Source organism: Kitasatospora sp. NPDC093102, from assembly GCF_040683915.1.
Classification (GTDB): Bacteria; Actinomycetota; Actinomycetes; order Streptomycetales; family Streptomycetaceae; genus Kitasatospora.
Genome location: NZ_JBFBFA010000008.1, coordinates 1 through 56,992, shown reverse-complemented (window position 1 = coordinate 56,992; position 56,992 = coordinate 1). Strand labels below are relative to the sequence as shown.

Here is a 56,992-nt window from a genome sequence, read left to right as displayed (position 1 = left end):
GTGTTGCTCTGCATGGCCTCGGTGGTTGCGGCGGAATCCGGCTCCGGAAAACGAGCGGACGGATGATCCTACGCCGCGACCCCGGGGCCGCGCTGCTCCGGAACGGACAAAAGTCGAAGGCCGCCCTCCGCGGAGCGGTGGACGGCCTTCGGTGTGAACATGGGGTGGTGGAGATGCCGGGAATCGAACCCGGGTCCAGTGGAGTTAATTCAGGGCTTCTCCGAGCGCAGTCCGCTGTGCTTTTCTCGGCCCTGGCGGTCACACGGACAAGCCGCCAACAGGCCCAGCTGCTGTTTGATTTCCCATCCGCCCCCGCAGCCCGGGCGGACGGTTGAGTTCCCTAGATTATGCCAGGGTCCGGGTCGGGAACTCCCCGGTCTGACACCCAAGCGCTATCGGTGCTTATTAGGCAGCGAGAGCGAACTGCTGGGAATCGCGCTTAGAGTTGGCGATTATTTTTTTGCGACACGTGGTTAACGAGATCATTGCCGCGTTCCTCGGCTCGCTTCCCCTGTTTCAACATCCCCTGTCGAAACCGATCATCCCCATGTTTTGTTGAGAAACAGCTCGGACGGTGATCGTCCGTGTTGCTTGCGCCATAGTACGCGAGGCGACGGGTGAGGGTCCAGCGGATTAACGCTGGCGTCGGCGGGCCGCCGCCACCGCGCGGGCCGTCTCGCGGGTGTCCTGCTTCTCGCGCAGCGTCTGGCGCTTGTCGTAGAGCTTCTTGCCGACCGCGAGCGCCAGTTCGAGCTTCACCCGGCCGTCCTTGAAGTACAGCGAGAGCGGGACCAGGGTGTGACCCGCGTCGCGGACCTTGGTCTCGATCTTGCGGATCTCCAGCTTGTGCAGCAGCAGCTTGCGCTTGCGCCGGGCCGCGTGGTTGGTCCACGTCCCCTGGGTGTACTCGGGGATGAAGACGTTGTCGATCCACGCCTCGTGGTTCTGGATGTAGGCGTAGCCGTCGACCAGGTTGGCCCGCCCCTCACGCAGCGACTTGACCTCGGTGCCGGTGAGTACGAGGCCGCACTCGTAGGTGTCGAGGATCGTGTACTCGTGTCGCGCCTTCTTGTTCTGCGCGATCAGCTTCTGTCCGGTTTCCTTTGCCATAGCGCGGCCATTCTCGCACTTCGACGCCGGATGGGGCAGCTGCTTTACGCGCGGGTGCCGAGTCCCGCGAGGACCCGCAGGGCGAGCTCGTCGGCCGCCTCGCCCGAGCCGGCCGGGACGTCGGGGGTGAGGCCGGTGCCCTCCGGGGAGCGGCCGGCCGGGGTGTAGTAGCGGCCGACGGTCAGTTCCAGCACGGCGCCGTCGGCGAGCCGGCTGGGCTGCTGGACGGTGCCCTTGCCGAAGGTCCGCGAGCCCACCACCAGGGCGCGGCTGCGGTCCTGGAGGGCACCGGCGAGCAGTTCGGCGGCGCTCATCGTGCCGCCGTCCACCAGCAGCACCAGCGGGGTGCGCTGGTCGCCGCCGGGCGGGACGGTCAACTCCCTGGTCTCGCCGCGCTCCTGGTACGAGCCGACCGTTCCGCCGTCCAGGAAGATCCCCGCGGTGGCGGCCGCCTCGTCGACCAACCCGCCGGAGTTGCCGCGCAGGTCGAGCACCACGCCGGTGTGCGGGGTGCGCAGTGCGGCGCGCACCTGGTCGGCCACGCCGCTCGTGAAGGCGCGCACGGTCACCCGCAGCACGCCCGTGCCCAGTTGCTCCGCGGTGACCTGCCGGCTGTCCAGCAGCACGCGCCGCAGCCGCAGTTCGCGCTCCTCGCCCTCGCCGCGCCGGACGGTCAGCGTGACCTCGGAGCCGGCCCGGCGCTCCTCGCCCTGGCCGCGCAGCCGAGCGACCACCTCGGTGACCGGCAGGTGGTCGGCCTGGTCCTGGCCGATCCGTACGAGCCGGTCGCCGGGGGTGATCCCGGCCGCGGCGGCCGGACCGCCCGGCGCGACCTGGGAGACCTCGGTGACGCCGTCCTGGCCGCGGCCGACCGAGAGGCCGACGCCCGGGTACCGGCCGTCCAGGCCCTGGCTGAACTCCGCGTACTCCTGGGCGCTGTAGTACGCGCCCCAGCGGTCGCCGCCGGCCGCCAGCAGGTGCTCGGCCTGCTGCTCGGACAGCGCGGCGCCGGCCGGGTCCGCCGGGAGCCCGCCGGCCGGGGCGGTGTCGGCGGAGGGGCGGCGCGGCGGGTCGCCCCAGGCACCGGTGGCCGCGCCGGCCAGCAGCACGGCGCCGAACACCAGGCTGAGGACGGCCACCTGACGGCCCCTGCGCGGAGTTTGCAGCATGGCATCGGAGTGTAGACACCGGTCCGCGCGGGACGTACCGGAACGGTGGACCGCGGAACGCCGACGGCCCCGGACGGCGCAGTGCCGTCCGGGGCCGTCGGGGCGTGCGGGGATCAGACCTTGAGGTACTTGCGCAGGGTGAAGAAGGCCGCGACGCCGGCCATGCCCATGCCCACCACGATCAGCAGCGGTATCACCGCGAGCACCGAGCCGAGCCCGATGAAGTGGATGAACTGCACCCGGTCGGCCAGCCAGTTCTGGACGAAGAAGTGCCCGCCGATCAGCAGCCCGGAGGCCATCATCGCGCCGAGCAGCGCCGAGAAGGCCGCCTCGGCGATGAAGGGCATCTGGACGTAGAAGTTCGAGGCACCGACCAGGCGCATGATGCCGGTTTCGCGCCGTCGGCTGTACGCCGACACCCGGACGGTGTTGACGATCAGCAGCAGGGCGACGAAGAGCATCAGCACCATGATCACGAAGGCCGCCGTCTGGAGGCCGTTGAGCAGGCCGAACAGGTTCTCCAGGATCTTCCGCTGGTCCTCGACCGACTTGACGCCGGGCTTGCCGGCGAAGGCGCTCTGGATCACGTCGTACTTGGTCGGGTCGTTGAGCTTGACCCGCCAGGACTGCGGCATGGCGTCCGGGCCCAGGACGGAGATGAGCGGGTTGTCCGGGTTCATCTCCTTCCAGTGCTTGTACGCGTCGGCGGAGCTCTCGTAGGTGGACGACTGGACCACCGAGGTCATCTTGTCCAGCTGGTCCTTGATGTCCTGGACCTGCTGGTCGGTGGCCGCACCCTTGTCGCACTGGGGCGAGTTGCGGGCGTCCGCCTTGGTGCAGAAGTAGATGCTCACCTCGACCTTGTCGTACCAGTACCCCTTCATGGAGTTCACCTGGTCGCGGACCAGGAGCGAGGAACCGGCGAGGGCGAGGGAGAGCGCGACGCTGACCACGACCGCGATGGTCATGGTCAGGTTGCGTCGGAGACCCACACCGATCTCCGACAGGACGAACTGGGCACGCATGCGGGAAACAACTCCAGGGTCGGTACTGCTCTGGGTCTGGCGGTGCGGGCCGACGGCCCTACGGGTCAGCGCTGGTCGGTCAGTGCTGGTACCCGTAGACGCCGCGGGCCTGGTCGCGGACGAGCAACCCCTTGTCGAGCTCGATGACGCGCTTGCGCATCTGGTCGACGATGGCCTGGTCGTGGGTGGCCATCAGCACCGTGGTGCCGGTGCGGTTGATGCGGTCGAGCAGCTTCATGATGCCGACCGAGTTCTGCGGGTCGAGGTTACCGGTGGGCTCGTCCGCGATGAGCAGCATCGGACGGTTCACGAAGGCGCGGGCGATCGCCACGCGCTGCTGCTCACCACCGGACAGCTCGCCCGGCATGCGGTCCTCCTTGCCGCCGAGGCCGACCAGCTCCAGCACCTCGGGCACCACCTTGTTGATGGCGCTCTTGGGCTTGCCGATCACCTCCAGGGCGAAGGCGACGTTCTGCGCGACCGTCTTGTTCGGCAGCAGGCGGAAGTCCTGGAAGACGGTGCCCAGCTGGCGGCGCATGTGCGGCACCTTCCAGTTGGACAGCTTGCCGAGGTCCTTGCCCAGCACGTGCACCGCGCCCGTGCTGGGGCGCTCCTCGCGCAGGCACAGGCGCAGGAAGGTGGACTTCCCCGAGCCGGACGAGCCGACCAGGAAGACGAACTCACCCTTCTCGATCTCCAGCGAGACGTTGTCCAGGGCGGGACGGTTCTGCTTGGGATAGGTCTTGGAGACGTTGTCGAATCTGATCACGGCTGCATCACGGAGGCCATCCTAGGCGGCGCCATTCCTCGGTCGGTCCGCCCCGGAGGCCCGGGTCCGGGAGCGGGCGAAAGGAGCGCAGAGGGCCGCTCCCGGACTCGGACCATACGCGAGTCGGCGACCGGCCCGCAGGGACCGCCCGCGACAACGGCCGACCCATGGGGGAGAATGTCCGCTTATGCCCCGAATATTGCGAGGCATCTCACAGCCCGGGAGCCGGAACCGCCGGAACCTGGCAGAGTGGAGGTGGCGACCGTTCCCGGCCGCTCTCCCGTACAGGGCAGTACATGGAACCAAAGCCCCGTCCAGCGCGTTGGTTGTAGCAGCGAGGAGGAGATCGCATGACCTGCGACCATCTGGTGTGCGCCAACTGCAACGGCCGCGTCAGCGACGGACGTTGCCCGGTGTGCCGGGCCAACCGGGCCCGGATGCAGGAGCAGCAGGGGCCGTTCGCCGCGCTCTCCCCCGCGACGCTGCTGGCCCTGCTGGCCGGGCTGCTCGCGGTGGCGCTGATCGCCCGGCAGGCCCTGGCCTGACCACCCACGAGACGTACGCAGAAGGGCCCTGACCGCTGCGGTCAGGGCCCTTCTGTGTCGTCCGGTGACTACTCGGCGCCGGTCTCGCGCTGCTCGCGCCGGCGGATTCCGGCCTCGATGCCGTGCTTGGTCTTCATCGAGGCCGCGACCCTCACGCCTCGTTCGAGGTCTCCCGCTGCTTCCTCCAGCGGATCCCGGCCTCGATGAAGCCGTCGATGTCGCCGTCCAGCACGGCCTGCGGGTTGCCGGCCTCGTACGCGGTGCGGACGTCCTTGACCATCTGGTACGGGTGCAGCACGTAGGAGCGCATCTGGTTGCCCCAGGAGCTGCCGCTGTCCTTGAGCGCGTCCATCGCCGCCTTCTCCTCCTGGCGGCGCCGCTCCAGCAGCTTGGCCTGGAGGACGTTCATCGCGGACGCCTTGTTCTGGATCTGCGAGCGCTCGTTCTGGCAGGAGACCACGATGCCGGTCGGCAGGTGGGTGATGCGCACCGCCGAGTCGGTGGTGTTGACGCCCTGGCCGCCGGGGCCGGACGCGCGGTACACGTCCACGCGCAGGTCGCCCTCGTCGATGTCGACGTGGTCGGCCTGCTCGACGACCGGGAGGACCTCGACGCCGGCGAAGGAGGTCTGCCGGCGGCCCTGGTTGTCGAACGGCGAGATGCGGACCAGACGGTGGGTGCCCTGCTCGACCGAGAGGGTGCCGTAGGCGTACGGCGCCTTCACGGTGAAGGTCGCGGACTTGATGCCGGCCTCTTCGGCGTACGAGGTGTCGTACACCTCGGTGGGGTACCCGTGCCGCTCGGCCCAGCGCAGGTACATGCGCATGAGCTGCTCGGCGAAGTCGGCGGCGTCCACGCCACCGGCCTCGGCACGGATGTTGATCAGCGCCTCGCGGGCGTCGTACTCGCCGGACAGGAGGGTGCGGACCTCCAGCTCCTCGACCGCCTTCTGGAGGGCGACGAGCTCGGCCTCTGCCTCGGCGCGGGTGTCCGCGTCGTCCTCGGCCTCGGCCAGCTCGAACAGCACGCCCAGGTCGTCGATGCGGCCGCGCAGGCCCTCGACCCGACGCAGTTCGCCCTGGAGGAAGGAGAGCCGGCTGGTCACCTTCTGCGCGTTCGCGACGTCGTCCCACAGGGTGGGGGCGGCTGCCTCCTCCTCCAGGACCGCGATGTCGGCCCGGATCTTGTCCAGGTCGAGGACGGCCTCGATCGACCCCATGGTCGTATCGAGGTTCTTGAGCTCTTCGGAAGGATCGACGGCTGCCACGCCCCCCAGGGTAATGGTTCCGGGGGTGGTCATGACGACACCCCCGGTTCCCCTGGAGTCACACCTGCGGTCACGGCGCCCGCGGGGCGGTGCCCGACACCGCCGGACGGCTCGGGTGGCCGCCGTCCGGGACGGTGGCCGCGAAGGCCGTCCAGGCCGCGGCGGCGCCCGCCAGCAGCAGCACGGTGGCCACCAGCACGGCCAGCAGCCGGCGGCGGCGCAGCAGGGCCTGGCGGTCCCGGCGGTGGCCCGGGGCGGTGCGCTGGGCGCGGGACTCGGCGGCGTACGCGGCCAGCTCGTCGGCGGACGGGCGGCGCAGGCTGGTGTGGGTGTCCCGGGTGGAGTCCGGGGCGGCACCGGGCACCAGCGGCACGGCCGGGCCGCGGCGGCGCTTGTGGGTGCCCGGGCCGGCGTCGATCTCGGCGTAGACGGCCTCGCCGGGGGTCAGCTGCTCCTCGGCCGGGGTGCGGCCCTGGGTGGGCACGGCGAGCACCGGCAGGCCGGACAGCGAGGGCAGCTGCTCGCGCAGCCGGGCGGCCAGCTCCGCGGCGCGCAGCCGGGAGGCGGGGGCCTTGGCCAGGCACTCGGAGATGATCCGCCACAGCCCGTCCGGGAGGCCGGGGATCGGCGGCACCTGCTCGGTGACGTGCCGGCGCAGCACCGCGCCGGTGTGGCCGCCGCCGAACGGGGTGAAGCCGGCCAGCAGCTCGTACAGCACGGTGGCGAGGGCGTAGATGTCGACGGCGGCGCGCGGCTCCAGGCCCTCGATGATCTCGGGCGCGAGGTAGTCGGGGGTGCCGATGATCCGGGTGGCCCGGGTGCGGCGCGGGGCGTCGACCAGGCGGGCCACGCCGAAGTCGGTGAGCTTGGCGCGCGGGGCGCCGCCGGGGCCGGGGGCGGCGGCGAGGTCGAGCAGGACGTTCTCCGGCTTGACGTCGCGGTGGACGATCCCGGCCGCGTGCGCGGCCGCCAGGCCGTCGGCGACGTCGGCGATGATCGAGGCGGCGGTCTGCGGCGGCAGCGCGCCGTCCCGCTCCAGCCGGGAGCGCAGGTCGGTGCCCTGGACCAGCTCCATCACCAGGGCGAGGTCGCTGCCGTCCACCACCATGTCGCGCACGCCGACCACCCGGGGGTGGTCGAGGCTGGTCAGCGCGGTGCGCTCCTGGACGAAGCGGCCGACCAGCACCTGGTCGGCGGCGAGGTCCTCGCGCAGCAGCTTGACCGCCACCGGGCCGTCGGGCCCCTCACCGAGCCAGACCGTCCCGGCCGAACCCCGGCCGATCACCTGGTGGACGGTGTACCGGCTGCCGATCTTGCGTGCCAATGCTGCTCCGTGGACGGCGCGGGAGCGCTCCGGGGGTCCGGCGCACTCGGTGGGGCGGGACAACAGCGACCAACCTACGCGCCCTGAGGCCCTGCGGGGGCCGCCGGAGGGCCCTGGAGCGGGGGTAGCGGGCGAGAAATCTCGCAGATTGTCGACAAAGCGTCAATCTCGCCGTCCCGAGCCCGATCCGGAGCCGGCGCCCGGCCGGCACCTGACCGGCCGCCGGCCCGACACCGGGTCAGCTCACCCCGGTCGGCAGGGTCCAGCGCTGGCCCGGAGAGCCGTCGCAGCCCGCCAGGTCGGCGGCGCCGCCCGGCGCGGTGCCGTTCGCGGGGTCACGCAAGCAGCCCTGGGCGCCCTGGTTCCACAGCGCGCCCGCCAGGCCCACCAGCCAGACATGGTACGGCGAGCCGTTGCAGGGGTTGAGCGAGGCCAGGTTGCCGTTGGTGCCCAGGCACTTGCCGCCCTGCCGGACCGTCCCGTCGGTCTCCACGCTCCACTGCTGGGCCTGCGAGCCGTCGCAGGCCAGCAGTGCGACCGGCTCCGGGCCGGTCGCCGGGCTGCCGTCCGGCGTGCGGGTCAGGCAGCGGCCGCCCGGGGCGCCGATCGGACCGACCGGGCGGCCGGGGCGCACGTCGGTGGCGAAGGACTCGGTGCGCAGACCCGTACCGCCGCTCCAGATCTCGAAGCCGGCCTCCACCGAGATCAGGTACCAGTCCGGGTTCACCACCCCGCGCACCACCGCGTCCCGGACGAAGGCCCGCAGGTCGAGGTCGGTGACCGAGGTGACCGGGGTCTGCGCCTGGTAGGCGACCATTGGCCACTGCCGCCCGTTGGCGGCGATGGTGAGCTGCCAGCTGGTGTAGCCGGTGCCGCCGATGTTGGCGGTTCCGCCGGTGGGGCCCGCCGAGGCCGGGGTGCGGTTCAGCCAGATCATCAGCTCGGCGCCGTCCGGCTGGCCGTTGGCGGCGGGGGTGCTCGGGGCGGTGTTGAACCAGAGGTCGTACGCCACGTCGAAGTCGCCCCGGGCGGGCAGCGTGGTGGACCAGCTGCTGGTGGCCCGCCCCAGCTCGGAGACCTTGACCGGCAGCGTGCTGCCCCGGGTGCAGGTGCCCCAGTGGCAGCCGTCGAAGATCTCCGGGTACGCGGCCGGACCGGCCGGCGGGCTCGTGTTCGCCCCGGAGTCCAGGACGGTGAACCCGGCCCGGCCGTCCGTGCCCAGGCACTGCGCGGCCCCGCCGTAGTTGTTGTTGTCCACCACGTACCGGCTGCCCGCGACCGGGACGGTCTCGTACTGCCCGCAGTGCGGGACCTCCGCCGCCGCTGCCGGTCCGGCCGGCAGCAGCAGCCCTGCCGGCACGAGCACGGCGCCCATCAGCGCCGCGCCCGCCCGGCCTCCCCGTCCACCCATCCCCGTGCCCCCCGTCGTCCGGCCGCTAGCCGCCGATGCCGTTCACCCAGTCGCGCGCGGTGCCGAACCAGCCCACCACGTTGTCCCAGTAGTGCGGCAGCGGCGTGAAGCTCCACAGCGCCACCCCGGCCAGGGCCAGCACCAGCAGCACCATCAGGCAGCCCTTGAGGCAGCCGAGCCCCGGGACGTACATCCGGTTGCGGCTGCGCGGGCGCGGCTCGCGGGCCGGCGCGGGCTCACGGCGGGCCGGGGCGGGCGGCTCCTCGCGGCGCTGCGGCGGGGCCTCCCGGTACTGCGGCGCGGGCGGCTCGGCCCGGCGCGGCACCGGGGTGGGCGCGGGCGGCGGCGGGTAGCCACCCTGCGGCTGCCCGTACCCGGCCGGGGCCTGCCGGTAGCCGCCGGACGGCTGCGGACGGCCACCCTGGCCGCCCTGGCCGCCCTGGCCCGCCCGGTAGGGCGGAGGAGCCACCGGCGGGCGCTGGGCGTAACCGGGCGGGGGCGGGGACTGGCGGTAGCCGCCGGGCTGCTGCTGCGGCCCGGGGTGCCCCCCGGGGGCGCGCTGTCCCGCCTGACGCCCCTGCCCGGCCTGGAAGGGCGGCGGGGCGACCTGCGGCTCCGGGTAGTCCTCCGGGCCGAAGTAGCCGACCTGGGTCTGCTGGTTGCGGTCCCGCGCCGCGCGCAGCTGGGTCTGCCACGGGTGCGGCGCCTCCTCCTGCGGCGGCGCGGCGGGCGGGGGCGGCGGCACCGCGACGGGCGGCATCATCCGGGTGCGGTCCGGGGCTCCCTGCGGGGGCGGCGGCTGGGTGCCCATCACCCGGGTCGCCCCGGCCGGGTCGTACAGCGGCCCGCCCGGGGTCGGCGGCAGCACCTGGGTACGGTCCTCGGTGCCCGGGGCCACGGCGCCCGGCACCCCCGTGGGCGGCAGCGGCGGCACGGTGCCGGGGACGGCGGTGGGCTGCGGGTCCGGCAGCAGCAGGGCACCGACCGCCAGCGCCTCGTCGACCGCCGCCGGGGAGGCGTGCACGCCGACGCCGGCCGCGACCACCCGAAGCGCGCGGGCCAGCGAGGTGGCGCCGGGCCGCTGGGCCGGGTCCTTGCGCAGGCAGCGCTCGATCACCGTCCAGAGCGGCTCGGGCATGGTGCTGGGCCGCTGCGGCTCCTGGGCCAGGTGGGCCTGGAGCACGGCGAGCGCGCTGTCGCCCTGGAACGGCTGGCGGCCGGTGACCAGCTCGTACAGCATGATCCCGGCGCCGTACACGTCCACCGCGGAGGTCTGCGGGCGGCCCTCGGCGGACTCCGGCGCGACGTAGGCGGGGGTACCGACGAACTCGTGGGTGCGGGTGACGCCCGGGGAGTCGGCGAGCCGGGCGATGCCGAAGTCGGTCAGCAGCGGATGCATCTGCTCGCTGCCGTCGACCACGGTGGAGGCGAGCAGCACGTTGGCCGGCTTGAGGTCGCGGTGGACGATCCCGTCCGCGTGGCTGGCCGCCAGCGCGTCCGCGACCTGGGCCATCAGCAGGGCGCCCGCGATCGGGCTGAACGGGCCGTTGGCGCGCAGGTAACGGGCCAGGTCGGGCCCCTCCACCAGGTCCATCACCAGGGCCAGCAGCTCGCCCTCGACGACCAGGTCGCGGACCCGGACGATGTTGGGGTGGGTCAGCCGCAGCAGCAGCGAGCGCTCGCGCAGGAAGCGCATCACCACGTCCGGGTCGGCGGCCAGTTCCTCGCGCAGCACCTTGATCGCCACCCGCTGCCCGGGCACGCAGCCCGGCACCTGGACGTCCTCGCGCACCACGCCGCGCCAGACGGTGCCCGTCGCACCCCGCCCGAGGGTCTCATCCAGCAGATACTTGCTGCCGACTGGCCGCACCTGTCGCACTCCTCGCCGTGCCGCCCGCGCGGGGCGCTCCTCCGCCGGTGCGGTGAGCCTGCCGGGCCCGTGTCTGCGGCCAACTCTAACGGTGTCCGTTCGGGTTTTCGGGGTCGCTGGTAGACCATCCGCACGGTCTGGGGAAGGGTTCGGGGACATCCCCTAGGGAAGGTCCCGGGCACCCCGCGAGGAGGCGGCCGACCTGACTCCCCGTCGCCTCCCGTCACGGCGGTGATCGCAAGATCGTCAAATCCGGTACGGTGCGCGGACCGTCCTCGGCGGATGGCAGGATGGACACTCGCCACTCGTGTGGCCCAACGGTGCCCACGGCACCGGGCAGCGGTACCAGGCTTCACACCAGCAGAAGGGACCCGCGGGCGAGATGCAGATCCGGCTGACCGTCCTCCGACCGCGCAGCGGCCCGTCCGCCGCCGGCTCCGCCATTCCCTACGTGGACGTGCTGGTCACCGCGCCCGTCGGCACCGCACTCGGCGCCATCGCGGGCGCGCTCGCCGGCGCGGTGGGCGTGCGCGGGCCGCGGGCCGCCACCCACGTGCACCTGTACGCCGGGGCTCACCGGGTGGACGAGCACACCCTGCTCGGCCACCCCCCGCTGCTCGACGGCGCCGTCCTCAGCCTGAACGAGCCCGACCCGACCGCCGACGACCCCGACGACGCCCCCGCCGCCGAACTGCGCGTGGTCGGCGGACCGGACGCCGGCGGCGTGCACCGGCTGCTCGGCCGGGAGATCCGGGTCGGCCGCTCCGCCGAGGCCGATGTCCCGCTCGACGACCCGGACGTCTCCCGGCTGCACCTCTCCCTGCACCTCGCCGAGGACGGCCGGGTCTCCGTCCGCGACCTCGGCTCCACCAACGGCACCGCCCTGGACGGCCGGCTCGTCCCGCCCGGCCCGCCGGAGGCCGCCGTCCCCCTGGAGCCGGGCGCCCTGCTGCGGATCGGCGAGTCCACCCTCCAGGTGACCGCCCCCGACCCGGCCGAGGCCGCCGGGGCCGTCCGCGCCGCCCTGCCGGACGGCCACGGCCACCTCCAGCTCGCCGCCCCCGGCCCGGTCCGGCCCGCGCCGCCCGTGGTCGAGCCGCCCACCGCCCCCGAACCGGCGCCCGGCCGGAGCCGCGGCCTGTTCTCCCTGCTGCCCGGCCGCACCGCCGAGCCGCCCGGCCAGGAGAGCGCCGAGCGCCACCACGCCGCGGTGCGGCTGCGCCAGACCGCCGCCCAGCGCGAGCGCTGGCCCGACCTCGCCACCCTGCTGCTCAACGCCGTCGGCCCCGGCCCCCGGCTCTGGGAGCGCGGCCCCGGCCACCCCGACGCGCTCACCCTGCGGCTGGGCACCGCCGACCGCCCCGGCGGCCCCGGCACCACACCCGGCACCATGCTGCCCGCCGTCCCGGTCACCCTCGACCTCCAGACCGCCGGCAGCCTCGGCCTCAGCGGCCCGCGCGAGCGCCTGGACGCGCTCACCCGCGCCGTCGTCGCCCAGCTCGCCGCGCTGCACCCGCCGGCCGGGCTCAGCCTGGTCGTGGTCGACGCCGACCCGACCCGCACCGCCGAGGAACGCGCCGACACGTGGGCCTGGGCCCTGTGGCTGCCCCACCTGCGCCCGGTCGACGGCCAGGACTGCCGACTGCTGATCGGCCTCGACGACGAACAGGCCACCGCCCGGCTGACCGAGCTCACCGCCCGGCTCAGCGGCCCCAGCGGCCTCGGCGGCCACTGCGCCACCGTGGTCGTGGTGGACGGCCGCCCGGCCACCGAGGCCGCCCGGCGGGCCCTCGACCTGCTGCTGCGCCAGGGCCCGGCGGTCGGCATCTTCCCGATCTGCCTCGCCGAGCAGCCCGAGCTGCTCCCCCGGGGCCTCGGCGCCACCGCCCTGATCACCGGCGAGGTCGGCACCCAGCTCTCGCTGGACCGCCCGGTCGCCCGCGGCCGGGAGGCCCTGCACGAGGTCTCGCTGGACGCCGTCTCGGACGCCTGGGCCGAACGGCTGGCCCGGGTCCTCGCCCCGCTGTGCGAGGCCGCCCCGGCCGCCCGCGGCCCGCTGCCCGACGCGCTGCGGCTGCTCGACCTGCTCCAGCTCGACACCGTCACCCCGGCCAAGCTGTCCGCCCGCTGGGAGGCGCACGCGGGCGGCATCGGCGCCGCCACCGCGCTGCTCGGCACCACCCGGGACGAGCTCTGCACACTCGACCTGGCCGACCCCGAGCTCACCCTCCCCTCCCCCGACCCGGGCGGCCCGCACCTGCTGATCGGCGGCGCCCGCGGCTCCGGCAAGACCGAGCTGCTGCGCACCCTGGTCGCCTCGCTCGCCGTCTCCGAGCGGCCCGAGCGGCTGACCGTCACGATCATCGAGGGCCGGGCCACCACGGACGGCCAGGACGGCCTGGACGGCTGTACCGAGCTGCCGCACGTCACCGGCCGGGTGAACGCCGCCGCCGACCCGCGCGCCGCACTGCTCGCGGCCGAGGCACTGGAGGACGAACTCACCCTGCGGGAGCGGCTGTTCGACGGGCTGGACTTCGCCTCCTGGCACGCCGCGCGCATCCTGGACGGGCAGAGCCTGGACGAGCACGAGGCGGACGCGGACCACCCCCAGGTCCCGGTGCCCGCCACCGTCGGCGGCGGACCGGCCACGACGCCCCGGATCATCCCGCCGCGCAGCGCGGAGGGCCCCCGCCCGACCGCCGCCCCGGCCGCGCCCGCGCTTGCGCCCGCCCGGCTGGTCGTCGTCGTCGACGACTACGACGCGCTGCTCTCCCCCACCTCCGCCGCCGGCCGCCCGCTCGCGCGCGCGCTGGCCGCCGTCGCCCGCCGCGGCGGGCCGCTCGGCGTCCACCTCGCCGTCGCCACCAGCCGCCCGGAGGAGAGCGCCGGTACCGAGGTGGACGAGGCCGCGCTGCTCCGGATCGCCCTGCGCACCGACGACCCGGCCGACTCCGACCTGCTGATCCACCTCGGCGACGCGGCCGCCCTGCCCGAGGAGACACCCGGCCGCGGCTACCTCCGCCTCCCGGACGGCGGCGTCACCGCCTTCCAGACCGCCCGGATCAGCGGCCGCATCCCGCGCACCGCCACCCTGCGGCCCACCGTCGTCGCCATAGACCCGCTCCAGCTCGGCGCCCCGCCGGCCCGCCGCCCGGTCCGCGAACTCGGCAACGGCCCCACCGACCTCGCCCTCCTCGCCAGCGCCCTCCAACGCGCCGCCGCACGCTGAGCCCTCCGGCGGGCCCCAGCCCTGTGCGTGGGAAGTCGGCCCAACCGACTTCCCACGCAGGGAGAGCTGACCCGCCACGCCCTCAACACAGGTCGCCCCCTCCCCTCCCGCCAGGACAACAAGGTCCAGGCGGCCTGGCCGAGAACGGCCGGGCCGCCGAAACCACCGCCAAGCAGCCCTCACTTCGCCCCACCCTCCGTCGCCGCTTCGGCCTTGCCGAAGCGGCGACGGCATCATGCAGCATCTCTTCTGCGTAGGAAGTCGACCTGGCCGACTTCCTACGCTTACGGACAAGCTGCGCGGGCGCGGCAGCGGGTGAGGGCGTATGTGATGCGGCGATCGGACGGGAGGGTGGTGGCGAGGAGCTCGCCGGCGGTGGTGAGCGTGGTCCAGTAGAGGGTGGGGTCGCCGGTGCGGGGGAGAGGGTGGGTGGAGGCGAGGGAGAGGTAGGCGGCGGTGAGGTTGCCGGTGGTGAACCAGCGGTTGAGGCCGTGGCGGTGGCCGGGGCGGATGCCGCCCATGGCGTCGATGGCGGTCAGGAAGTGGTCGACGACGGCGAGTTCGGTGTCAGTGAGGGACTTGGGGATGTCGAAGACGCCGAGGGCTTCGAGGAGTTCGCCGGTGTCGCTCTCGGTGTCGGGGCGGGGGTCCGCGAGCAGGGCGTCGTAGCAGTCGTCCAGGCGGCGAGAGGTCTCGGCCTGAGGGATGCCGAGGGCGAGGCAGACGGCGCGGGCGACGGGCAGGGGGCGGTGGCCGAGGCGGGCGATGAGGGCGTAAGTCGCGGCGGGGGTGGCGCCTCGGGAGAGGGTGTGGCGGGCGAGGGTCGCGAGGTGCATCGGGGATCAGGCTTTCAGGCGAGGGTGGTGGCAGGGGCGATGAGGGCCCAGACGAACTTGCCGATGCCGCAGGGCCGGGAGGCGCAGCCCCAGCGTTCGGCCAATTCGTTGACGAGGAACAGGCCGCGCCCGTGCTCGTCGTCGGGGGCGGCGGTACGGAGGGAGGTGTAAGTGGTGCCGGCGTCGTGGACTTCGAGGCGCAGGCGGGAGTTTGCGAGGGCGAAGCGGACCTCGATGTGGCGGTCGTCGGGGGCGTCCGAGTGCTGGACGGCGTTGGCGAACAGCTCGCCCAGCAGCAGCTCGGCGGTATCGCGGTAGCGGTCCCCGGAGGGCAAGCCGGAGAGGTAGGCCCGAAGCAAGTACCGGGCCAGGGGCGTGGATTCGGTCCGCGAGTCGAGGCGCGCGACAAACATGCGGGGACGGCGGGACGTGAGCATGAGGGAGCACCTCGAAGGGAAGGAAGAGGGGGTTGTCGGGGTGCGTCTTCAGATAGTCCGGCGGCAGCAGCAAGCCGAACCACCCACAGGAGCACGCCCAGGTGCTGATGCCGTCCGGGTCCGGCGGGTCGGACCGAATCAGCGTGCCGCACGGGCACTTGTTGGGCTGCCTCTCCGGCCTTTGAGCCGGTTCGCGCTTCGCCATCGCTGCTCCTCTGCATCCCCGGAGGGCTTGATGGTGCCCTGGAAGGTCAGTCCGTTGCGACGCCGCCCGGACGCCTCTCCGGCGTCCCGACAAGGCGTCATTTCGGTGTCTTTCAGAGGAGGTCGGCCTCTATGGTGGGATTCATGACGACGCCGAACGAGACCCTGAGGGCCGTACGCCTTGGACTTCGTCTCAGCCAGGACGAGTTCGCGAAACGCCTGAGGACAGTTGGGACGGCCCAGGGAGAACCCAATGACGCCAGTAAGCGTCTCGTGCAGCGCTGGGAGTCAGGAGAGGTCAGGTCTCCTCGCCCGGTGTACGTTCGAGCCCTTGAAGCTGTCACCAAACTCTCCGTGGACCGCCTCGGCTTCGCATCACCACAGCTACCGCCGAGGGTCAGCGTGGACGGTACGGGAGGCCATGACATGACCAGCGATGAACCAGGCGTGCCCGTGCAGGCCGCACCCGCCCCCATGGGTGAGGACTACTCGGGAGTCTGGATCAGCCACTACGAGTTCTTCAGCAGCAGCCGGGAGAACACGTTCACCGGCCTGCACCACGTCGTACTGTCCCAGAGCGGGAACCGGATCTCCGGCCGGTCCCTCCCCGGCGCGTCGTCCAATCCCGACTCACCGCTGTCGTTCGATCTCACTGTCGATCGGAACGTCGTGACGGGCTCATGGGTGGAACAGACCGCACAGGACGGCTACTACCAGGGGGCCAGGTACCACGGCGCCATTCAGCTGCTGGTCGATCCGACCGGGCGCCGCATGGCCGGCAAGTGGGTCGGCTTCGGCAAGGAATTCGACGTCAACACCGGGCCCTGGGAGCTGCGTCTACTGGACAAGTCCACGGCTGACGACGTGTTGAGCCGCTACAGCGTGCCGCCGGAGGCGTAGCGCGCCTCACCGCACTGGCGCGGCCGCACCGCCGCAACCCCCGCGTGCGCGAACTCCTGGAGCGCGCCCGCCCCATGGCGGGCGGCCGTCAATTCGCAAACGGTTCGCACCCTACGTAGCCGATGTGCTACTTTCCGCATCATCAACAGAACATAGGAGACCCCGGCGGTGGTGGAACACCCCGGGGTCGGGCACCAGGAGCAGCAACTCCAGATGCAGATTCATCGTAGCGTTCACACGCGCGCGTTCACCGTGCTTCCCAACGGCCTGTTGCAGGACCGTCGGCTCAGTTACACCGCCCGAGGCCTCCTCGCCGACCTGCTCTCCCGCCCGGACGGCTGGCGTGAGGACGGCCGGCAGATGGCGGACAGCAGCCCGCAGGGCCGGGGCGCCGTCCGGCGGGCGCTCAAGGAGCTGAAGGACGCCGGGTACTACCGCGTCGACACGGTCCGGATGCCCGACGGCACCGTCCGGTCCGAGGCCCATGTCTTCGACACCCCGCAGCCCGCACCGGCTGTCCCCCGCCCGGCCTCCGGCGGAGGGAGCCCCGGCGGCCCTGTCACCCCTCCTGTAAAGGACCCGGGGCAAGAACCCACCCTCCCGGATGAACAGACCCGGTCAGCCGTGGCCGTGCTGTTCCGGGTGATCCGGCCCGAACCGCGTCTGCGCCTCGGCGAGGCCGAGGCGCAGACGCTGGCACCACTCGTCGTGCAGTGGCTGGAACGGGGCAGCAGCGAGGCCGAGTTGGCCCAGGCCCTGCTCCCCGGGCTGCCGCAGCCGATGCACTCCCCGGCGGCGATCCTCCGGGATCGCCTTCAGCGCAAGCTGCCGCCGGAACGAGCGGCGCCGCCACCGGCGTCGTACGCCGAATGCGGCCGCTGCCACGACCCGGTGCCCCGACCGGGGATCTGCCGTGCCTGCGCGGGCCTCGGCACAAGGACCGTCGCCGTCGGCAGCGGTGCGTCCGCCACCCCCGGGGGCGTCGCCCGGGCCCGCGCGGCCCTGCGGGGGTGGCCTCGGCAGCCGGCCGCCGCCCGTTAGGGCCGGGTGCCCGGTTCGTCGACGATGGCGCGGGCGAGGACGGCCATCTGGCCGGTGGTGTCGCCCTTCTTGAAGGTCGCGCCGTCGGCGAGGGCCACCGTGCGCTCGCCGAGGAAGGTGTAGTCGGTGCGGTCGAAGATCCACTGGGACTCGACCTTCCCGCCGCTGTCCTGGCGCGCGACCGCGATGCCGGGGCGGCCGGCGGCGTCGGTCACCGAGTCGATCACCGTGACGCCGGGGATCTTCGCGGCCGCCCGGTAGAGTGCGGCGCTGACGGCCGGCGGGGCGATCTGCTCGCGCAGGAGGTCGCCGATGGTCCTGAACGCCTCCTCGTCGGGGCCGGGCCCGTGGCCTGCGGTATCGGCGTGGATCCTGGCCAGCAGCGCGTCCGGGTCGGTCGGCAGAGCGGCAACGTAGGCGTAACTGCCGATCCCGGAGTAGGGCACCGGTTCGGGCTCCCCGTGCTCGTTCCCCCCTCCGGGATTCGGCAGATGCCCGTCCAGGAGCAGCAGTCCCCGCCTGCTGCCGTCGACGGACCGCCAGTTCTCCCGATCCCGCGGCGTTTTCCCCTCCGACTTCGCCCAGTCGTCCAGGCTCTTCACGTAGACGAACTGGTCCCCGCGCGCCGCCGGGGCGGGCTGCTGCTCGGCTGCCCTCGCCGCGCGGTCCAGGACGACCGCCGCCACCGGCCGAGTGGAGTCGGAGCCCTGCTGCGGCTGCCCACCGATCAGCACCAGGGACAGCGCCAGGCCGCCCGCCAGGGCGGGCAGGGCCACCCAGCCGAGCCGGATCCGCCGGGGCACGGCCGCCGACTCGCGCGCGAACTCGTTCATCAGGTCCCTACGCAGCTGCCGCCGGCGGTCGGCGGCGAGCCCCGATCCCGTGGGCGGTGGCAGCAGCCGGGCGAGTTCGGCTCGTTCGTCCTCGTTCATCGGGTCCTCCCCGGTGTCGTCGAGCTGGCCGCTTCGGTGCGGCCACCCTGTACCTGTCCGGCGTCCGGAAGGAGTTCCCGCCCGTCCCGAAGCTCCTTGTCCGCCAGCGCGCGCAGCTTGGTACGGGCACGCGAGAGCCGGGAGCGTACCGTGCCGATCGGCACCCCGAGTGCCTCGGCCGCGCTCGCGTAGTCCAGGCCCGCCCAGACGCAGAGTCCGAACACCTCGCGCTCGGCCTTCCGCAGCCCGGCCAGCGCCCGCCGGACGGCGGCGAGCCGGGCGCTGTCGTCGAGCCGTCCGGCCAACTCCTCGGCGAAGTCCGGCAGTACGCCGCGGTCGGGCAACCGCGCCATGGCCGCACGGTGCCGCCGGGCCGCCCGGGTCGTGTTGCGCAGGATCTGGGCGGCTATCCCGAACAGCCAGGGCCGCACCGGACCGTCGTCCTCCCGCAGCCTGCCGCGCAGGCGCCATGCTTCGAGGAACGTCAGCTGGACGACGTCCTCCGCGGTCGCCCGGTCCCCCACCACCCGCACCGCGTACCGGTACAGGTCATCCGCCGTCTCATCGAACAGCTCCCCGAACGCCCACTGGTCACCACTCCTCAATCGCGCCCGCTGTGACAGTTCCACGTCCCCCACCTGTCCGCACGGGCCGCCGGGTTCCCAGCGGAGTACGGCGGAGGCCCCGCCGAACCCGGTGGTTCGTCGGGGCCTCCGCCGCCGGTCCGCTCGCGGCCGTCCGCTCAGGAGCAGTACGTGTTGTGCTTGACCAGGGCGAGGCCGGCGACCTTGCCCTCGGCCATGGTGAACTCGTAGAACCAGTCCGGGCCGCCGCTGCCGCTCTCGGCCGGGAGCTCGAACTTGCCGTTCTCAGCCGGCTTCAGCTCCTTGCCCTCGTAGGCCCGCTTGAGCTCCTCCTCCGTCGAGCCGGCGCCGACGCCCTCGGCGGTGCGGGCGTCCGCCGGTGCCACCAGCTGGCGCAGGCCCTTGGTGCCGAAGTTGATCCGGCCGGTGGCCCTGAGGGCCTCGTCCCGGGCCTTGCGCGTGGGCGTGACGAGGTCCAGGTCCTTCTGGAGCGCGGCGATCTCCTGCTGGTCGGCGGCGTCCTGCTTGATCTGCTCCTGGAGGCGGTTGTTGTACTCCTGCAGTTCCTTCACCGACGCCCCGGGCGTCAGCGGCGGGACCGGCTTCCGGTTCGCCCTGATCTCGTCGATCCTGGCCATCGCCTTGGAGGCCTTCTCGTGGACCTGCGCCTCGGTCGCCATCCGGACCGGGTCCGGCGCCGGACCGCCCTTGTACGCGTAGTCGGTGCAGCCGTTGAGCACCGAGACCGGCGCCGCCTCCAGGGCTCCGGAGGCGAGCGCCTCGTCCTTGGTCATCGACAGCTGCACTCCGCGGTAGCCACCGGCGCCGAACGGCTGCGGCGGCGTGGCGGCAGCGGCGGCGCCGCCCTTGTCCCCCTCGCAGGCCGCCGCCCCGGCCACCACCAGAGCCATCGTCAGGACCGCCCCTGCCACACGGGTGTTGCGCATCGTCCCCACCACGATTCCCTCCCCTTCGTCGATCGCACACAGTAGCGAACATCCGGGCGGGATTCACAATCGGTAACCGAACGGGCGAGGGGCCCGCGTCCGAGGACGCAGGCCCCTTCCGTACGGAGGGCGGGGCCGTCGGTCAGTCGGCCGGGGGCCGGGTGGCGAGGCTGCGGGTGTAGTGGGCGGCGGCGAGGACGGAGGCCATCAGCTCGGAGTCGAGCACCGAGGCGTCGGCCAGCCGGGTGGCCGACGCGTGCGAGCCGAGCAGGGTCTTGGTGACCCTCAGGGCGGCCTCGGGGCGGCGCGTGATGGGCCTGGTCCACTCGTCGACCGCCCCGTCCAGGTCCTGCTCGGGGACGACGCGCTGCAGGATGGTGAGCTCACCCGCCTCCACCGCACCGACCGGACGGCCGGTGAGGATGATCTCCCGGACCCGGGCCGCGCCGACCTCGTGGAGCAGTCGGGGCAGCAGACCGCCCCAGGCGACGGGCAGGCCCAGGGCGAGCTCGGGCAGCCGGAAGACGGCGTTGTCGGCGCCGACCCGCAGGTCGCAGGCGAGCGCCAGGGCGAAGCCTGCGCCGGTCGCCCGGCCCTGGACCCGTGCGACGGTGACGGCGGAGCTGTTGGTGAGGGCGTCGCAGACCCTGCGGGCCTTCTCCCCGTAGCTCCGTATCCGGCCGCCGGTCGGGTCCTCGTCCAGGCCCGCGAGGAGTTCGTCGCGGTCGCCGCCGAGGCAGAAGTCGCGGCCGGCCCCGGACAGCACGATCACGCGCACGGCCGGGTCGGGTACCGCGAGGACGGCGAGGAGTTCGTCCAGCATGGCCGCGGTGACGGCGTTCCCGGTCTCCGGGCTGTCCAGCTCGACGTGGAGCACCGCGTCCCGGAGCTCGGAACGGACCGTACGGGCCGGCGCGGGCTCGGGGACCACCGCGGGCCCGGGCTCGGGGTACCAGCCGCCGGGCGCCGGGGGGTTCGTCAGGTACGGGGGCTGCATCGCGTACGGAGGGTACTGGGGAGCCTGCGAGGAAACGTTCATGCGGACACTCTCAGGGACGTCACCCGGTGGAAGACCATCCGGGGCGCGTGCTCCGGCGGGCTCACCGCCCGCAGCGTCGGGAAGCGCTCCAGCAGCCGGCCGAGCAGGGCGCGCGCCTCCAGCCGGGCCAGGCCCGCGCCGAGGCAGTAGTGGGCGCCGCCGCCGAAGGTGAGGTGGGTGCCCCGGCGGAGCGGGTCGAAGGTGTGCGGGTCCGGGTTGCGGCGCGGATCGCGGTTGGCCGCGCCGTACATCACGTGGACCATGGTGTCCTTGGGGAGGTACACCCCGGCCAGCACGGTGTCCTCGCCCGCGACGCGGCTGTTGACGCGGATCGGCGGGTCGTAGCGCAGCGCCTCGTCGATCACCTCGTCGATGTGCTCGGGCCGCTCCCGCAGCCACTCCCACCTGCCCGGCGACTGCAGCAGCTGCCACACCAGCGAGGAGAGCAGCGTCGCCGTGGTCTCCAGCGAGGCGATGGTGACGAACATGGTGAGCTGGTAGACCATCCGGTCGGTGGCCTCGCGGTCGGACTCCAGCGCGTCCCAGGTGCGGATCCAGCCGGCGATCACGTCGTCGCCGTCGTTCTCGCGGCGCTCCCGGACGAGGCGGGTGAAGTACTCGCGCAGCTCCATGGTGGCCTGCTCGGAGACCGCCAGCTGGCTCTTGGTGGGCAGCAGTTCCTGGGCGTGCACCTGGTTGTGGGTCATCGTCAGGATGTGCGGGTAGTCCGCCGGCGCGATGCCCAGCCAGCGCCCGATGGTGCCGATCGGCAACTGCTCGCTGACCACGGAGGCGAAGTCCGCCTCGCCGTCCGTCCGTATTCGCTCGGCCAGGCGGTCGAGCAGCCCGGCGACGTCGGCCTCGATCTCCGGCGCCATGTCCCGGAGGGTGTTCCGGTCGAAGAGGCTCCCGAGGCTGCGCCGCTGCCGGGTGTGCTCGGGGGCGTTGAGCCGGGAGAGGGTCCGGCTCATCTCCTGGGTGGCGACGGCCTCCCAGCGCTCCGTCCCGGTCTGCCGCTCCTGCCAGGCGAAGTCGGGGACGAGCCAGGTCCTGCCCCGCAGGACCTGGTCGCACGCTTCGTACCCGGTGACCAGGTAGCCGCCCCAGGGCGCCGGGACGAGGTCGCCCAGCGCCCGCAGCTCGTCGTAGACCGGACTCGGGTCGGCGAGTCCCTCGGCCGACCGCAGCCTCCGCAGGAGTGGCACTGCAGCACGACGGTCGGCCCTTCCACCGGGGCTCGCCGGGTCCGCAGGGCGGGCTTCCAACATGGCGGTCACACGGGGCTCCTATCGCGCGGGCGGGCAGTACGGCGGCGATCTACCCAGTAACAGCGCGCTCAAGCATCGATCCGTGTTGCTCCCGTCACGTTCCGCACCACCGCCGCAGGCCGTTCACCTCGCGGTGACCGAACGGCTTCCGACGGCGCGTCGGACCGGCCCCGGGCCGTCTCAGAGCCGGAAGACGTCCAGGAAGGAGCTCCACCACCCCTTCTTCTGCGGGGCCCGGGCGGACGCCGTGACGGTGCTCTGCGGGTACGCCTGAGCCGTCTCGGAGCCGGGCACCGCACCGGGCGGGGCGGTGTCCGCGCTCGCGGCCGGCGCCGTGGTGCGGGCGGCCACCGGGCTGAACCGCACCGGCAGCGAGACCAGCCCGCGCTGGAACGGGCCCGGCCGCCACTCCACGCTCTCCGCGGGCACCGCGAGCGTGACGTCCGGGAGCGCGTTGAGCAGGCACTCGATCGCGCTCAGTGCGATCAGCTGGGCCGGGGACTTGGCCGGGCAGGCGTGCGGGCCGGCGCCCCAGGCCAGGTGGGCCCCCTTGCTGAGGGTCAGCCGGGCGTCGGTCAGCGCGGGGTCGCTGTTGGCGGCGGCGAAGCTGATCACCACCGGGCTGCCGGCGTCCATCGGGACGCCGCCCAGGTTGAGGTCCTGTATCGGGTAGTGCGTCGCGTAGTTGGCGATCGGCGGGTTGTTCCACAGCACGTCGTCGAGGGCGTCCTCGATGCGCAGTCCGGAACCGCCCCCGCCGGACAGCAGCAGGAGCAGCGCGTTGCCGATGAGGTTGCGCTCGGGCTCGACGCCGGCGCCCATCAGCATGACCAGCTGGTCCTTGAGCTCCTCGTCCCGCAGGCCGGCCGGGTGCTGGATGAGCCAGGAGGTGATGTCGTCGCCCGGCTGACGGCGCTTGAGCGCGACCAGGTCCATCAGGCAGGAGGTCAGCTCCTCGTTGGCCTGGATCACGTCGAGGCCGTCGAAGAGCGCGGACATGCTGCGGGTCAGCCGGTCGCCGATGTCGGCCGGGCAGCCGAAGAGCTGGTTGAACAGCAGCAGCGGCAGCAGCTTGGCGTAGTCGTTGAGCAGGTCGGCCCGGCCCAGCGCGCTGAACTGGTCGATCAGGTAGCCGGCGATCCGCTCGACGTGCCGGTTGAGCCGGTTGTCGTTGAGCCGGTCCAGGCTCTCGGTGACGGCCTTGCGCAGCCGCAGGTGCTCGGCGCCGTCCGTGAAGAGGCAGTTGGGCCGGTAGAACATCATCGGCAGGACGGGGCTGTCCATCGGCACCCGGCCCTCGTTCAGCGCCGCCCAGCGCCGCGAGTCCCGGGCGAACATCCCCGGGTTCTGGAGCACCCGCAGCGCGGCCTCGTGCGAGGTGACCAGGGTGGCGTCCACCCCGGGGGCCAACTCCACCGGTGCGGCGGGACCGTTGGCGCGCAGCTTGTCGTAGACCCCTTCGGGGTCGGACGAGAACATCTCCCCGTAGAGCGGCGTGCCCACGCCGGCGTGCATCGGGCAGCCCGGCGGAGCCGACTGCGGGACGGGTCGCTGAAGGGATTCCATGGGTCGTTCCTTGGAGGAGGCCCCGGGCGGGTGCGGACCCGGAGACGTGAGGGGAGGGAGGCGTGGGGGAGGTCAGGAGGCGCGGTCGAGCAGGTGCCGGACGAGCGTCAGCAGGGCGTTGGCCGAGGAGCGCTGGTCCCGGGCGTCGCAGAACACCACCGGCGTGTGCGGCAGCAGGTCGAGCGCCTCGCGCAGCTGGTCCTCGGTGTACTCGCTCTGCCGGTCGAAGCTGTTGACCGCCACCGCGTAGTCCAGGCCGTACTGCTCGATCAGGTCGATGACGGGGAAGGTGTCCGCGAGGCGGGTCGGGTCGGCCAGCAGCAGCGCTCCCAGCGCTCCCCGCGCCATGTCCTCCCACAGCTGCATGAACCGCTGCTGCCCCGGCGTGCCGAACAGGTACAGCACCAGGTCGTCGCCGAGCGTCAGCCGGCCGAAGTCCAGGGCGACGGTCGTGGTCTTCTTGTCCGGTACGCCGCGGAGGTCGTCGACGCGGGTGGACGCCTGCGTCATGCTCTCCTCGGTGCTCAGCGGGGCGATCTCCGACAGGGCGCCGATGAGCGTGGTCTTGCCGACCGCGAAGTGCCCCACGACCAGGATCTTGACAGCCGTCGTCACCGCGCCCGGGACGTAGATGTCCTCAGGCGAACCGGCGTTGAAGTCCATGCAGTACCTTCTCTAGAAGTCTCGGGTCCGGGGCCTGTGCCGGGGGCGGGGCCGACCGGCGCAGCAGCCGTCCCTCACGGATCAGGTCCGTCAGCAGCAGCCTCACGACCCCCACCGGCAGCTCCAGCCGGGCCGCGACCTCGGCCACCGAGAGGTAGCCGCCGGAGCACAGCTCCCAGATCGCCCGGGTCTCCGGGCTCGGCAGGGCGGGGAGGTCCTGCTCGGGCGCGACGGTGACCAAGGTGATCAGAGACAGGTCGTCCGCATTCGGTAACTCGCGCCCGCCGGTGATGACGTAGGAGCGGATGAAACCGCCGGTGACCCTCTGTTCCTCGCCGCCGGCCGTCATGAGCCGCTGAGCGTGCTCTGGCGCGGAGCCGCCGACATCGCCCGTCCGAGTGCGCCCACCTGCTGCTGCATCCGGAAGGACATCGCCTCCATGTCGACGTCGGGGGCGGTGGAGGCGGCCAGGTACGCGCCGCTGCCGGCCGCTATCAGGAAGATCCAGCCGTGGTCGTACTCCAGGAGGGTCTGGCGCCAGACCCCGCCGCCTCCGCCCACGAACGGGGCGACCGCGCGGCTCAGCGACTGCATCGAGCTCATCGCGGCGGCGTTGGTCTCCGCCTCGTCACGGCCGATCTCGCTGGACCGCTCGAGCAGGAGGCCGTCGGCGGAGACGAGGATAGCGTGCCGGGCGCCGGGTACTTGGAGTACGTCGTTGAGCACCCAGGAAAGATCGCGGCTCACTGGATCTCGGTTCCTTCCGTGGTGATGGTGTTACGCCCGGACAGCGTGCCGCGCTGGAACGCGCCGAGGCGGGACGGCGTGTGCTGGCCGGCGCTCCGCTTCGGTTCCTCGGCCCGACCGGGGTCCTGCGGGGTGGGGACGACCGACACGGGGCGCTGACGGCGACGCCGGGGCAGCAGCCCGTCCGCGGTCGTCTCCGGTCCCGCCATCGCCGCGGGCGGCGCCGGCACCGGGGCCAGCGGCGCCGCCGGCTCGGACAGCGACACGAGCCGCTGACCGGGGGCCTGCCCCCAGGCCTGCGCGGGCTGCTCCACCGGCGCGGCCTGGTAGTCGGCCTGGTAGTCGGTCTGGTAGCCGGTGTGCTCGGCGACGGGCGGGGCCGCGACCTCGCTGCTGAGCAGCTCGGCCGGCAGCAGCACCACGGCCCGCACGCCCCCGTACGGGGAGACCGAGTCGACGGAGACTCGGAAGCCGTAGCGGGCGGCCAGCATGCCGGAGACGGCGAAGCCGAACTTCGGGGGGTTGCCCAGGCTGGTGAGGCTGATCGGCGCGCCCGGGTTCAGGAGCACCGCCGCGCGGTCCTTCTCCTCCTGGCCCATGCCGAGGCCGGCGTCGTCGATGATCAGGCAGACGCCGGTGGGGACGGCCTGGACGCTGACCTCCACCGGGGTGTCCGGGGCGGAGTAGTTGGTCGCGTTGGCGAGCAGCTCGGACAGCACGACGGCGATGGGCTCGACGACCTTGCTGGCGAGCGAGACGCTGACCCGGGAGTGGATCCGCACCCGGTCGAAGTGCCGGATGCGGCCCTGGGCGCTGCGGACCACGTCGTAGACCGAGGCGACGCTCTCACGGCGGCCCAGCCAGCCACCGCAGAGCACCGCGATGCCCTGGGCGCGCCGGCCGAACTGGCTGTTCGTGTGGTCGATCGTCATCAGGTCGGCGAGGATCTGCGGGCTGTCGCCGTACTTCCGCTGCACCTTGTCGATGACGACCTGCTGCTCGTCGGCCAAGCCCTGCAGCGTCCGCATCGCCGCCTTGAGGACGGCCTTGGTGTCCTCCTCGGCGTCCCGCCGGACGGCCGTCAGCTCGGACGCGTGCTGGCCCTGCATGCGGTCGTGCAGCACGGCGAGCTCGTCGCGCTGCCGCTGCGCCAGGGCGCTCTCCTCCTCCAGGGAGGCGTTGCGCCGCCGCAGGGCGAGGTTCGTCCTGCGGGCTTGGAGGGCCGCCCCGACGGCTGCGAGCATCACCACGATGAAGACCCAGAAAAAGGGTTCCTGCACAAATGACGTCATGAAACTCTCTTCAGGTGGCATCGCGTGGAGCCGGTCCGGGCCCCAAATCGCGAATGGGACTGGCGGCCTGAACCTCTCCGAAAGACACCTGATGTCACATCACATCGAGTGGTTTGCGGCACGAGACCTGCGGCGACGCCTATCGCGGAGTCAGCCTACTGCAACTCATGCCATGTCAGAACAGACACCAAAAAGGGCAGTTGGGGTGAAATTCGACGACCCGCCGGGGACTCTGGTGCCAATTGGCGAAGTTTGTGATGCCGCGTTAACCGCAGGTACACATCTCGACCACACCCGCGTTCACGCGCAGAGTGATTCCGCTGTCACGCTCCGAAATTCTCCGCCCGTCGGAATACGGCGGAGGGCCCCCACGAACCGCCCGGTCCGTGGGGGCCCTCCGCAGCCGGTCGGCCGGTCAGACGCACTTCAGGTCGCGGTTCACCACGGCCATTCCGGCGACCTTGCCGCCGTCCACGGTGAACTCGTACTGCCAGCCCTGCTGACCCTCGACCGGGAACACGTACTTGCCGCTCTTGGCCAGCTGGAGGCCCTTGGCGCCGTACGCCTGCTGGAGCGCCTCCAGGGTGGAGCCGGCGCCGAGGCCCTCGGCCGTCCTCGCCTCCGCCGGGGCCACCAGCTCGCGCAGGCCCCCCGCGGCGAACGAGACCCGACCGGTGGACAGGTACGCCTTCTCCTTGGTCTCCCGCGCCACCATCACGTCGACCAGGGCCTGCGTCGAGTCCGCGATCGCCTTGGCGGCGGCGGCCGAGTCCTGGGCCGCCGCCGCCGAGCCGGCGGCGGCGGCCGCGGCGTCCTTGGCGGAGGCGTTCGGCGGCAGGGTGCCCGCCGGGGCGGGCGTCTTGCCCCTGGCCGCGTCCGCCTTGGCGCTCAGGTCCTTGTAGCGGGCCTCGGCGGCCGCCTCGGCGGCCATCCGGGCCTGGTCCGGCGCCGGACCGCCCTTGTAGACGAAGTCTGTGCAGCCGTCGAGCAGTGAGACCGGCGCGGCCTCCAGTGCCCCCGTGGCCAGGCCCGCGTCCTTCGCCATCCCCGGCTGCAGTCCCCGGTACCCGGTTGCCGCGAAGGCCTCCGGGCCCTTCGAGGTGGGCGCCGCCGCGGGCGCACCCGTGGCGCCCTGGGCCTTCGCCGTGTCCTTCTTGTCATCGGACGAGCAGGCCGCCGCTCCGGCGACCAGCAGCACCACCGAGATGCCCACGCCCAGCGCGCGGACCGAGGCTCGGTTCTTCCCCATGTCGTCAACCCCCCGCATGATCGTTCGAGGGCCACCGTAGCGAAGGTCCGCCCACGGTCCACAACCGGTTTCCGGAGCCGGGAACGCGGAAGGGGCCCGCGTCCGTGGACACGGGCCCCTCCGGTGCAGCCGTCCGTCAGCGCATCGAACCGGTGCGCAGCAGGGTGCGGATGACGCGCATCGCGACCGAGAGGCTGGACAGCTCGTAGTTGTCCGAACCCCTTATGTCGTCGAGGGTGCTCTTGGCGCGGTTCAGCAGGGTCGCGTTGAGCTCGGCCCAGGCGGTGTACCGCTCCTCCGGGGTGGCGCCCTCGGGGCCGCAGGCCAGGATGTCGGCGGTCAGCGCCGCGTGCGCCGCGAAGAGGTCCTCGCGGATCGCGGCCCGGGCCATCGACGACCAGCGGTCGGTGCGGGGCAGCTCGATGATGCGGTCGAGCAGGTGCGAGATCTGCAGGCGGTCGCCCAGGTCGTAGTACAGCTCGGCGACGTCGGCGACGTCCTTGCCGGAGCGGTCCGCGACCTCGGCGACGTCCAGGGCCGGGAAGACCGAGGACAGGCCGGCGATCCGGGTGGCCAGCTCGTCCGGCACCCCGGCCGAGACGAGCTCGCCCTGGATCGACTCGAACCAGGTCAGGTCCTCGCCGCGCAGCGGCTTGGGCAGCGAGCCCCAGACCTGGTTGACGCGGTCGTGGAAGAACTCGATGGTGCCGGCGATGTCGAGCGGCTGGCGGCGGTTGTTGAGCATCCACCGGGTGGCGCGCTCGACCAGGCGCCGCGAGTGCAGCCGCATCTTGGTCTGGATCCGGGCCGCGACCTTGTTGTCCAGGCCCTCGATCTCGGCCCAGATCTCCTCCAGGCCGAAGACGGCCCGCGCGGCGGTGTGCGTCCGGGCGATCTCCTCGTAGGTCGCGCCGGTCTCCTCCTTCAGGCGGAAGGCGAAGGTGCAGCCACCGCGGTTGATCGTGTCGTTGACGATCAGCGTGGTGATGATCTCGCGGCGCAGCGCGTGGTTGTCGATCGCGTCGGCGAACTTCGCCCGCAGCGCGCTCGGGAAGTACTCGTGCAGCGCGGTGCGGAAGAACGGGTCGTCCGGCAGCTCGGTGGCCAGCAGCTCCTCGGCCAGGATGATCTTGGTGTACGCGAGCAGGACGGACAGCTCGGGCTGCGAGAGGCCGCGGCCGCTCTGCTGGCGCTCACGGATCTGGCGCTCGGCGGGCAGGAACTCCAGCGTCCGGTCCAGCTGGCCGGCCGACTCGAAGCGGTTGATCATCCGGGCGTGCACGTTGACCATGCTGTGCGCCTGGGCGACGGCGTTGGCCAGCACCACGTTCTGCGCGTAGTTGTTGCGCAGCACCAGGTGGCCGACCTCGTCGGTCATCTCGGCCAGCAGGGCGTTGCGCTGCTTGACCGTCATGTCGCCCTCGGCGACGACCTGGTTGAGCAGGATCTTGATGTTGACCTCGTGGTCCGAGGTGTCCACACCGGCCGAGTTGTCGATCGCGTCGGTGTCGATCCAGCCGCCGGTGCTCTCCGGGCCGCCGGTGGCCGCGTACTCGATGCGGCCGAGCTGGGTGCAGCCGAGGTTGCCGCCCTCGCCGATGACCCGGGCCCGGACCTGCTCGCCGTTGACCCGGATGGCGTCGTTGGACTTGTCGCCGACCTCGGCGTTGGTCTCGGTGGAGGCCTTGACGTAGGTGCCGATGCCGCCGTTCCAGAACAGGTCGACCGGGGCCTGGAGGACCGCCCGCATCAGCTCGGCCGGGGTCAGCTTGGTCGCCTCGACGCCGAGCGCGGCTCGGACCTGCGGGGTCAGCTGGATCGCCTTCGCCGACCGGGGGTACACCCCGCCGCCGGCCGAGATCAGCGACTTGTCGTAGTCGTCCCAGGAGCTGCGCGGCAGCTCGAACAGGCGGCGACGCTCGGCGTAGGAGACGGCCGCGTCCGGGTTCGGGTCGAGGAAGATGTGGCGGTGGTCGAAGGCGGCGACCAGGCGGATGTGCTCGCTGAGCAGCATGCCGTTGCCGAAGACGTCGCCGGACATGTCGCCGATGCCGATGACGGTGAAGTCCTCGGTCTGGGTGTCGACGCCGAGCTCGCGGAAGTTGCGCTTGACCGACTCCCAGGCGCCGCGGGCGGTGATGCCCATGCCCTTGTGGTCGTAGCCGGCCGAGCCGCCGGAGGCGAACGCGTCGCCCAGCCAGAAGCCGTAGGACTCGGCGACGCCGTTGGCGATGTCCGAGAAGGTCGCGGTGCCCTTGTCGGCGGCGACGACCAGGTAGGTGTCGTCCTCGTCGTGGCGGACCACGTCGGCCGGGTGCACGACCTCGCCGCCGACCAGGTTGTCGGTGATGTCGAGCAGCGCCGAGATGAAGGTCTTGTACGAGGAGACGCCCTCGGCCAGCCAGGCGTCACGGTCGACCGCCGGGTCCGGCAGCTGCTTGGCGACGAAGCCGCCCTTGGCGCCGACCGGGACGATGACGGTGTTCTTGACCATCTGCGCCTTGACCAGGCCCAGGATCTCGGTGCGGAAGTCCTCGCGCCGGTCGGACCAGCGCAGACCGCCGCGGGCGACCTTGCCGAAGCGCAGGTGGACGCCCTCGACCTGCGGCGAGTAGACCCAGATCTCGAACGCCGGGCGCGGGGCCGGCAGGTCCGGGATGGCCTTCGGGTCGAACTTCACCGACACGTAGGAGTGCCAGTCACCGGAGGCGGCGCGCTGGAAGAAGTTGGTCCGCAGGGTGGCCTTGATGAGGTTCAGGAAGGAGCGCAGGATGCGGTCCTCGTCCAGCGAGACGACCTCGTCGAGGGCGCCGGCCAGCTCCTCCAGGATGCCCTCGGTCAGCTCCAGGGCGCCCGAACGGTGGCTCGGGCTCAGCCGGGCCTCGAACAGGTTGACCAGCAGCCGGGTGGTGTGGGTGTTGTTGCGGAGCGCGTCCTCCATGTAGTCCTGGGAGAACGTGGAGCCCGCCTGGCGCAGGTACTTGGCGTACGTGCGCAGCATCATCGCCTGGCGCCAGGTCAGCCCGGCGGTCAGCACCAGCTCGTTGAAGCCGTCGTTCTCGGCCTTGCCCGTCCAGGTGGCGGCGAAGGTCTCCTGGAAGCGCTCGCGGGCCTCGTCGGTGAGCTCGGTGGCCTCGCGCAGCTTCAGGCCGAAGTCGTAGACCCACGCGGTGGTGCCGTCGGAGCGGCGCAGCGCGTACGGGTGCTCGTCCAGCACCTCGACGCCCAGGCGCTGGAGCACCGGCAGGACCTCGGTGAGCGAGATCGGGCCGCCGACCCGGTAGATCTTGAAGCGGCGCTCGTCGTGGCCGGCGCCGACCGGCTGGTACAGGTTCAGGCGGAAGTCGCCCTCGCCGTGCAGCGACTCGATCTGCTTGATGTCGGCGACGGCGGTGCGCGGCGGGAAGTCGGCGCGGTAGCCGTCGGGGAAGGCGTTGGCGTACTTGTGGCCGAGCTCGGCGGCCTTCTCCTCGCCCAGTTCGAGGTGCAGCTGGTCGTGGAAGCCGTCCATCCAGAACCGGGCGGCCTCGGCCAGCCGGTTCTCGATCCGCTCGATGTCGGTGTCGGTGAGGTGCGGCAGCTCGGTGCCCGGGGCGACCCGGACCACGAAGTGCAGGCGGGTCAGCACCGACTCGGTGGCGTACACCGTGTAGTCGATGGTGGCGCCGTTCAGCTCCTCCTTGAGGATGTCGGTGAGCAGCAGCCGGATGCGCGTGGTGTAGCGGTCGCGCGGCAGGTAGATGAACGCCGAGAAGTAGCGCCCGTACTCGTCCTGGCGCAGGAAGAGCCGCAGCTTGCGGCGCTCCTGGAGGTAGAGCACGCTCGTCGCGATGGAGAGCAGCTCGGAGGCCGGGGTCTGGAAGATCTCGTCCCGCGGGAAGGTCTCCATGATCTGGAGCAGGTCGCGGCCGTCGTGGCTCTCGCTGGAGAAGCCGGACTCCTCCAGCACCGCCTGGACCTTGCGGCGCACGACCGGGATGCGGGTGACCGACTCGGTGTAGGCGGCGGAGGAGAACAGGCCGAGGAAGCGGCGCTCGCCGACCGGCTCGCCGGCGGCGTTGAACTTCTTCACGCCGACGTAGTCCAGGTAGGACGGGCGGTGCACGGTGGCACGGCTGTTGGCCTTGGTCAGGACGAGCAGCTTCTTCTCGTGGGCCTTGGCGCGCACCGGCGCGGAGAGCCGGCCGAAGGCCTCGCTGACCGCGTGGTGGGCGTCGTCGTGGCTGTGCGGGTCGGAGCGCAGGATGCCGAGGCCGGTCCCGGCGACGGCCTTGAGGACCTCCTCGCCCTCGTGCTCGACCAGGTCGTACTCGCGGTAGCCGAGGAAGGTGAAGTGGTCGTCGGCGAGCCAGCGCATCAGCTCCCAGGCCTCGCCGACCTCCTGCTCGGGCAGGCCGGCCGGGGGCTGCTCGGCCAGCTCGTCGGCCAGGCGCAGCGCGCTCTCGCGCATCTTGGTCCAGTCCTCGACGACCTCGCGGACGTCGCCGAGCACGCGGCGCAGGTCGGCCTCGATGGAGCGCAGGTCCTCGCGGTCGGTCTCGCGGTCGATCTCGATGTGCATCCACGACTCGACCGTCGCGTCGGCGGGCCACTCGGTGCCGGCGGCCAGGCTGCGGGAGCAGGCGTCGACGTCCAGGATCTCCAGCAGCTTGCCGGTGATGTCACGGCGGACGACCAGCTGGGGGTGGATCACGATGTGGATCGCGCGGTCCTGGCGGGACAGCTCGTTGGTGACGGAGTCGACCAGGAAGGGCATGTCGTCGGTGACGACCTCGACCACGGTGTGGCCGCAGGACCAGCCGTTCTCCTCGACCGAGGGGGTGTGGACCCGCACCTCGGCGGTGCCCTGCGGGCGCTTGAGGCCCAGGCGGTAGTGGGAGGCGGCCGCGCCGTAGACGTCGACCGGGTCGAGGTCGACCAGGTCCTCGGGCGCGGTGTGGAGGTAGTAGTGGTGCAGGAACGCGGTCAGAGCGCCGTTGCTCAGACCCTCCCCCGGCGCCGCTCCCCCCACCTGGCTGTTCTCAGCGGCTGCGGCTGCCTTCTTGAGCAGTTCGGCCTTGGCTGCGTCCAGCTTGGTCTGCATGACTTCTTGGCTCCTGTCGCGCGCCGTTGCGTGACTCGGTGGTGTGTGGATGTACACCGACGGGTCACCGCAATCCTGCCGCACCATCCGACTGAAAGGGGCTCATGGCACGCATGAAACGCCCGCCCAGCGGGTAGGACGTCTCATTCGTCCTGCGAGCCACCCGACGACGCCAGCCAGCCTAACCGGATCAATCGAAGGTGGACAGGGACAGGTAGGCGCAAACCCGCAGGATGTCGGGTCCGTCCTGGACACCATGTCCAAACCGGAGCCTGGTGTTCACTCTCAGCCCATGTGCGGGTGTCGGTGGTGCGTCGGCGGGACGAAGGTCTCCTTGATCGACCGGGCCGAGGTCCAGCGCAGCAGGTTCTGCGCGGCGCCCGCCTTGTCGTTGGTGCCGGAGGCCCGGCCGCCGCCGAAGGGCTGCTGGCCGACGACGGCTCCGGTGGGCTTGTCGTTGATGTAGAAGTTCCCCGCGGTGAAGCGCAGCTCCTCGACGGCCTGGGCGATGGCGTAACGATCCTGCGCGATCACCGAGCCGGTCAGCCCGTAAGGGGCACCGCCGTCGACCCGGCGGAGCACGTCGTCCCAGCGGGAGTCCTCGTAGACGTGGACGGCGAGGATCGGGCCGAAGTACTCGGTCCGGAAGATCTCGCCCCGGTGGTCGGAGGAGACCAGGACGGTCGGCCGGACGAACCAGCCGATCGCATCGTCGTACTGTCCACCGGCCGCCAGTTCGATGGTCGGATCGGCCTTCGCCCGCTCGATGGCGTCCCGGTTCTTCTCGAAGGCGCGCCGGTCGATCAGGGCGCCCATGAAGTTGGACAGGTCGGTCACGTCGCCCACCGCGAGCGCGTCCACCTCGGCCAGGAAGTCGTCCTTGATCTTCTGCCAGAGGCTGCGCGGCAGGTAGGCGCGGGAGAGCGCCGAGCACTTCTGGCCCTGGTACTCGAAGGCCCCGCGGATCAGCGCGGTCCTCAGGATCTCCGGGTCGGCCGAGCGGTGGGCCAGCAGGAAGTCCTTGCCGCCGGTCTCGCCGACGATCCTGGGGTACGCGCGGTAGCCGCCGATGTTGGCGCCGATGGTCTGCCACAGGGACCGGAAGGTGGCGGTGGAGCCGGTGAAGTGCAGCCCGGCGAACGCCGGGTCGGCCAGTGCGACCGGGGAGACCTGGAGGCCGTCGCCGGTCACCAGGTTGATCACCCCGGGCGGCAGGCCGGCCGCCTCCAGCAGCCGCATCAGGTGGTGCGCGGCCAGGGTCTGGGTCGGCGCGGGCTTCCAGACCACGGTGTTGCCCATCAGCGCGGGGGCGGTCGGCAGGTTGCCGGCGATCGCGGTGAAGTTGAACGGGGTGACCGCGTAGACGAAACCTTCCAGCGGGCGGTGGTCGGTGCGGTTCCACACGCCGGGCGAGGAGATCGGCTGGTCGGCCAGGATCTGCCGGGCGAAGTGGACGTTGAACCGCCAGAAGTCGATCAGCTCGCAGGCGGAGTCGATCTCGGCCTGCTGCGCGGTCTTGGACTGGCCGAGCATGGTGGCCGCGTTGAGCGTCTCCCGCCAGGGTCCGGCGAGCAGGTCGGCGGCACGCAGGAAGACCGCCGCGCGGTCGTCGAAGGAGAGCGAGCGCCACTGCCGCCCGGCGGCCAGCGCCGCGTCCACCGCCGCCCGGGCGTCCTCCCGGGTGGCGTTGCCGAGCACGCCCAGCTTGGCGGCGTGGTGGTGCGGCTGGACGACCTCGATCCGCTCACCGCCGCCGAAGCGCTGCTCGCCCCCGACGGTCATGGGCAGCGGGACCTGCTCGGCCGCCAGCTCGTCCAGCCGCTGGACCAGCCGGTCCCGCTCCGGGCTGCCGGGCGCGTACGCGTGCACCGGCTCGTTGACCGGGACCGGCACCTCGGTGACTGCATCGATGGGCATGGCGGCTCCGTCCTGGCGGCTGGTCGGGTGTGACACCAGCCTGACCAGCCGGAGCGCGATCCGCCCGTTCAGACACGCGGACGGCGGACGTGGCGCCCGCCACGTCCGCCCGGGGCCCGGGGTTCAGCCCGCGATCCGGCCGGCCAGCTCGACCGCCTCGGCCAGGCTGTCCACCACCGGGACACCGACCGGCTCCAGCTTCTCCCGGGTGTGCGAACCACCGGTGTAGAGCACCGCGTGGGCACCCGCGCCGAGCGCCGCCAGGGCGTCGTCCGCGGCGTCGCCGATCAGCACCGTACGGGCCGGGTCCACCCGCTCGCCGAGCGCGGCCAGGTGCCGGGTCAGGTGCTCCGCCTTCTGCCCGCCGGACGGGCCGCTGCGGCCGTCCACCCGCAGGAAGCCGCCGGTCAGGCCGAAGGTGTCGACCAGCGGCACCAGCTCCACGTGGTCGTACATCGACAGCAGGGACTGGCTGTTCCCGGCCTCCCGCCAACCGTCCAGCAGCTCGCGCACGCCCTCGGTCAGCCCGCAGGAGGGGCTGAGCTCCCGGTAGCGGTCGTGGAACGCGTCGTCGAGCCTCAGCCACTCCTCCGCGGAGGGCATCCGGCCGAGCAGCCGCCGGTAGAACTGCGGGATCGGGATCTCGTACTGCTCGCGGTACTCCTGGAGGGTCATCGGCCCGATGCCGACGGTCGCGAAGGCGGCGTTGCTCGCCCCGAGCACGGCCTCCATGTCGTGGAAGAGCGTGCCGTTCCAGTCCCAAACGATGTGAGTGCGCACGGGGTGAAACGGTAACCCGGACGGGCGACACGCCGGTAGGGCGGAACTCACGCGAGCAGGGACGGGATCTCCTGGGTCGCGTACCAGAGCAGGTCGTGGTCCTCGGCGCCGTCCACGGTGAACTGGGCGTCCTGGTCGCCCGCGTCGGCCGCGGCCACCGCCGCCACCGCCGCCGCGACGTCGGTGACCACCTCCTCGTCGGCCACGTCGGCGTGCACCGCGGCCGCCTTGGCCAGCCGCACCGGGCCTGCCAGCACCACCCGGCCGAGCGAGGCCTGGTCCTGGTACTCGTCGCCCGGGAAGGGCCGCACCGACGCGTCGGCCACGTCCAGCGCCACCACCACCCGGCGGCGCGGGGCCTGCGGGTCGGTCGCCAGCAGCCGCAGGGAGGACTGCGCGGCCCGGTTCAGCGCCGCGTACTCCAGCTCCTCCAGGTCGTCGCTGACGTACCACTCGCGCAGCGCGGGCGTCACGGCGTACGCGGCGGACTGCTCCAGGGCGCCGCCCTCGTGCGCCGCCGCCAGGCCGGTCAGGGTGGTGGGCACGTACACGCGCATCGGTGGCACTCTCCGGTTCGTCCAGCGGGGTTCGTCCAGCGGCACAGATTCTCCAGCGCCCCAAGAATAAGCGCCGCCGGACCGCCCCTGATCACCTCCGGTCCGGGGCGGGAGCTCACCGCTGGGGCCGCAGGGCCTCCCGGCTGGTGCGCAGGGCGCTCTCCAGGACGGCGCCGCGGCGGGCCGGGTCCATCATGTTCGGGCCCATCACCGCGAGGTCCGCCAGGGTCGGCGCGAGCAGCCGCACCCGGACGCCCTCGGCCCGCAGCAGCGCGGCCTCGCGCAGCAGCTGCCGGGTGACGGCGTGGCGGTAGCGGCTCACCAGCTGGGCGAGCACGCCGCGCGGGCGGTCCCGGGCGCGCCACTCGCGCAGGGCGGCCAGGGAGTCGCGGCCGCGCCCGAGCCGCCCCTGCTCTCCGGCCCGCCCCGGCCGGGGGTCCAGCCGCAGGGCCATCGGGGCGATCACGTACACCTCGTCCAGCCCCCGGCCGAGCATCAGGTCGGCGTTGGTGGCGGACCAGCAGCCGCCGTCCACGTACGCCGAGCCGTCCAGCCGCACCGGCGCGAACCAGCCGGGGATCGCGCAGGAGGCCATCACGGCCTCGGGCACCGGGACGGCCGGGGCGCCCGGGTCGCCGAAGACCACCCGGCGGCCGCTGCGGTAGTCCACGGCCACCACCCGCAGCGGCGGTCCCCCGTCGCGGGGCTGGGGCAGCCCGCCGTCGCCGAGCGGTCCGCCGTCGCCGGGCAGTTCGCCGGTGCCGAGCAGGCCGCGCACCAGCTCACCGACGGGCGCCAGCGAGCCGCGGCCGTGCGGCGCGATCGCCGAGACCATGGTCAGCAACGGGTACTCGCGCGGGTGCCGGACGGCGTCGCGCAGCAGACTGGGCGAGCCGATGCCGGCCCGGGGGCGCGGCGGCAGCGCGCCCCCGACGGCGGTGTCGTAGTCGAAGCCCACCCCGGCCAGCGGCCCCTCGGTGATCGGCAGGCCGCGCTGGTGGTCGCGCAGGTGCTCGGGACGGACGCCGCCGGCCAGCATCGCGGCGAGGATCGCGCCCGCCGAGGTGCCGAGCAGGACGTCGGCCCCGCCCGGCTGCCGCCCGGTGGACTCCTCGACGGCGCACAGCGCGCCGACCGTCCAGGCCGCCCCGAGCATCCCGCCGCCGCCCAGCACCAGACCGCGCCGCGGCGGGCCCCCGGCGGGCGGGGTGGTGCCCGCGGCCGCCGTGGCCGGTGCCGCCGCCACCCGTGTCGTCATACCGGCCACCCCTCGTCGTGGGAGCCCGGCCGTCGCTCCCGGTCAGGCTCCGATCGTGCGCTCCGGGCCGGTACGGCGCAACGCGGCGGCCGGGCGCCGCCACCCGGTCCGCCCAGCCCGAGCGTCCCCTTTCGGACCGTACGGCCCGTCCCCCAACGTCAACCGGGCGCCGTCGTAAGACCCCTCCGACCCGCCGCCGCATTGGTCGATTCACCCGGATAGGTGAAGCCGACCACTCGCCCCGGCCGCCCCGGAAACCCGTTGCCGCCCCGCACGGGACGCCCCCAGCCTGGACCCGTCCGCACCCGCACCACCCAGCCGAGGAGCCGCCACCGTGACCGTCCAGTTCAGCGCCCACCTCACCGCCCGCCCGCACCGCCGGCCACGCAACGCCGGCGGCTGCGACCCGGCCGGTCGCCGGCCCCGCCACCCGCGCGCCGCCTGCACCGGCACCCCCGGGCCCGACTCCGGGGCACTGGCCGCCCGGTTCGCCCGCCAGCTGGTCGAGGTGCTCACCGGCGCACGGCCCTCCGGCCAGCTGATGCGGCACACCAGCCTGGACGGCTACGGGCAGCTCGCCTCGCTGGTCCGGGCCGGCGCACTGCGCCGCGGCGGCCCCGCCGACCGGCCCCGGCTCGGCCCGGTGCACGACCGCTCGCCCTCACCGGACGCGGTCGAGGCCTGCGTGCGGGTCGACCTCGGCCGACGGCACCACATGGTGGCCTTCCGGCTGGAGCAGCGCGGCCCGGCCGGACAGTGGCAGTGCACCGCCGTGGAGGCCCGATGAGCACCCTGCCGCACCCCCGGCGGTACCGAACGGCGCAGGGCGCCGTCCCGGTACGGGAACGGCGCCCTGCGTGGCGTCCTGGCTGGTGGCCGACGGCCGGCTCAGCCCTTGCGGCGGCGGCCCTTCGCCGACTTGGCGGCCTTGCGGCGCTCGGCACGGGTCAGGCCGTCGCCCTCGTCCTCCGGCGCGAGGTCCTCGAAGTCGCCCTCGACCACACCGCCGCCGACCTCGTCCGAGGGGGCCGTGTAGTGCAGCCGCTGCGGCTTCGGGGCCTCCAGGCCCTTGGCCTTGATCTCCGGGCGGGCGGCGTCCTTCTCCAGCTTGTCGAGCACCACCTGGGCGTCCTCGACCGGGACCTCCTCGACCTGCTGCTCGACCTGGACCTCCAGGTTGAACAGGAAGCCGACGGACTCCTCCTTGATGCCCTCCATCATCGCGGTGAACATGTCGAAGCCCTCGCGCTGGTACTCGACCAGCGGGTCGCGCTGCGCCATGGCCCGCAGGCCGATGCCCTCCTGGAGGTAGTCCATCTCGTAGAGGTGCTCGCGCCAGCGGCGGTCCAGCACCGACAGCACGACCCGGCGCTCCAGCTCGCGCATGATCTCCGCGCCCAACTGGTCCTCACGGGCGCCGTACTGGCCCTGGATGTCCTCCTGGATGGACTTGATCAGGAACTCGGGGGTCAGACCGGCCTGGCCGCCGGCCTCCTCCTCCAGCTCCTCCAGGTCGAGGGTGACCGGGTAGAGCTGCTTGAGCGCGGTCCAGAGCTTCTCCAGGTCCCAGTCGTCCTCGAAGCCCTCCCCGGTGGCCGCCCGGACGTACGCCTCGACGGTGTCGTCCATGAAGTGGCCGACCTGCTCCTGGAGGTCCTCGCCCTCCAGGACGCGGCGGCGCTCGCCGTAGATGACCTCGCGCTGGCGGTTGAGCACCTCGTCGTACTTGAGGACGTTCTTGCGGATCTCGAAGTTCTGCTGCTCGACCTGGGTCTGCGCGGAGGCGATGGCGCGGGTGACCATCTTGGACTCGATCGGCACGTCCTCGGGCACGTTGGCCATCGAGAGCACGCGCTCGACCATGCCGGCCTTGAACAGGCGCATCAGGTCGTCGCCCAGCGACAGGTAGAAGCGGGACTCGCCCGGGTCGCCCTGACGGCCGGAGCGGCCGCGCAGCTGGTTGTCGATCCGGCGGGACTCGTGCCGCTCGGTGCCGAGGACGTAGAGGCCACCGGCCTCCTTGACCTCGTCCTGCTCGGCCTTCACCGAGGCCTTGGCCTTCTCCAGCGCGTTCGGGAAGGCGGCCTCGTACTCCTCCGGGGTGTCCGTCGGGGTCAGCCCGCGCTGCGCCAGCTCGGCGGCGGCCAGGTGGTCGGCGTTGCCGCCCAGCATGATGTCGGTGCCACGGCCGGCCATGTTGGTGGCGACGGTGACGGCGCCCTTGCGACCGGCCTGGGCGACGATCTGCGCCTCGCGCTCGTGGTGCTTGGCGTTCAGCACCTCGTGCGGGATGCCGCGCTTGCGCAGCTCCTGCGACAGGTACTCGGACTTCTCGACCGACACGGTGCCGACCAGCACCGGCTGGCCCTTCTCGTGCTTCTCGGCGATGTCCTCGACCACGGCCGCGAACTTGGCCGGCTCCGACTTGTAGATCAGGTCGGGCTGGTCGATGCGCAGCGGCGTCTTGTTCGTCGGGATCGGCACCACGCCGAGCTTGTAGATCTGGTGGAACTCGGCGGCCTCGGTGGTGCCGGTACCGGTCATGCCCGCGAGCTTGTCGTACAGGCGGAAGAAGTTCTGGAGGGTGATGGTGGCCAGGGTCTGGTTCTCGTTCTGGACCTCCACCCCTTCCTTGGCCTCGATCGCCTGGTGCATGCCCTCGTTGTAGCGGCGGCCGGCCAGGATGCGGCCGGTGTGCTCGTCGACGATCATGACCTCGCCGTTCATCACGACGTAGTCCTTGTCCCGCTTGTACAGCTCCTTCGCCTTGATGGCGTTGTTCAGGAAGCCGACCAGCGGGGTGTTCACCGACTCGTAGAGGTTGTCGATGCCCAGGTAGTCCTCGACCCGGGTGACACCCTCCTCCAGGACGCCGACGGTGCGCTTCTTCTCGTCGACCTCGTAGTCGCGGTCGATCTTCAGACGCAGCACCAGCTTGGCGAAGTCGGCGTACCACTTGGTCGCCTGGTCGGCCGGGCCGGAGATGATCAGCGGGGTGCGGGCCTCGTCGATCAGGATCGAGTCGACCTCGTCGACGACCGCGAAGTTGTGGCCGCGCTGGACGAGTTCGTCCTTCGACCAGGCCATGTTGTCGCGCAGGTAGTCGAAGCCGAACTCGTTGTTCGTGCCGTACGTGATGTCCATCGCGTACTGGCGCTTGCGCTCGGCGGGCGTCATGTTGCCCAGGATCACGCCGACTTCGAGGCCGAGGAAGCGGTGCACCCGGCCCATCCACTCCGAGTCGCGCTCGGCGAGGTAGTCGTTGACGGTGATCAGGTGGACGCCCTTGCCGGTCAGCGCGTTCAGGTACGCGGGCAGGGTGCCGACGAGGGTCTTGCCCTCACCGGTGCGCATCTCGGCGACGTAGCCGTGGTGCAGGGCGGCGCCGCCCATCAGCTGGACGTCGTAGTGCCGCTGGCCGAGCACGCGCTTGGCGGCCTCGCGGACGGTGGCGAACGCCTCGGGGAGGATGTCGTCCAGGGTCTCGCCGTCCGCGAGTCGCTGCTTGTACTCGTCGGTCAGTGCGCGCAGCTCGGCGTCGGTGAGGTTGACGAAGTCCTCTTCGATGGAGTTGACCTGGGCAGCAATCCGCTGCAGCTTGCGAAGGATCTTGCCCTCGCCGGCGCGCAGGATCTTGTCGAAGACGGACACGTGAGCGGGCTCCTTGCCTGTATTGGCACTGGACGACTGCACGGCGAGTCCACCCCACCGCACGGGCCATCGTATGCGAGGAGTCCAATCCCCCGGGAGGTGCGTCAGCACGGTATTCCCGTGTCACCCGCGCGAGCACATGACCCGATAGCACCGCCCACCGGGACAAAACGGCCGGTGGGCCTGAAAGTTGGCCACCTGCCGAACCCGCGGACCGACGGGACGACCCTCGGGATATTCGGATGCCCGCTTTCCGCGCCCGGCGAAATAATCCGTTCATGGAAGAACCCAGCACCGCCCCGGTCACCCTCACCACCGAGCGACTCGTTCTGCGCGCCCCGCAGGAGTCCGACATCGACGCGGTCTTCGCCGCGTGCCAGGACCCGGAGATCCAGCGATGGACCGTCGTCCCGTCGCCGTACCGGCGCGAGGACGCGGAGTTCTTCGTGCGCGATCTCGCCATCGAGGGCTGGCGCACCGGGGCGAACCGGATCTGGTGCGTGTTCGAGCGCGAGTCCGGCACCCTGGTCGGCTCCCAGGGGCTCGTCCTGCGCGCCCACGACCCGGGCTCCGCCGAGATCGGCTGGTGGGCCGTGAAGGAGTTCCGCGGCCGCGGCTACACGACCGAGGCCGCCCGCGCCGTCTCCCGCTACGGCCTGCGCGAGCTCGGCCTGCGCCGCCTGGAGTGGCAGGCCTACGTCGGCAACGACGGCTCCCGCGCGGTCGCCGAGAAGGCCGGTTACCGCGTCGAGGGCACCCTGCGCTCGTACGCCGAGCAGCGCGGCGTCTTCCACGACGCCTGGATCGCCTCCCTGCTGCCCTCCGACCTGGACTGAGTCCGCGCTGTCGCTGCCCCCGGCTACGCTCGCCGGCATGACCGCCGCTGCCGCACGCCCCGCCCCCGTCGCCGTCCTCAGCGCGGACGACGCCCGCCGGACCGCCCTGTGCGCCCAAGGCCTGCTGGGCGCGCCGGACCGCCGTGCCGGGGTGCGCGGGGTGCTGCGGCACCTGGGCGCCGTACAGCTGGACACCATCTCGGTGCTCGCCCGCTCGCACGAACTGGTGCCGTACGCCCGCCTCGGCGCGGTCGGCCGCCCGGCCGTCGAGGCGGCGTACTGGGGCGGCGGCACGAGCTTCGAGTACTGGTCGCACGCGGCCTGCATACTGCCGGTCGAGGAGTGGCCGCTGTTCTCCTTCCGACGCCGCCGCTACCGCGACCGCGGCCACCTCTGGGGCGGCCACCAGGTCACGCCCGAGACCTACCGGCTGGTGCTCGACAAGCTGCGCGCCGAGGGACCGTTGACCTCCACCGAGTTGGGCGGCGCCAAGAGGACCGCCGAGTGGTGGGACTGGTCCGACACCAAGATCGCGGTCGAGCGGGCACTGGCCTTCGGCGACGTGGTCTGCACCGAGCGCCGGAGCTGGAAGCGCGTCTACGCGCTGGCCGAACAGGCCATTCCGGACGCCCTGTTCGGCCAGGAGCGGTCGGACGAGGAGTGCGTGCGCACCCTGGTCGCCCAGGCCGGCGCCGCGCTCGGCGTGGCCACCCGGGCCGACCTCCTGGACTACCACCGGCTGCGTGCCAAGCAGTTGGACCCGGTGCTCGCCGACTGCGGGCTCGTCCCGGTCGAGGTGGCCGGCTGGGGCCCGGACGGTGCCCCGGCCCCGGCCTGGGCCGATCCGGCTGCCCTCGCCGCCGCCCCCCGCGGGCGCCACCGCACCACGCTGCTCTCGCCGTTCGACTCGCTGATCTGGGACCGCGCCCGCACCGAGCGGATCTTCGGCATGTCGCACCGGCTGGAGGCCTACACGCCCAAGCACAAGCGGGTGCACGGCTACTTCGCGATGCCGCTGCTGGCCGGCGGCCGGCTGGTCGGCCGGGTCGACCCGGCCCGCGAGGGCCGCACCCTGGTCGCCCGGCAGGTCTCGCTGGACGGCGGTCGAGGGCGTGGCGCCCGGCACGTCGAGGCGCTGGCGACGGCCCTGCGCGAGGCGGCCGGCTGGGTCGGCTGCGACGAGGTGCGGGTCGGGGCGCTGCACGACGAGCGGCTGCGCCCGACCCTGGAGAAGCTGCTGGCGGACCGCTAAGTCCCGCCCGGCTCACCCTATTTCGAGGATCTTCTCCCGCATCGCGTACACCACGGCCTCCATCCGGGAGTGCAGCTGGAGCTTCTCCAGGATGTTGCGCACGTGGTTCTTCACGGTGTTCTCGCTGATGAACAGTTCCTTGGCGATCTCCCGGTTGTTCCTCCCGGTCGCCACCAGCTTGAGCACCTCCAGCTCCCGGTCGGTGAGCCGGGGTGCGGGCACCAGGTCCCGGTCGTCGGATCGGCGCTGGATCATCGACTTGAACTCGGTGAGCAGCTTGGACGCCATCGAGGGGCTGATCTGGGACTGCCCGTCGGCGACCGCGCGGATCGCGGTGGCGACCTCGTCGGTGGAGATCTCCTTGAGCAGGTAGCCGGTGGCCCCCGCCTTGATCGCCTCGTAGAGGTCGGCCTCCTCGTCGCTTATCGTCAGCATGATGATCTTGGTGCTGGGCGCCACGTCCTTGATCGCCGTGCAGGCCTCGATCCCGCTGCGACGCGGCATCCGGACGTCCATGAGGATGATGTCGGGCAGCAGGTCGGCGGCCTTCAGCACGGCCTCGGCGCCGTCCCCCGCCTCCCCGACGACCTTGATGTCCGGCTCCTCCGCGAGGACGATCTCCAGCCCCCGGCGGAACAGCGCGTGGTCGTCCACCACCAACACACGGATCGGCTCACCCCGGCGCGGCTCGTACGCGGGCTCCTCCTCCGCCCCCAACGGCAGCCCTGGCCCGACCCCGGGCCCCAGCCCGAAGTGATCCCCCATCCGCTCCTCCCCCTTCGCGGGTCGTCGTGCGCCAATCATTCCACGCCCCGACGCCGCCGCTGTCACCCTCCGATGCCGATTCCCCCGCATCGGGTGACCCCTCCGTCCGGGACGCGGGGCCGCCCGAACCGCCCTGCCCCCGAACGCCGGTGACCCCGGCGGCCACGGCCGCCGGGGTCACCCCTCCATCACTTCTCGGACGTTCAGTCCTCGTCGTCGGACCCGCCGATCGCGCCGCCCGCCCCGCCGCCCGGCCCGGCCGCGAGGTCGGTCTGCAGGTGGATGACGCCGTAGTGGTAACCGTGCCGGCGGTAGACCACGCTCGGCAGGCCACTGTCCTTCTCCACGAAGAGGTAGAAGTCGTGGCCGACCAGTTCCATCTCGTAGAGCGCCTGGTCCAGCGCCATGGGAGCGGCCGGGTGCGTCTTCTCCCGGACCACCAGCGGGCCTTCGCCCTCCACCTCCAGGGATCCCATCATGGTCTTGCGGACGGCGCCGTTCGTCTCGCCCTCCAGCGCCCTCGTGTTCGGCAGCGCGGCCAGGGCCGCGGTCGCCTCGGCGACGCTGATCGGGGTGCGGCCGTTCGCGCCGCCCTTGTGCACCCGACGCCGGTCCGCGGACTTGCGCAGCTGCGCGTCGAGCTTCGCCGAGGCCAGGTCGAGCGCCGCGTACGGATCGGCGGCGGCGGCTTCGGCCCGGATCACCGGCCCACGGGTACGGAGAGTGATCTCCACCCGCTCGGACCGGTCGGCCTGCCGCGGGTTGTGCTCCTTGGACACCTCGACGTCGAGGCTGATCACCTTGCCGTCGAACTTCTGGACCTTCTCCAGCTTCTCGGCCACGTGCTCGCGGAACCTCTTGGGCACCTCGGTCTTGCGGCCCTTGACGACGATGTCCACGCAGAACTCCGATCCCTCGTGCTGACGCCGATCCGGGTGCTACCGGACCGGACTGAGACCCAGCTGGACCAGCCCATCCACTGCCGGCCCCCCGTCCCCGCCGCCAGCGGCGGAAACGACTGGCCCTCACCTCACTTCCTCCCCACCAGGGACGGTTGAAACCCCCTGAAGCCTTATCGAACACCTCACACGGGTTTTTCGCCTCCCCAGGCGACAAGGAGGGTATGACCCGATACTGCGGTCAGGCGGTCAAGCTGGTGCACCCTGTCTACCCTCTCGCGGGTGAAGTATGGGTAAATACCTGGACAACACCCCCCATACGGCGCATCCTGTGGTGACTCTCCGTGCCTGCCGCCGCCAGGAGCAGCCGTGCCACCGCCCCCCTCCCCCGCCCGCCCGACGCCCGCCCAAGGGCCGTTCGGCCACGCACTGGCCGGGCTGCTGGACGTCCTGCTGCCCGCCGACTGCGCGGGCTGCGGCAGCGAACGCACCCAGCTCTGCCCGGCCTGCCGGCGCGTGCTGGCCACCGCACGGCCCGCCCCCACCCTGCTGCCCTGGACGCACGCCGCCGCGCCGTACACCGATCCGGTCCGGCAGTTGCTGCTCGCCCACAAGGAACGCGGCGCGCTGCGGCTGGCCGGGCCGCTCGGCGAGGCCCTCGGCCGCGCGGTGCGCTCCGCCCTGGGCGCGCGGGCCGGAGCCGCGCCGCTGCTGCTGGTTCCGATGCCCTCCGCGCGCTCGGCCGTCCGCGCCCGCGGGCACGATCCGACGCTGCGGCTGGCCGGGGCGGCCGCCCGCTCACTGCGCCGGGCCGGCCTGGACGTACGGGCCGCACCGCTGCTGCGGCACGCCCGGCCGGTCGCCGACCAGACCGGGCTGAACGCGGCCGAGCGGCGCCGCAACCTGCACGGCGCGCTCACCGTGCTGCCGCGCGCCCGGACCGGGCCGACGGGCCTGACGGGCCGTCACCCGGTGCTGGTGGACGACCTGGTGACCACCGGCGCCAGCCTCGCGGAGGCGGCCCGGGCGCTGGCCGACGCCGGCCTGCCGGCCCGGGCCGGCGCCACGGTCGCGGCCACGGTGCGCCCGGCCGGCTGACCACCGCTGTCGACGCCTCAGCCGGACAGGACGGTCCCTCAGCCCGCCAGGATGCCGCGTCAGCCGGTCCGGATGCCGCGCCAGCCCGTCCGGACGCGGCGTCAGCCCGCGTAGAAGTACGACCGGGGCTTGTCGATCAGCGGGGCCTCCCGCCACTGGTTGTTGACCAGCCGGTAGGCCTTGGCCTCGCTCGGCTTGCCGTCCGTCTGCTTGACCTCCGCCATCGCGAGCACCGGCGGCGCCTGGGTCAGGCTGTCCGCCCGGGACTCCGAGGCCGCGACGGTCGTCATGCTCTCGGCGCTCTGCAGCTGGGTGTCGGTGCTCTGCGAGCCGTCGGTGCTGATGAAGTAGAGCTGCTGGGTCCGGTCGGCCTCCTTGCCGAGCACCAGCAGTTGGTCGGCATCCGCCCAGGACACCGAGGCGACATCGGTGAGCGTGGGTGCGGCCCGGCGCAGCCCGGTGATCTTCACCGTCGGCGCCTGCGGGGTGCCGCCGTGCACCACCAGGCCGAACATCAGCGAGCGGTTGGCCATGCCCGGGGACTTGACCACCAGGGCGACCCGGACGCCGTCCGAGGAGATCTTCAGCGCCTGCACGGTCTGCCCGGTCAGCCCCTCGACCGGCACGGTGTACGACTTGTTGCCGCGCACCATCACCACCGGCAGGCTCTGCTTGCTGCGGTCCACCACCCAGAGGTTGCCGCGGCCGTCCCAGCTGGGCGAGGCGAAGCCGTCCTCCTTGTCGCCGGACTTCGCCGACGAGCTGAGCACCGGCTCGCCCAGGTTCACCGCGTTGTCCGTCAGCTGCACCGAGTAGACCTGGTGGCCGTCCTCGCTGATCGCGGCGGCCTGGGCACCGCCCCGGCTGACCGCGATGGTGCCGAGCGGCGGCTTGGTGTTCGACTGCGGCTTGCCGAGGACGCCGCGGACCGGGTCGCCGGGGCGCCCCTCGTCGGTCGCCACCAGGGCGCCGTCGGCGCGCTGGTAGTACTGCGTCGCGGCCGTCGGGCCGGCCAGCGAGCCGGGGCCGGTGGCCGGGACGTCGCTGCGGCTGGCCGTGCAGGCGCCGCGCTGCCCCTTCAGCTCCAGCCGCTCGACCTGGCCCTTGCCCTGGTCGGCGAGGGTGTAGAAGAGCTGGGTCGCCATCCGCCGGCAGGCCATCGGCTCGCCGGCGTCCGCCTTGCCGAGCTGCACGTGGGCGACCCGGCTGTCGTCGATGGTCACCTTGTCGACCGTGGCGCCGCTCGGGAACGCCGTACGGACCACCGGCGAGAGCCAGGTGGAGGGGCCGCTGACGAGCGCCCGGGCGGCCGAGGTGAGCGGGTCTGTCCGGCGCCGCAGGTAGATCGGGTCGGCGATCAGCACTTCCTGACCGGCGTTCCCGGAGACCACCAAGGACGGGTCGGGCGCGGTGTAGAAGAACCGCTCGACCTGCCGGAAGCTGTTCCGGAAGTTGGTCTCGTTCATGATCACGCCCGGCGGCAGCCTGTCGATCCGCCACTCGCCGTCCTTCTCCCGGACGAAGGTGAAGTCGGAGGAGACGCTGCTGTTCTGCCCGGCCACCAGCAGGTACGAGTGCTTCTCGTCGACGGTGGCGACCAGCTGCCCGCGCACCGCCGCGGAGACCACGGTGTCCGCGTCGGTGACGTCCGGGCCGTCCGCGATCGTGGTGGCGGAGAGCACCTGGGTGCCGGCGTCCGGGTTCCAGGTGGCGGCGGCGCTCTCGGTGAGGTACTTGCGCGCGGTTTCGTACCCCTCGTCGGCGGTGACCGCGTCCAGGAACCCGGTCAGCAGCTCACGCGGCTTGGCGCCCCGGCCGGGCGCCACCGGGTAGACCCGGGCCTGCAGGTTCTTGTCGGCCGAGCCCTGGGACAGCTCCACCCTGGTGATGCCGCCGGAATCGGGCATGGCCGCGCAGCCGCTCGCCACCAGGGCGCCGAGCAGCGCGCCGACCGCCGCGACGAGCCGCGGCTCAGTCCTGTTGCTCGTCCCTCGCACGCTGTGACCCCTCCGCGTCCATCGTCCCGCCCGTCACGTCCGGCTCCGCCGTCCGTTGTGCCACCGACGGCCGTCCCGGCGTCGGGTCCACCATGACCTGGGCGCCGGTGGCCCCGTACCCGCCGGCCGTCCACACGTCCGAGGGGTCCGAGCGCGGTCCCTCGGGCATCCGGCGCCGGCCCAGCCCGGGGCCGATGTTCAACACCCCGCCGAGCCCGCTGCCGAGGCCGTTGCCCACGGCCTCCGGCGTCTCCGCGTGGTCCTCGACGGCGGCGCTCGCCGTCGCGCCGGCCGGGCTGATCGCCCGCCGGTACGGCGTGCCCTGCGCACCCAGGCCGCGGTTGTTGCGGGAGTCCTCCGGCTCCAGCCGGAACGGCGCCCGGGCGATCTCGCCGCCACGGGTGCGCGGCAGGGTGAGCCGGAAGTGCGAGCCGCCGCCGGGCTCGCCCCAGGCCTGGAGCCAGCCGCCGTGCAGATGGGCGTCCTCGACCGCGATCGACAGACCGAGGCCGGTGCCGCCGGTGGTCCGCACCCGGGACGGGTCGGCCCGCCAGAAGCGGTGGAACACCCGGGACGCCTCGCCCGGCTTGAGGCCGATGCCGTAGTCGCGCACGCCGACCGCGACCGCGCCGTCCGCGGAGCCCAGCCGGACCACCACGTCGCGGCCCTCGCCGTGCTCCAGCGCGTTGACCACCAGGTTGCGCAGGATGCGCTCGATCCGGCGGGAGTCCACCTCGGCCAGCACCGGCTCGCCGTCGCCGCGGATCACCACGGCGCTGCCCTTGGCCTCGGCAAGCGGTTCGGCGGCCTCCACCACGCGGGCGACGATCTCGCGCAGGTCGACCGGCTCGGCGTCCAGGATCGCGGCGCCGGCATCGAAGCGGCTGATCTCCAGCAGGTCGGCGAGCAGCGACTCGAAGCGGTCCAGCTGGCCCTGGAGCAGCTCCGCCGAGCGGGCCGCCATCGGGTCCAGGTCCTCGCGGCTGTCGTAGATGAGGTCGGCGGCCATCCGGACCGTGGTCAGCGGGGTGCGCAGCTCGTGCGAGACGTCCGAGACGAACCGCCGCTGCACCCGGGACAGCTCCTCCAGCTGGCGGATCTGTGCCTGGAGGGCGTTGGCCATCCGGTTGAAGGACTCCCCGAGGCGGGCGATGTCGTCCGTCCCGGTGACCTTCATCCGCTCTTCCAGGTGCCCGTCGGCGAGCCGCTCGGAGATCCCGGCGGCCATCCGGACCGGGGTGACCACCTGGCGCACCACGACCCAGGCGATGCCGCCCATGAGGATCACCACGAACACCCCGGCGGTCGCCAGGGTGCCGGTGACCAGGTTGAGGGTGTCGGTCTCCTGGCCGAAGGAGAACACGTAGAACATCTGGTACGGCGTCCCGGCCGGGCCGACGAACTGCATGCCGAGGGCCAGCCCCGGCTCGGACTTGACGCTGCTCTCCGGCGCGCGGTGGATCCGGGTCGGCTGGTCGAACATCTGGCCGGGCTCGGCGAGCAGCTTGGCCCGCAGGGTGTCCGGGATGCTGATCGGCTGGATGTCGCCCGAGTAGCGCGGCGCGAAGCCGGCGGTCTCGGGCACGACGGCGCCGGTGCCGGGAGCCATCGCGATCACCGAGTAGACGGTCTGCCCGCTCCCGGCCAGGTCGTTGACCTGCCGCAGCAGCCAGGTGCCGATCTCGTCGACGGTCGGGTCGGCGGTGCCCCGCAGCTTCTGGTCCCGGGCCTCGTCGATCTTCTTCTGCTCGACCTGGAAACCGATCCGGGCCTGCGCGCGGGCGGCGTCCATCTTGGTGTCGAGCAGGCCGGTGCGCACCTGCGCCACCACGACCACGCCCAGCACCAGGACGACCGCGATGGACGCCAGCAACGACACCGCGACCACGCGCAGCTGGATCGACCGGCGGTACAGCGCGGCCACCCGGTGCACGGGGCGCCGCAGCTGACGCTTCACCAGCGCGACCACGCCGAAAGGGCCGCGCCGGCGGCGGGTGCTCGAACTCAGCACGTCGCCGCGCACGGCCCCGGCCCCGTCGGTCGCGGAACCCGACGGGGTGTCGTCTGCCCGGTCCGTCACGTCAGCTGGGTCCGGCCTTGTAGCCGACGCCGCGGACGGTCACCACGATCTCGGGGCGCTCCGGGTCCTTCTCGATCTTGGAACGCAGGCGCTGCACGTGGACGTTGACCAGCCGGGTGTCCGCCGCGTGGCGGTAGCCCCAGACCTGCTCCAGCAGCACCTCGCGGGTGAACACCTGCCAGGGCTTGCGGGCCAGCGCGACCAGCAGGTCGAACTCCAGCGGGGTCAGCGGGATGCCCCGGCCGTCCCGCTTCACCGAGTGGCCGGCCACGTCGATCACCAGGTCACCGATGGTCAGCTGCTCGGGCGTGGGCTCCTCGGCGCGGCGCAGCCGTGCGCGCACCCGGGCCACCAGCTCCTTGGGCTTGAACGGCTTGGTGACGTAGTCGTCGGCGCCCGACTCCAGGCCCACCACGACGTCGACCGTGTCGGTCTTCGCGGTGAGCATCACGATCGGGATGCCGGACTCCGCCCGGATCTGCCGGCACACGTCGATGCCGTCACGGCCGGGCAGCATCAGGTCGAGCAGGACCAGGTCGGGCTTGGTCTCCCGGAACGCGGCTAGCGCCCTGTCCCCATCCGCGACGAAAAACGGCTCAAAACCCTCACCACGCAGCACAATGCCGAGCATCTCGGCCAGTGCGGAGTCGTCATCAACGACGAGGACGCGTCCCTTCATGCGTCCATCTTCTCATTACCGGATTGTGACCTGCCGCACAGCAGTGCCATTGCTCCAGAACGGCCAACTCCCCCACCGGTGCATTCCGGCCATACCAGGCGAATACCCCCGCCGGAAACGCCTCCGGACCCCCTCCACCCCCCGCCGGGGACCGCCGCCCGGCCCGCCGCGGAGGACCGTTGCCGATCAGCAACCGGATCGCCATGGGGCCGTTTTCCGGCCCCATGGCACGATGGGCGCTGCGCGCGGGCGGAAGATCCGTTCGCAGTCGCGCCCGTGACGCCCTCCGAGGAGCAGTGATGACCGACACTCCGGGCTGGGCCTCGCCCAGCTCGTCCGAGCCACCCCGCGACGGCGCCCGGCCCCCGGCCGACGCGCCCGCCGCCGCGCCCGGGCCGTCGGCACCACCACAGGCCACCCCCGGCTGGACCGGCCCGGCCGGCACCCCCCGGAACGGCCAGCAGTACGGACAGCAGTGGGGCCAGCAGCCGCCCGGCGGCCACCGTCCGTACGGCTGGGGCGCCCCGGCGAGCCCCAGGCCGGGTGTCATCCCGCTGCGCCCGCTGAGCTTCGGCGAACTGCTGGACGGCGCCGTCACCACCGTCCGCCGGCACTGGCGCACCGTGCTCGCGCTCTCGCTCGGATTCGCCGTGGTCGCCCAGGCCGGCGCCGTCCTGGTCGACCTGCTGATCAAGGGCAAGACCGGCGAGGCCACCCAGATCCTGCGGATGCTGGCCGACCTGCCGCTGGAACTGCTGCTCAACGTGTTCGCCACCGCGCTGCTCACCATCGTGGTCAGCCGCGCCGTCCTCGGCCGGTCGGCGACCGCCGGGGAGGCCTGGCGTGACGCCCGTCCCCAGCTGCTGCAGCTGCTCGGGCTGACCCTGCTCACCGCCCTGCTGGGCCTCGGCGTGATTCTGCTCGGCTTCGCCCCGCTGATCGGCTACACCGCCACCGGCACGGCCTCCCCCGCGATCTCCGGCCTGCTCACCCTGGTCGGCCTGCTGACCGTGCCGGTCGCCGTCTGGCTGTGGATCCGCTTCAGCCTGGCCGCCCCCGCCCTGATGCTGGAGAAGCAGGGCGTGCTGACGGCGCTGTCGCGCTCGCGGCGCCTGGTCCGCGGTGCCTGGTGGCGGGTCTTCGGCATCAACCTGCTGGGCCAGGTGCTGGCGTTCGTCGCCACCGTGGTCATCGCGGTCCCGTTCCAGTTCCTCGGCCTGGTGCTGGGCTTCGAGAGCCTCAACCGCCAGGGCCTGCCCGACACCGCCGACCAGGGCGTCGCCATGGTGCTCCTGCTGGCGGTCGCCGGGATCATCGCCGGCACCTTCACCACCCCGTTCATCGCCGCCGTCGGCGTGCTGGTCTACATCGACCAGCGGATCCGCCGCGAGGCCCTGGACATCGAACTCGCCCGCGCCGCCGGCGCGCCCGAGCACGGCGGCGCCGGCTGGGGCGCGCAGGGCGACCCGACCCCGGCGAGGCGCTGAGCCGGATGCCTAACTGGGGGGAAAGGCTCCTCGCCGCGGGCGGCGCACCGGTCACCGTGCCGCGTGACCCGGCGCGCGACGCCGCCCGCGACGAGCTGCTCGACGCGGGGTACCACAAGCACGACCCGTCCGTGCTGCAACGGATCACGGACTGGATCTACGACCACATCGCCGACGCGCTCGACAGCATCTCCGGCGACGGCACCGACGGCACCACCGGACTGATCCTCTTCCTGATCGTCGCGGTGCTGATCGGCGCCGCGCTCTGGTGGCGCCTCGGCGCACCACGCCGCGCCGCCCGCACCGTCCAGGACGTGTACGGCACGGAGGGCCCGCGCAGCGCCGACCAGTACCGGGCGGACGCCGCCGGGCACGCCGCCGCCGGCCGCTGGACCGAGGCCGTCCGCGAACAGATGCGTGCCCTGGTGCGCGGCCTGGAGGAGCGCACCCTGCTCGACACCCGCCCCGGCCGCACCGCCGACGAGGCCGCCGCCGAGGCCGGCCGGGCGCTGCCCGAGCACGCCGCCGCACTGGCCGCGGCCGCCCGGACCTTCGACGACATCGCGTACGGCGAGCGCACCGCCGACCAGGACGCGTACCGGCTGCTGCACGAGCTCGACCGGACGCTGGAGCGCACCCGCCCGGTCCTCGCGCCCGACGCCGCCGGTGTCCCCGCCTCGGCCCCGACGCCCGGAGGAGCGGCATGACCGGTACCGTCCCCGTCCCCGCGGCACCGCCCGCCGCCGGAGCGCCCGCCGCCGCCCCGAGCAGCCTCGCCCCCACCACCCGCGGCCTGTGGCGCCGGGCCCGCTGGTACCTGGCCGTCCTCGCCGCCCTGCTGATCGGCGCCGCCGCCGTGTCCGCCCTCGGCCAGGACCGCCGCTACCCGCCGCTGGACCCGCGCTCGTACGACCGCGACGGCACCCACGCCGTCGTCGCCCTGCTCGAACGCCAGGGCCTCAAGGCCGAGCTCACCACCGACCCGACCGCCACCCCCGTCGGCCCGGACACCCTCGTCCTGCCCGAACCGGACCTTCTCAGCCCCGCCCAGCTGCGTGCCGTCGCCGCCGCCCGGCACCGGCGGCTGGTGCTGGTCGCCCCCGGGCCGGCCGCGCTCACCGCACTCGCCCCCGGCATCCGGCTGTCCGACGACGCGGGCGGGCTGCCGTACGCCTCCGTCCGCTCCGCCCCCGCGGAGTGCTCGCTGCCCGAGGCCGTCCGGGCCGGCAGCGCCCAGCAGGGCGGCATGCTCTACACCAGCGGCAGCCGCGGCGAGGGCTGCTACCCGCGCGCCCACGGCTACCCGCTGGTCAGCCTCCCGGCCGGGGACGGCGACCGCGACGTCATCGTGCTCGGCAGCGGCACCTTCCTGCACAACGGCGAACTCGCCGAGGACGGCGACGCCTCCCTCGCGCTCGGACTGCTCGGCTCGCAGCCCCGCCTCACCTGGCACCTGCCCGACTACTCCGCCCCGCTCCCCGAGGGCGCCCGCACCAAGACCTTCGGCGACTACCTGCCGAGCGGCTGGCACTGGGCCGGCTACCAGCTCGCCGTCGCCGCCGTGCTCGCCGCCCTCTGGCGCGGGCGCCGACTCGGCCCGGTGATCAGCGAGAACCTTCCCGTGGTGGTCCGCGCCGCCGAGACCACCGAGGGCCGCGCCCGCCTGTACCGGCGGGCGAGGGCCCGCGGCCGCGCCGCCGAGGCGCTGCGCGGCGCCACCGCCCACCGCCTCGCCCCCGCCCTGGGCGTCCCGCTCCAGGCCGGCGCACCCGACCCCGACGCGCTCTGCGTCGCCGTGGCCGACCGGCTGCCCGAACGGCCCGCCGGGGACGTACGGGCCCTGCTGTACGGCCCGCCCCCGACCGACGACGCCGCGCTGCTGCGGCTCGCCGACGACCTCGACGCCCTCGAAAGGCAGGTACGGAACCCGTGACCGACCAGGCAACCGCCCAGCTCCGCTCCGTCCCCGGCACGGCACCCGCTACCCCCGCCACCGACCCGCGCACCGCGCTGACCGCCCTGCGCGCCGAGATCGGCAAGGCCGTGGTCGGCCAGGACGCCGCCGTCACCGGCCTGGTCGTCGCCCTGCTCTGCGGCGGCCACGTGCTGCTGGAGGGCGTCCCCGGCGTCGCCAAGACCCTGCTGGTGCGCACCCTGTCCACCGCGCTCAGCCTGGAGACCAAGCGCATCCAGTTCACCCCCGACCTGATGCCCGGCGACGTCACCGGCTCGCTCGTCTACGACGCCCGCACCGCCGAGTTCTCGTTCCAGCCCGGCCCGGTCTTCACCAACCTGCTGCTCGCCGACGAGATCAACCGCACCCCGCCGAAGACCCAGGCCGCCCTGCTGGAGGCCATGGAGGAGCACCAGGTCACGGTGGACGGCGTACCGCGCGCGCTGCCCGTCCCGTTCCTGGTCGCCGCGACCCAGAACCCGGTCGAGTACGAGGGCACCTACCCGCTGCCCGAGGCCCAGCTGGACCGCTTCCTGCTCAAGCTGATCCTGCCGCTGCCCGACCGCGACCAGGAGTTCCAGGTGCTCTCCCGGCACGCCGCCGGCTTCGACCCGCGCGACCTCGGCGCGGCCGGCGTCCGCCCGGTCGCCGGGCCCGAGCACCTGGCCGCCGCCCGCGAGCAGATCGCCAGGCTGACCCTCTCCCCCGAGGTCCTCGCCTACATCGTCGACCTCTGCCGGGCCACCCGGCAGTCCCCGTCGCTGTCCATCGGCGTCTCCCCGCGCGGCGCCACCGCCCTGCTCGCCGCCTCCCGCGCCTGGGCCTGGCTGGCCGGCCGCGACTACGTCACCCCGGACGACGTCAAGGCGCTCGCCCTGCCCACCCTGCGGCACCGGGTCGCGCTGCGCGCCGAGGCCGAGATGGAGGGCGTCACCGCCGACTCCGTCATCCAGGCCGTCCTCGCCCAGACGCCCGCACCCCGCTGACCCCACCCCCACCGCACCGCACCCGTTCCGGCCCTCCGGCCCACGGGCTTCCGTCGCACGGGCTTCCGAAGGAGCGCACCGCATGGCCCTCACCGGGCGAACCGCCCTGCTCGCCGCACTCGGCGCGCTCGTCGTGGGCCTGCTGCTGCCGTCCTGGACCGGGATCGGCCTGGTCACCGGTGCGGTGCTGATCGCCGTCGCGGTCGACCTGGTGCTCGCCGCCCCGGTCCGCAGCCTGCGGTTCGGGCGGGGCGGCGACACCACCGTCCGGCTCGGCGAGCCCGCCACGGTCGAACTGACCGTCACCAACCCGTCCGGCCGGCTGCTCCGGGGCCTGGTCCGCGACGCCTGGGCCCCGTCCGCCTGGCGCCCCGGCACCGCCGAGGCCGCCTCCCGGCACACCCTGGCCCTCCCCGGCGGCGAACGGCGCCGGATCACCACCGTGCTCACCCCCACCCGCCGCGGCGACCACCACGCCCACCGGGTGACGGTCCGCTCGCTCGGCCCGCTCGGCCTGGCCGGCCGCCAGGGCTCGCACCTCGTCCCCTGGACGGTCCGCGCGCTGCCCCCGTTCGCCAGCCGCAAGCACCTGCCCTCCCGGCTCGCCCGGCTGCGCGAACTCGACGGCCGCACCTCGGTACTGACCCGCGGCCAGGGCACCGAGTTCGACTCCCTGCGCGAGTACCTGCCCGGCGACGACATCCGCTCCATCGACTGGCGCGCCAGCGCCCGTCGGGCAGCGAACACGGCCACCGGCGCGGGCGGCATCGCCGTCCGCACCTGGCGCCCCGAACGCGACCGGCACATCCTCGTCGTCCTCGACACCGGCCGCACCTCGGCCGGCCGGGTCGGCGACGCGCCCCGCCTGGACGCCGCCCTCGACGCTGCCCTGCTGCTCACCGCCCTCGCCACCCGGGCCGGCGACCGGGTCGACCTGCTCGCCCACGACTCCCGCAAGCGGGCCACGGTGGCCGGCAGCTCGGCCCACGAGGTGCTGCCCGCCTTCACCAACGCGATGGCCGGCCTGGAACCCGCGCTGCACGAGACGGACATGCGCTCGCTGGTCGCCACGGCACTCAAGATGGCGCCGCAGCGCTCGCTGATCGTGCTGCTCACCGGCCTCGACGCGGCCCCGGTCGAGGACGGCCTGCGCCCGCTGCTGCCGATGCTCACCAAGCGGCACGAGGTCGTCCTCGCCTCGGTCGCCGACCCGCAGCTGGACGTCCTCGCCGCCGGGCGGGGCACCCTGGAGGCGGTCTACGGCGCGGCCGCCGCCGAGCAGACCCGCGCCGACCGCCGCGCCACCGCCGAACGCCTCACCCGCCATGGCGTCACCGTCCTGGACGCCCCTCCCGCCCGGATCGCCCCGGCCCTGGCCGACACCTACCTGGCGCTGAAGGCCGCCGGCCGGCTCTGAGGCCCCCGGGCGCTCCCGGCACCGCCCGCGTCAGCTCATCCGAGGGCCCCTCAGTCCCTCGTTGAGCCGGGCCGCCGTCACCGGATCCCCTTCGCGCTCGTGGAGGTACGCCGCCACCGCGGTGTACCTGGGCAGCGCGCCGTCCAGCTCCGCGAGCGCCGCCAGCCCGGCGCGCGGACCGTCGGCCTCGCCGACCGCCACCGCACGGTTGAGCCGCACCACCGGGCTCGCGGTCAGCCGGACGAGTTCGTCGTACCACTCGACGATCTGCACCCAGTCCGTCTCCTCCGCGGTGAGCGCGTCGGCGTGCAGCGCCGCGATGGCCGCCTGCGCCTGGAACTCGCCCAGCCGGTCCCGAGCCAGCGCCGTCCGGAGGATCCCTATGCCCTCGGCGATCAACCCGGTGACCCACCGGCCGCGGTCCTGCTCGGCCAGCACAGCCCGTCCGGCACACCGGATCAGGCCCGGAAATGCGAAGAACCCCTGATCCGAATGGATCAGGGGTTCTTTCTGAAGAATTGTTCGGCGGCGTCCTACTCTCCCACAGGGTCCCCCCTGCAGTACCATCGGCGCTGTAAGGCTTAGCTTCCGGGTTCGGAATGTAACCGGGCGTTTCCCTCACGCTATGACCACCGAAACACTATGAAACTATCAACCCGGACACCCAAACGGGCGGGTCGTTGTTTCAGAACAACACAGTGGACGCGAGCAACTGAGGACAAGCCCTCGGCCTATTAGTACCGGTCAACTCCACCCCTCACAGGGCTTCCATATCCGGCCTATCAACCCAGTCGTCTACTGGGAGCCTTACCCTCTCAAGGAGGTGGGAGTGCTCATCTCGAAGCAGGCTTCCCGCTTAGATGCTTTCAGCG

The 56,992-nt window shown here is 72.9% G+C and carries 46 protein-coding genes, 2 rRNA genes, 1 other RNA gene and 1 pseudogene (1 of these 50 cut by a window edge); 13 read left to right on the top strand and 37 right to left on the bottom strand.

The window, feature by feature from the left end:
• From AB0O11_RS14045 to ftsE, 6 genes are all read right to left on the bottom strand, one after another.
• Positions 1-14 carry the 5' portion of a UvrD-helicase domain-containing protein gene (locus tag AB0O11_RS14045; protein ID WP_363385616.1) on the bottom strand. The gene continues 2,290 nt to the left of window position 1, outside the view, so only the first 14 of its 2,304 coding nucleotides appear in the window; the start codon lies at positions 12-14; the stop codon falls past the left edge of the window.
• A 151-nt stretch (positions 15-165) separates the two neighbouring features.
• Positions 166-547: a transfer-messenger RNA gene (ssrA, locus tag AB0O11_RS14040) on the bottom strand.
• 86 nt (positions 548-633) lie between these two features.
• On the bottom strand, positions 634-1,110 hold the full coding sequence (smpB, locus tag AB0O11_RS14035) for an SsrA-binding protein SmpB (RefSeq protein WP_224282587.1): 477 nt from the start codon (positions 1,108-1,110) through the stop codon (positions 634-636).
• A gap of 44 nt (positions 1,111-1,154) precedes the next feature.
• A complete protein-coding gene (locus tag AB0O11_RS14030) occupies positions 1,155-2,279 on the bottom strand; it encodes a S41 family peptidase (protein ID WP_363385614.1) in 1,125 nt (374 codons plus the stop codon).
• 113 nt (positions 2,280-2,392) lie between these two features.
• Positions 2,393-3,304, bottom strand: coding sequence for a permease-like cell division protein FtsX (ftsX, locus tag AB0O11_RS14025; RefSeq protein WP_363385611.1), 912 nt, complete (start codon positions 3,302-3,304; stop codon positions 2,393-2,395).
• Between the two features lie 79 nt (positions 3,305-3,383).
• Positions 3,384-4,073, bottom strand: a complete 690-nt coding sequence (gene ftsE, locus AB0O11_RS14020; protein WP_030059730.1) for a cell division ATP-binding protein FtsE — start codon at positions 4,071-4,073, stop codon at positions 3,384-3,386.
• Positions 4,074-4,423: 350 nt separating this feature from the next.
• Here ftsE and AB0O11_RS14015 point away from each other — a divergent pair, with 350 nt between their 5' ends.
• The gene (locus tag AB0O11_RS14015; RefSeq protein ID WP_224284789.1) at positions 4,424-4,618 is read left to right on the top strand and encodes a hypothetical protein; all 195 of its coding nucleotides are present in this window, start codon (positions 4,424-4,426) and stop codon (positions 4,616-4,618) included.
• Positions 4,619-4,769: 151 nt separating this feature from the next.
• Here AB0O11_RS14015 and prfB read toward each other — a convergent pair whose 3' ends face one another.
• The 4 genes from prfB to AB0O11_RS13995 all read right to left on the bottom strand — a co-directional run bounded on the left by prfB (position 4,770) and on the right by AB0O11_RS13995 (position 10,490).
• Entirely contained in the window at positions 4,770-5,885 is a 1,116-nt protein-coding gene (gene prfB / locus AB0O11_RS14010; protein WP_363385608.1) for a peptide chain release factor 2, read from the bottom strand.
• Between the two features lie 70 nt (positions 5,886-5,955).
• On the bottom strand, positions 5,956-7,209 hold the full coding sequence (locus AB0O11_RS14005) for a serine/threonine-protein kinase (RefSeq protein ID WP_363385606.1): 1,254 nt from the start codon (positions 7,207-7,209) through the stop codon (positions 5,956-5,958).
• Between the two features lie 238 nt (positions 7,210-7,447).
• Positions 7,448-8,620, bottom strand: coding sequence for a ricin-type beta-trefoil lectin domain protein (locus AB0O11_RS14000; protein ID WP_363385604.1), 1,173 nt, complete (start codon positions 8,618-8,620; stop codon positions 7,448-7,450).
• A gap of 25 nt (positions 8,621-8,645) precedes the next feature.
• Positions 8,646-10,490, bottom strand: coding sequence for a protein kinase (locus tag AB0O11_RS13995; RefSeq protein ID WP_363385601.1), 1,845 nt, complete (start codon positions 10,488-10,490; stop codon positions 8,646-8,648).
• Positions 10,491-10,872: 382 nt separating this feature from the next.
• On the opposite strand from AB0O11_RS13995, the gene AB0O11_RS13990 reads away from it, so the two are divergent.
• Complete coding sequence (locus AB0O11_RS13990; protein ID WP_363386087.1) at positions 10,873-13,719, top strand: FtsK/SpoIIIE domain-containing protein; 2,847 nt, start codon at positions 10,873-10,875, stop codon at positions 13,717-13,719.
• A gap of 284 nt (positions 13,720-14,003) precedes the next feature.
• On the opposite strand, the gene AB0O11_RS13985 is transcribed toward AB0O11_RS13990, so the two are convergent.
• Positions 14,004-14,555: a hypothetical protein gene (locus tag AB0O11_RS13985; protein ID WP_363385598.1), complete on the bottom strand. Its 552-nt coding sequence runs from the start codon at positions 14,553-14,555 to the stop codon at positions 14,004-14,006.
• Positions 14,556-14,569: 14 nt separating this feature from the next.
• Positions 14,570-14,968, bottom strand: coding sequence for an ATP-binding protein (locus tag AB0O11_RS13980; RefSeq protein ID WP_363385596.1), 399 nt, complete (start codon positions 14,966-14,968; stop codon positions 14,570-14,572).
• Between the two features lie 372 nt (positions 14,969-15,340).
• Here AB0O11_RS13980 and AB0O11_RS13975 point away from each other — a divergent pair, with 372 nt between their 5' ends.
• Positions 15,341-16,096: a helix-turn-helix transcriptional regulator gene (locus AB0O11_RS13975; RefSeq protein ID WP_363385594.1), complete on the top strand. Its 756-nt coding sequence runs from the start codon at positions 15,341-15,343 to the stop codon at positions 16,094-16,096.
• Positions 16,097-16,264: 168 nt separating this feature from the next.
• A complete protein-coding gene (locus AB0O11_RS13970) occupies positions 16,265-17,137 on the top strand; it encodes a hypothetical protein (RefSeq protein WP_363385591.1) in 873 nt (290 codons plus the stop codon).
• Here AB0O11_RS13970 and AB0O11_RS13965 read toward each other — a convergent pair.
• The 16 genes from AB0O11_RS13965 to AB0O11_RS13890 all read right to left on the bottom strand — a co-directional run bounded on the left by AB0O11_RS13965 (position 17,134) and on the right by AB0O11_RS13890 (position 37,019).
• Entirely contained in the window at positions 17,134-18,069 is a 936-nt protein-coding gene (locus tag AB0O11_RS13965) for a CU044_5270 family protein (RefSeq protein ID WP_363385589.1), read from the bottom strand. The two genes, AB0O11_RS13970 and AB0O11_RS13965, sit on opposite strands and share 4 nt — an antisense overlap.
• A complete protein-coding gene (locus AB0O11_RS13960; protein ID WP_363385587.1) occupies positions 18,066-18,698 on the bottom strand; it encodes an RNA polymerase sigma factor in 633 nt (210 codons plus the stop codon). Before AB0O11_RS13960 ends, AB0O11_RS13965 begins: the two co-directional genes overlap by 4 nt.
• Before the next feature lie 113 nt (positions 18,699-18,811).
• On the bottom strand, positions 18,812-19,600 hold the full coding sequence (locus AB0O11_RS13955; protein ID WP_363385585.1) for a hypothetical protein: 789 nt from the start codon (positions 19,598-19,600) through the stop codon (positions 18,812-18,814).
• Between the two features lie 142 nt (positions 19,601-19,742).
• Complete coding sequence (locus tag AB0O11_RS13950; RefSeq protein WP_363385582.1) at positions 19,743-20,639, bottom strand: enoyl-CoA hydratase/isomerase family protein; 897 nt, start codon at positions 20,637-20,639, stop codon at positions 19,743-19,745.
• Positions 20,636-21,769, bottom strand: coding sequence for a cytochrome P450 (locus AB0O11_RS13945; RefSeq protein ID WP_363386085.1), 1,134 nt, complete (start codon positions 21,767-21,769; stop codon positions 20,636-20,638). Before AB0O11_RS13945 ends, AB0O11_RS13950 begins: the two co-directional genes overlap by 4 nt.
• Positions 21,770-22,087: 318 nt before the next feature.
• The gene (locus AB0O11_RS13940; RefSeq protein WP_363385579.1) at positions 22,088-23,473 is read right to left on the bottom strand and encodes a cytochrome P450; all 1,386 of its coding nucleotides are present in this window, start codon (positions 23,471-23,473) and stop codon (positions 22,088-22,090) included.
• Positions 23,474-23,545: 72 nt separating this feature from the next.
• Complete coding sequence (locus tag AB0O11_RS13935; RefSeq protein WP_224283212.1) at positions 23,546-24,136, bottom strand: ATP/GTP-binding protein; 591 nt, start codon at positions 24,134-24,136, stop codon at positions 23,546-23,548.
• The gene (locus AB0O11_RS13930) at positions 24,111-24,485 is read right to left on the bottom strand and encodes a DUF742 domain-containing protein (RefSeq protein ID WP_359908523.1); all 375 of its coding nucleotides are present in this window, start codon (positions 24,483-24,485) and stop codon (positions 24,111-24,113) included. The genes AB0O11_RS13935 and AB0O11_RS13930 overlap by 26 nt, the downstream gene beginning before the upstream one ends.
• Complete coding sequence (locus AB0O11_RS13925; protein WP_363385576.1) at positions 24,482-24,883, bottom strand: roadblock/LC7 domain-containing protein; 402 nt, start codon at positions 24,881-24,883, stop codon at positions 24,482-24,484. The genes AB0O11_RS13930 and AB0O11_RS13925 overlap by 4 nt, the downstream gene beginning before the upstream one ends.
• The gene (locus tag AB0O11_RS13920) at positions 24,880-26,175 is read right to left on the bottom strand and encodes an ATP-binding protein (RefSeq protein ID WP_363385573.1); all 1,296 of its coding nucleotides are present in this window, start codon (positions 26,173-26,175) and stop codon (positions 24,880-24,882) included. Before AB0O11_RS13920 ends, AB0O11_RS13925 begins: the two co-directional genes overlap by 4 nt.
• A gap of 415 nt (positions 26,176-26,590) precedes the next feature.
• Positions 26,591-27,424 carry a hypothetical protein gene (locus AB0O11_RS13915; protein ID WP_363385571.1) on the bottom strand — a complete coding sequence of 278 codons (834 nt, stop codon included), beginning with the start codon at positions 27,422-27,424 and terminating at the stop codon, positions 26,591-26,593.
• Positions 27,425-27,560: 136 nt separating this feature from the next.
• Positions 27,561-32,507, bottom strand: coding sequence for an NAD-glutamate dehydrogenase (locus AB0O11_RS13910; RefSeq protein WP_363385568.1), 4,947 nt, complete (start codon positions 32,505-32,507; stop codon positions 27,561-27,563).
• A gap of 285 nt (positions 32,508-32,792) precedes the next feature.
• Positions 32,793-34,418 carry an L-glutamate gamma-semialdehyde dehydrogenase gene (pruA, locus tag AB0O11_RS13905; protein ID WP_363386083.1) on the bottom strand — a complete coding sequence of 542 codons (1,626 nt, stop codon included), beginning with the start codon at positions 34,416-34,418 and terminating at the stop codon, positions 32,793-32,795.
• 129 nt (positions 34,419-34,547) lie between these two features.
• The gene (locus AB0O11_RS13900) at positions 34,548-35,204 is read right to left on the bottom strand and encodes an HAD hydrolase-like protein (protein ID WP_363385566.1); all 657 of its coding nucleotides are present in this window, start codon (positions 35,202-35,204) and stop codon (positions 34,548-34,550) included.
• 47 nt (positions 35,205-35,251) lie between these two features.
• Positions 35,252-35,761, bottom strand: coding sequence for a hypothetical protein (locus tag AB0O11_RS13895; protein WP_363385564.1), 510 nt, complete (start codon positions 35,759-35,761; stop codon positions 35,252-35,254).
• Positions 35,762-35,876: 115 nt separating this feature from the next.
• Positions 35,877-37,019, bottom strand: a complete 1,143-nt coding sequence (locus AB0O11_RS13890) for a patatin-like phospholipase family protein (RefSeq protein ID WP_363385561.1) — start codon at positions 37,017-37,019, stop codon at positions 35,877-35,879.
• A gap of 334 nt (positions 37,020-37,353) precedes the next feature.
• Here AB0O11_RS13890 and AB0O11_RS13885 point away from each other — a divergent pair, with 334 nt between their 5' ends.
• Complete coding sequence (locus tag AB0O11_RS13885) at positions 37,354-37,806, top strand: Rv3235 family protein (RefSeq protein WP_363385559.1); 453 nt, start codon at positions 37,354-37,356, stop codon at positions 37,804-37,806.
• 101 nt (positions 37,807-37,907) lie between these two features.
• Here AB0O11_RS13885 and secA read toward each other — a convergent pair whose 3' ends face one another.
• Entirely contained in the window at positions 37,908-40,670 is a 2,763-nt protein-coding gene (gene secA, locus AB0O11_RS13880; RefSeq protein ID WP_363385556.1) for a preprotein translocase subunit SecA, read from the bottom strand.
• 278 nt (positions 40,671-40,948) lie between these two features.
• On the opposite strand from secA, the gene AB0O11_RS13875 reads away from it, so the two are divergent.
• Positions 40,949-41,506 (top strand): GNAT family N-acetyltransferase, encoded by a 558-nt coding sequence (locus tag AB0O11_RS13875; RefSeq protein WP_363385554.1) that lies wholly within the window; start codon positions 40,949-40,951, stop codon positions 41,504-41,506.
• Between the two features lie 37 nt (positions 41,507-41,543).
• Positions 41,544-42,758, top strand: coding sequence for a crosslink repair DNA glycosylase YcaQ family protein (locus AB0O11_RS13870; protein WP_363385551.1), 1,215 nt, complete (start codon positions 41,544-41,546; stop codon positions 42,756-42,758).
• Between the two features lie 12 nt (positions 42,759-42,770).
• On the opposite strand, the gene AB0O11_RS13865 is transcribed toward AB0O11_RS13870, so the two are convergent.
• Positions 42,771-43,523 (bottom strand): response regulator transcription factor, encoded by a 753-nt coding sequence (locus AB0O11_RS13865; RefSeq protein ID WP_363385548.1) that lies wholly within the window; start codon positions 43,521-43,523, stop codon positions 42,771-42,773.
• 203 nt (positions 43,524-43,726) lie between these two features.
• Positions 43,727-44,422 carry a ribosome-associated translation inhibitor RaiA gene (gene raiA / locus AB0O11_RS13860; protein WP_363385545.1) on the bottom strand — a complete coding sequence of 232 codons (696 nt, stop codon included), beginning with the start codon at positions 44,420-44,422 and terminating at the stop codon, positions 43,727-43,729.
• Positions 44,423-44,791: 369 nt separating this feature from the next.
• Here raiA and AB0O11_RS13855 point away from each other — a divergent pair, with 369 nt between their 5' ends.
• A complete protein-coding gene (locus AB0O11_RS13855; RefSeq protein WP_363385542.1) occupies positions 44,792-45,520 on the top strand; it encodes a ComF family protein in 729 nt (242 codons plus the stop codon).
• A 101-nt stretch (positions 45,521-45,621) separates the two neighbouring features.
• Here the strand turns inward: AB0O11_RS13855 and AB0O11_RS13850 are convergent, their stop codons facing one another.
• The 3 genes from AB0O11_RS13850 to mtrA all read right to left on the bottom strand — a co-directional run bounded on the left by AB0O11_RS13850 (position 45,622) and on the right by mtrA (position 50,276).
• Positions 45,622-47,517, bottom strand: a complete 1,896-nt coding sequence (locus tag AB0O11_RS13850; RefSeq protein ID WP_363385539.1) for an LpqB family beta-propeller domain-containing protein — start codon at positions 47,515-47,517, stop codon at positions 45,622-45,624.
• Positions 47,492-49,528 (bottom strand): MtrAB system histidine kinase MtrB, encoded by a 2,037-nt coding sequence (gene mtrB / locus AB0O11_RS13845; protein ID WP_363386081.1) that lies wholly within the window; start codon positions 49,526-49,528, stop codon positions 47,492-47,494. Before mtrB ends, AB0O11_RS13850 begins: the two co-directional genes overlap by 26 nt.
• A gap of 70 nt (positions 49,529-49,598) precedes the next feature.
• Positions 49,599-50,276, bottom strand: coding sequence for an MtrAB system response regulator MtrA (mtrA, locus tag AB0O11_RS13840; RefSeq protein WP_030247322.1), 678 nt, complete (start codon positions 50,274-50,276; stop codon positions 49,599-49,601).
• Positions 50,277-50,575: 299 nt separating this feature from the next.
• Between mtrA and AB0O11_RS13835 the strand changes: the two genes are divergently transcribed.
• The 5 genes from AB0O11_RS13835 (at position 50,576) to AB0O11_RS13815 (ending at position 56,120) form a co-directional block, all read left to right on the top strand.
• On the top strand, positions 50,576-51,763 hold the full coding sequence (locus AB0O11_RS13835) for a hypothetical protein (RefSeq protein ID WP_363385536.1): 1,188 nt from the start codon (positions 50,576-50,578) through the stop codon (positions 51,761-51,763).
• A gap of 5 nt (positions 51,764-51,768) precedes the next feature.
• Positions 51,769-52,470, top strand: a complete 702-nt coding sequence (locus AB0O11_RS13830) for a DUF4129 domain-containing protein (RefSeq protein ID WP_363385533.1) — start codon at positions 51,769-51,771, stop codon at positions 52,468-52,470.
• A complete protein-coding gene (locus AB0O11_RS13825) occupies positions 52,467-53,696 on the top strand; it encodes a DUF4350 domain-containing protein (RefSeq protein WP_363385530.1) in 1,230 nt (409 codons plus the stop codon). Before AB0O11_RS13830 ends, AB0O11_RS13825 begins: the two co-directional genes overlap by 4 nt.
• Positions 53,697-53,773: 77 nt before the next feature.
• A complete protein-coding gene (locus AB0O11_RS13820; RefSeq protein WP_363386079.1) occupies positions 53,774-54,703 on the top strand; it encodes a MoxR family ATPase in 930 nt (309 codons plus the stop codon).
• An 82-nt stretch (positions 54,704-54,785) separates the two neighbouring features.
• Entirely contained in the window at positions 54,786-56,120 is a 1,335-nt protein-coding gene (locus AB0O11_RS13815) for a DUF58 domain-containing protein (RefSeq protein WP_363385527.1), read from the top strand.
• A 63-nt stretch (positions 56,121-56,183) separates the two neighbouring features.
• Here the strand turns inward: AB0O11_RS13815 and AB0O11_RS13810 are convergent.
• The 3 genes and pseudogenes from AB0O11_RS13810 to AB0O11_RS13800 all read right to left on the bottom strand — a co-directional run.
• Positions 56,184-56,555 (bottom strand): annotated as a pseudogene (locus AB0O11_RS13810) (RNA polymerase subunit sigma); the annotation flags it as partial.
• Positions 56,556-56,640: 85 nt separating this feature from the next.
• Positions 56,641-56,757 (bottom strand): 5S ribosomal RNA (rrf, locus tag AB0O11_RS13805).
• 77 nt (positions 56,758-56,834) lie between these two features.
• Positions 56,835-56,992, bottom strand: a 23S ribosomal RNA gene (locus tag AB0O11_RS13800); the annotation flags it as partial.

What these genes read in the sequence shown, in the direction of transcription:
- smpB (WP_224282587.1), bottom strand. Translation starts at nt 1,110, where the DNA reads ATGGCAAAGGAAACCGGACAGAAGCTGATCGCGCAGAACAAGAAGGCG.
- AB0O11_RS14030 (WP_363385614.1), bottom strand. Translation starts at nt 2,279, where the DNA reads ATGCTGCAAACTCCGCGCAGGGGCCGTCAGGTGGCCGTCCTCAGCCTG.
- ftsX (WP_363385611.1), bottom strand. Translation starts at nt 3,304, where the DNA reads ATGCGTGCCCAGTTCGTCCTGTCGGAGATCGGTGTGGGTCTCCGACGC.
- AB0O11_RS14015 (WP_224284789.1), top strand. Translation starts at nt 4,424, where the DNA reads ATGACCTGCGACCATCTGGTGTGCGCCAACTGCAACGGCCGCGTCAGC.
- AB0O11_RS14000 (WP_363385604.1), bottom strand. Translation starts at nt 8,620, where the DNA reads ATGGGTGGACGGGGAGGCCGGGCGGGCGCGGCGCTGATGGGCGCCGTG.
- AB0O11_RS13990 (WP_363386087.1), top strand. Translation starts at nt 10,873, where the DNA reads ATGCAGATCCGGCTGACCGTCCTCCGACCGCGCAGCGGCCCGTCCGCC.
- AB0O11_RS13985 (WP_363385598.1), bottom strand. Translation starts at nt 14,555, where the DNA reads ATGCACCTCGCGACCCTCGCCCGCCACACCCTCTCCCGAGGCGCCACC.
- AB0O11_RS13980 (WP_363385596.1), bottom strand. Translation starts at nt 14,968, where the DNA reads ATGTTTGTCGCGCGCCTCGACTCGCGGACCGAATCCACGCCCCTGGCC.
- AB0O11_RS13975 (WP_363385594.1), top strand. Translation starts at nt 15,341, where the DNA reads ATGACGACGCCGAACGAGACCCTGAGGGCCGTACGCCTTGGACTTCGT.
- AB0O11_RS13965 (WP_363385589.1), bottom strand. Translation starts at nt 18,069, where the DNA reads ATGAACGAGGACGAACGAGCCGAACTCGCCCGGCTGCTGCCACCGCCC.
- AB0O11_RS13955 (WP_363385585.1), bottom strand. Translation starts at nt 19,600, where the DNA reads ATGCGCAACACCCGTGTGGCAGGGGCGGTCCTGACGATGGCTCTGGTG.
- AB0O11_RS13950 (WP_363385582.1), bottom strand. Translation starts at nt 20,639, where the DNA reads ATGAACGTTTCCTCGCAGGCTCCCCAGTACCCTCCGTACGCGATGCAG.
- AB0O11_RS13940 (WP_363385579.1), bottom strand. Translation starts at nt 23,473, where the DNA reads ATGGAATCCCTTCAGCGACCCGTCCCGCAGTCGGCTCCGCCGGGCTGC.
- AB0O11_RS13935 (WP_224283212.1), bottom strand. Translation starts at nt 24,136, where the DNA reads ATGGACTTCAACGCCGGTTCGCCTGAGGACATCTACGTCCCGGGCGCG.
- AB0O11_RS13930 (WP_359908523.1), bottom strand. Translation starts at nt 24,485, where the DNA reads ATGACGGCCGGCGGCGAGGAACAGAGGGTCACCGGCGGTTTCATCCGC.
- AB0O11_RS13920 (WP_363385573.1), bottom strand. Translation starts at nt 26,175, where the DNA reads ATGACGTCATTTGTGCAGGAACCCTTTTTCTGGGTCTTCATCGTGGTG.
- AB0O11_RS13915 (WP_363385571.1), bottom strand. Translation starts at nt 27,424, where the DNA reads ATGGGGAAGAACCGAGCCTCGGTCCGCGCGCTGGGCGTGGGCATCTCG.
- AB0O11_RS13910 (WP_363385568.1), bottom strand. Translation starts at nt 32,507, where the DNA reads ATGCAGACCAAGCTGGACGCAGCCAAGGCCGAACTGCTCAAGAAGGCA.
- AB0O11_RS13895 (WP_363385564.1), bottom strand. Translation starts at nt 35,761, where the DNA reads ATGCGCGTGTACGTGCCCACCACCCTGACCGGCCTGGCGGCGGCGCAC.
- AB0O11_RS13890 (WP_363385561.1), bottom strand. Translation starts at nt 37,019, where the DNA reads ATGACGACACGGGTGGCGGCGGCACCGGCCACGGCGGCCGCGGGCACC.
- AB0O11_RS13875 (WP_363385554.1), top strand. Translation starts at nt 40,949, where the DNA reads ATGGAAGAACCCAGCACCGCCCCGGTCACCCTCACCACCGAGCGACTC.
- AB0O11_RS13870 (WP_363385551.1), top strand. Translation starts at nt 41,544, where the DNA reads ATGACCGCCGCTGCCGCACGCCCCGCCCCCGTCGCCGTCCTCAGCGCG.
- AB0O11_RS13865 (WP_363385548.1), bottom strand. Translation starts at nt 43,523, where the DNA reads ATGGGGGATCACTTCGGGCTGGGGCCCGGGGTCGGGCCAGGGCTGCCG.
- mtrA (WP_030247322.1), bottom strand. Translation starts at nt 50,276, where the DNA reads ATGAAGGGACGCGTCCTCGTCGTTGATGACGACTCCGCACTGGCCGAG.
- AB0O11_RS13835 (WP_363385536.1), top strand. Translation starts at nt 50,576, where the DNA reads ATGACCGACACTCCGGGCTGGGCCTCGCCCAGCTCGTCCGAGCCACCC.
- AB0O11_RS13830 (WP_363385533.1), top strand. Translation starts at nt 51,769, where the DNA reads ATGCCTAACTGGGGGGAAAGGCTCCTCGCCGCGGGCGGCGCACCGGTC.
- AB0O11_RS13825 (WP_363385530.1), top strand. Translation starts at nt 52,467, where the DNA reads ATGACCGGTACCGTCCCCGTCCCCGCGGCACCGCCCGCCGCCGGAGCG.
- AB0O11_RS13815 (WP_363385527.1), top strand. Translation starts at nt 54,786, where the DNA reads ATGGCCCTCACCGGGCGAACCGCCCTGCTCGCCGCACTCGGCGCGCTC.